General features: G+C 31.0%; 30 protein-coding genes and 1 pseudogene (1 of these 31 running past the window's edge). 18 read left to right on the top strand and 13 right to left on the bottom strand.

Features of this window, described 5'->3' with window-relative positions; genetic code table 4:
• The 9 genes from OF376_RS02045 to OF376_RS02005 form a co-directional block, all read left to right on the top strand.
• Positions 1-120, top strand: the end of a protein-coding gene (locus OF376_RS02045) for a hypothetical protein (protein WP_263821861.1). It extends 1,086 nt beyond the left edge of the window; 120 of the gene's 1,206 nt are visible here — the last part of the coding sequence; the start codon falls outside the window, past its left edge; it ends in the stop codon at positions 118-120.
• A gap of 28 nt (positions 121-148) precedes the next feature.
• Entirely contained in the window at positions 149-547 is a 399-nt protein-coding gene (locus tag OF376_RS02040) for a hypothetical protein (RefSeq protein WP_263821860.1), read from the top strand.
• 18 nt (positions 548-565) lie between these two features.
• Positions 566-1,690, top strand: coding sequence for an ABC transporter permease (locus tag OF376_RS02035; RefSeq protein ID WP_263821859.1), 1,125 nt, complete (start codon positions 566-568; stop codon positions 1,688-1,690).
• A gap of 3 nt (positions 1,691-1,693) precedes the next feature.
• On the top strand, positions 1,694-2,710 hold the full coding sequence (locus OF376_RS02030; protein ID WP_263821858.1) for an ABC transporter permease: 1,017 nt from the start codon (positions 1,694-1,696) through the stop codon (positions 2,708-2,710).
• 451 nt (positions 2,711-3,161) lie between these two features.
• Positions 3,162-4,376, top strand: a complete 1,215-nt coding sequence (locus OF376_RS02025) for an ABC transporter ATP-binding protein (RefSeq protein WP_263821922.1) — start codon at positions 3,162-3,164, stop codon at positions 4,374-4,376.
• On the top strand, positions 4,366-5,685 hold the full coding sequence (locus OF376_RS02020) for an ABC transporter ATP-binding protein (protein WP_263821857.1): 1,320 nt from the start codon (positions 4,366-4,368) through the stop codon (positions 5,683-5,685). The genes OF376_RS02025 and OF376_RS02020 overlap by 11 nt, the downstream gene beginning before the upstream one ends.
• Before the next feature lie 13 nt (positions 5,686-5,698).
• Positions 5,699-13,288, top strand: a complete 7,590-nt coding sequence (locus tag OF376_RS02015; protein WP_263821856.1) for a PDxFFG protein — start codon at positions 5,699-5,701, stop codon at positions 13,286-13,288.
• A gap of 12 nt (positions 13,289-13,300) precedes the next feature.
• Entirely contained in the window at positions 13,301-18,571 is a 5,271-nt protein-coding gene (locus OF376_RS02010; protein ID WP_263821855.1) for an ABC transporter substrate-binding protein, read from the top strand.
• A gap of 2 nt (positions 18,572-18,573) precedes the next feature.
• Positions 18,574-19,047, top strand: coding sequence for a hypothetical protein (locus OF376_RS02005; protein WP_263821854.1), 474 nt, complete (start codon positions 18,574-18,576; stop codon positions 19,045-19,047).
• A 166-nt stretch (positions 19,048-19,213) separates the two neighbouring features.
• Here OF376_RS02005 and OF376_RS02000 read toward each other — a convergent pair whose 3' ends face one another.
• From OF376_RS02000 to OF376_RS01985, 4 genes are all read right to left on the bottom strand, one after another.
• Positions 19,214-20,239 (bottom strand): Vmc-like lipoprotein signal peptide domain-containing protein, encoded by a 1,026-nt coding sequence (locus OF376_RS02000; protein ID WP_263821853.1) that lies wholly within the window; start codon positions 20,237-20,239, stop codon positions 19,214-19,216.
• Positions 20,240-20,596: 357 nt separating this feature from the next.
• Positions 20,597-21,412, bottom strand: coding sequence for a Vmc-like lipoprotein signal peptide domain-containing protein (locus tag OF376_RS01995; protein ID WP_263821852.1), 816 nt, complete (start codon positions 21,410-21,412; stop codon positions 20,597-20,599).
• Between the two features lie 181 nt (positions 21,413-21,593).
• Positions 21,594-21,911 (bottom strand): hypothetical protein, encoded by a 318-nt coding sequence (locus tag OF376_RS01990; protein ID WP_263821851.1) that lies wholly within the window; start codon positions 21,909-21,911, stop codon positions 21,594-21,596.
• A gap of 265 nt (positions 21,912-22,176) precedes the next feature.
• The gene (locus tag OF376_RS01985) at positions 22,177-22,500 is read right to left on the bottom strand and encodes a hypothetical protein (RefSeq protein WP_263821850.1); all 324 of its coding nucleotides are present in this window, start codon (positions 22,498-22,500) and stop codon (positions 22,177-22,179) included.
• A gap of 719 nt (positions 22,501-23,219) precedes the next feature.
• On the opposite strand from OF376_RS01985, the gene OF376_RS01980 reads away from it, so the two are divergent.
• The 3 genes from OF376_RS01980 (at position 23,220) to OF376_RS01970 (ending at position 35,678) form a co-directional block, all read left to right on the top strand.
• A complete protein-coding gene (locus OF376_RS01980; protein ID WP_263821849.1) occupies positions 23,220-28,901 on the top strand; it encodes a PI-PLC domain-containing protein in 5,682 nt (1,893 codons plus the stop codon).
• Between the two features lie 28 nt (positions 28,902-28,929).
• On the top strand, positions 28,930-29,601 hold the full coding sequence (locus OF376_RS01975) for a pseudouridine synthase (protein ID WP_263821848.1): 672 nt from the start codon (positions 28,930-28,932) through the stop codon (positions 29,599-29,601).
• Between the two features lie 170 nt (positions 29,602-29,771).
• Entirely contained in the window at positions 29,772-35,678 is a 5,907-nt protein-coding gene (locus OF376_RS01970; protein WP_263821847.1) for a hypothetical protein, read from the top strand.
• Between the two features lie 540 nt (positions 35,679-36,218).
• On the opposite strand, the gene OF376_RS01965 is transcribed toward OF376_RS01970, so the two are convergent.
• From OF376_RS01965 to OF376_RS01930, 8 genes are all read right to left on the bottom strand, one after another.
• A complete protein-coding gene (locus OF376_RS01965; RefSeq protein ID WP_263821846.1) occupies positions 36,219-37,130 on the bottom strand; it encodes a hypothetical protein in 912 nt (303 codons plus the stop codon).
• Positions 37,131-37,604: 474 nt separating this feature from the next.
• The gene (locus tag OF376_RS01960) at positions 37,605-40,967 is read right to left on the bottom strand and encodes a hypothetical protein (protein ID WP_263821845.1); all 3,363 of its coding nucleotides are present in this window, start codon (positions 40,965-40,967) and stop codon (positions 37,605-37,607) included.
• Positions 40,968-41,267: 300 nt separating this feature from the next.
• Positions 41,268-42,062 carry a hypothetical protein gene (locus tag OF376_RS01955; RefSeq protein WP_263821844.1) on the bottom strand — a complete coding sequence of 265 codons (795 nt, stop codon included), beginning with the start codon at positions 42,060-42,062 and terminating at the stop codon, positions 41,268-41,270.
• Positions 42,062-43,492: an aldehyde dehydrogenase family protein gene (locus tag OF376_RS01950; protein WP_263821843.1), complete on the bottom strand. Its 1,431-nt coding sequence runs from the start codon at positions 43,490-43,492 to the stop codon at positions 42,062-42,064. Before OF376_RS01950 ends, OF376_RS01955 begins: the two co-directional genes overlap by 1 nt.
• Before the next feature lie 18 nt (positions 43,493-43,510).
• On the bottom strand, positions 43,511-44,491 hold the full coding sequence (locus tag OF376_RS01945) for an aspartate--ammonia ligase (RefSeq protein WP_263821842.1): 981 nt from the start codon (positions 44,489-44,491) through the stop codon (positions 43,511-43,513).
• 38 nt (positions 44,492-44,529) lie between these two features.
• Complete coding sequence (pgsA, locus tag OF376_RS01940) at positions 44,530-45,180, bottom strand: CDP-diacylglycerol--glycerol-3-phosphate 3-phosphatidyltransferase (RefSeq protein ID WP_263821841.1); 651 nt, start codon at positions 45,178-45,180, stop codon at positions 44,530-44,532.
• Positions 45,161-46,522, bottom strand: a complete 1,362-nt coding sequence (asnS, locus tag OF376_RS01935) for an asparagine--tRNA ligase (RefSeq protein ID WP_263821840.1) — start codon at positions 46,520-46,522, stop codon at positions 45,161-45,163. The genes pgsA and asnS overlap by 20 nt, the downstream gene beginning before the upstream one ends.
• Positions 46,523-46,604: 82 nt before the next feature.
• Complete coding sequence (locus tag OF376_RS01930) at positions 46,605-47,336, bottom strand: hypothetical protein (protein ID WP_263821839.1); 732 nt, start codon at positions 47,334-47,336, stop codon at positions 46,605-46,607.
• 288 nt (positions 47,337-47,624) lie between these two features.
• Here OF376_RS01930 and def point away from each other — a divergent pair, with 288 nt between their 5' ends.
• Genes def through OF376_RS01905 form a run of 5 tightly spaced genes read left to right on the top strand, consistent with a single transcriptional unit; the run spans position 47,625 to position 55,021 of the window.
• The gene (gene def / locus OF376_RS01925) at positions 47,625-48,227 is read left to right on the top strand and encodes a peptide deformylase (RefSeq protein ID WP_263821838.1); all 603 of its coding nucleotides are present in this window, start codon (positions 47,625-47,627) and stop codon (positions 48,225-48,227) included.
• A 2-nt stretch (positions 48,228-48,229) separates the two neighbouring features.
• A complete protein-coding gene (locus OF376_RS01920; RefSeq protein ID WP_263821837.1) occupies positions 48,230-50,158 on the top strand; it encodes a DNA gyrase/topoisomerase IV subunit B in 1,929 nt (642 codons plus the stop codon).
• Positions 50,159-50,161: 3 nt separating this feature from the next.
• Positions 50,162-52,573, top strand: coding sequence for a DNA topoisomerase IV subunit A (gene parC / locus OF376_RS01915; RefSeq protein ID WP_263821836.1), 2,412 nt, complete (start codon positions 50,162-50,164; stop codon positions 52,571-52,573).
• A 12-nt stretch (positions 52,574-52,585) separates the two neighbouring features.
• Entirely contained in the window at positions 52,586-54,394 is a 1,809-nt protein-coding gene (gene pepF / locus OF376_RS01910) for an oligoendopeptidase F (protein WP_263821835.1), read from the top strand.
• 6 nt (positions 54,395-54,400) lie between these two features.
• A complete protein-coding gene (locus tag OF376_RS01905; protein WP_263821834.1) occupies positions 54,401-55,021 on the top strand; it encodes a ribonuclease HII in 621 nt (206 codons plus the stop codon).
• Between the two features lie 59 nt (positions 55,022-55,080).
• Here OF376_RS01905 and OF376_RS01900 read toward each other — a convergent pair whose 3' ends face one another.
• Positions 55,081-57,159 carry a hypothetical protein gene (locus OF376_RS01900; RefSeq protein WP_263821833.1) on the bottom strand — a complete coding sequence of 693 codons (2,079 nt, stop codon included), beginning with the start codon at positions 57,157-57,159 and terminating at the stop codon, positions 55,081-55,083.
• 193 nt (positions 57,160-57,352) lie between these two features.
• Here OF376_RS01900 and OF376_RS01895 point away from each other — a divergent pair.
• A pseudogene (locus OF376_RS01895) lies at positions 57,353-57,671 on the top strand (hypothetical protein); the annotation flags it as partial.

Genomic DNA, 57,671 nt, shown 5'->3' with positions numbered 1-57,671 from the left:
GATGAACATCATTTAGCGTTAATTAATCCTTTCTTTTATCAGGATGTATCAATGGAATTAGTACAAGGCAACAAGAACTTCCATTGTCACAGCGACGGGTTATGTCATGCCACGACATAATAATACAAGGGGGCGCCCGAAAACGTTTATGAAACCAATTGATTGGATTTTGATGATTAGCTTTTTAGTTTTAATTGCAATTTTTCACGTTGGCTTCTTATATGCTAAAAATCCGTTACTTGTCAGTAAGATATGAATCGTTTTTTTAACATTTGCCATTTTATGTTTTATTGTGATTAGCTTTATTATCTTCAGCGGTTTTTATTTAAATCGTAAATGAGCTAAAGCTTATCGGAAGCAGAACAGCTATGAGATCAACCGATTTGATCAAAAATTAATTGACCGTTTTTATTTTGACGCAGCCTTGGAAATCCGGTCATTGCAGTATGCGTGAATTCGTTTACGTTTACTCTTAGCCGTAATTATTACACCAGCAACCATTTATAGTTTTGTGTGTTTAATTTATTACGCTAACCAAGCTTATTAATATATTTAAGGAGAGATTATGAATCAAACTAGTGAACTGAGCGCTCAGAATAATCAACAAGCGCCAGTAATTAACCAAAAAAGACGTTTAAATTACGCTTTTAGCAACAACTTAGTCTTGTTTTCAGGAATGGGTCGTTCATTGAAAACAGCAGCCAACCGAGACCGTGTAGTCGATCCGCTAATTGATTTCTTTTCATTTGACTCTAAATTTGTTAGTTTCTTATGAAAATTAATTAAATTAGTTGGAGAGTTTTTCTTATTAGCGTGAATCGTGATTACTATTACCTTCTTTTTAATTAACTCAGTACCCGGTGAAAACGGATTAACAATTGGAATTAGTTCAAAAGAAGCTAAATTAGCTATTCTTGCTCAATATGGATTAGACAAACCAATTGGTGTCCGATACGGAAATTATTTAGTTGATATTTTCAGAGGGGAATTTGGTGTATCAACATCTTTACGTCCAACCGTTCCAATTAATAACTTTATTTGAGAACGTTACTTAGTATCATTCTATGTTGGTATTTTCTCTGTGTTATTAACATTAGCTATTGGTATTCCATTAGGAGTATTAGTAGGAAGAAAACCCGGTGGTGTTTTAGATAGTTTATCAACAGTTTTTATTTCGATTGTTTCAGCCGTTCCTTCATTAGTGTTTGGTTTAATCCTTTTATTAATCGGGAAAGAAGTCGGCCTACCATTTATTTTCGAAGAAAAAGACTTCCTAACATATATCTTACCCGGCTTAGCTTTATCATTATCTTCAATTATTGTTTATGTGCAATATATTAAAGTTGAAATGAACCGTGAATTAAACTCAATGCATGCGAAGTTCGCTTATTTAAAAGGTGCAACACGAAACCGTTTTGTATGACGACATGCCTTGAAACCGTCATTATTCCCAATTGCAACATTCTTCCCGTTCGTGATTTTAGGTTCATTCGTAGGGGCGATGTTTATTGAACAAATTTTCCAAATCCCTGGTTCTGGTTCATTGTTCTACCAAGCAATTATTAGTAAAGACTACAACGTAATTCTTTTATTAATTATTATTTATTCAATTACTACAATTATTGGTTATGCAGCACGGGATGCTTTATACCAAATTATCGATCCACGGATCAGAAGAGGTGGCAAATAATCTATGTCTAAATTTTCAAAATTCTTTAAAACTAAAACGCAAGAATTTGTTGACGAATTGAAATCAGATGCGCCGAATAAATTTTTACAACCGTTTGCCCACCAACAATGAAAGATTATTGGTGACATGATTGAATTTAAAGAAAATTCATACATGCATGCCAAACCACGTCCCTTTCGGGAATTTGCAAACCGTTTTGGTCGTTCATTCTCTGGACTAATTGGTTTTTCGATTATTTTAATTTTATTTATTTTAGCGATTGTGATTCCTTTCACAACCAATGATCCCACACAACTATATCCAGAATACCGTTTCAAGGACTATTTTGTACCGATTCGTTCAGCGATAGATAACCAAGAAAGCATTGCGATTTTTGGGACAGATGACATGGGTCGTGATTTATGAGCTATGTTATGATGAGGTTTACGATACTCATTAGGGGTAGCCTTATGTGTTTCGGCTATCGACTTAATTGTTGGGGTAACTTTTGGAATCTTAATGGGTTACTTCAATGTCTTTGATAAAATCATGACATTTATCATCAAGGTGCTAACTAACGTACCAGGAATTATTATTTTAATGATTCTAACCATTATATTAAAACCATCGTTTGGAGTTATTGTTTTTAGTATGTCAATTTCTGGTTGAACAGGGATGGCTAACCAAATGCGATCACAAGTTAAACGAGCGCGTGGTTTCTTATGAGTGTCAGCTTCTAAAACACTAGGAACAAAAGCGTTTAAAATTATTTGGAATTTCGTACCAATCTTAATTCCAATGATTATTACCCAATTAGTTTTCACTATTCCTGGGGCTATTTTATCTGAAGCTAGTTTAGCTTTCATTGGATTAAGTGATCCGAACAACCCAACTTTAGGTAATTTAATTTCGATTGGATCAAACATTATTACACTATATCCTCGATATACTTTAATTCCATCATTCTTACTTGTATGTTTAGTTGCAAGTGTTCAATTAGTAGGAGGAGCGACTCAAGATGCCTTACGAAGACAACGTTAATCAACCAAATAAAAAAACAACCAAAACTAGACAAATTCGTGATTGAATGAAATCACGAATTGTTTACACACCAGTGGTAACAAAAAAACGTGGCCTTTTTGGATGAAAAAGAAAAAATAAAAAAGCGATTGCTAATAAGGTGGTTGCAAAACAACTAACTCAATTGGACAAACAAATTTATGCGGAATCTGCAACACCAATTATTGAAACACCAGTAATTGTTGAACATTTAGTTGAAAATGAAAATCTTAACAAAACAGAACAACTAGTTCAAGTAACCGATTTAATTGAACAAACTAAGCCAACAGAGCCAACACCTGAATTAATTGTTGATGATGCCAATTTATCTGTGCAAGATGTTAATGAGGACTTTGCTTTCTTAGAATCAGAAGAGTTACAAACTAAGCAAGATACAAATGCACGAGCTTTTGAAGAAAACCAACGTCAAGCATTAAAAGATGCACCAACGAAAAAAGTTGGGACGCAAGCGTTCAAAAAAGGTTTATCTAATTCACGAAAAAACTTTGATTTTGCAAGTTTTGAAAAAGATGTGAAATATAAAGAATTCCCAGACGGCACTAAAAAGAAAATTGCAGCTGAAATCGATAATGTTCGTTTAACATTCTCAAACCCTTCACGTCCTGGTGATAAAGCCTTAGTATTAAGAAACACTTCAATTCAGTTTTACGAAGGAGAAGTGCATGCGATTATTGGTGAATCAGGTTCTGGAAAATCAGTTATTACTTCACTATTGTATGGATTAGCGGGAGGTAATGCAAATATTGAAGAAGGTCGTGTGTTACTTTATAACAATGAAGTACAGGACTTTAAATTTGCACAATGAGAACGTTCTCGTTATTTAGGAAAAGTTATTTCAGCTGTTTTTCAAAACCCGATGTCTACATTAAATCCAACTATGAAAATTGGGGCGCAAATTATGGAAGGGATGTTAATTAACGGAATCGTTAAAAATAAACGTCAAGCGAAAGCTAAATCAATTGAGTATTTAAAATTAACAAAGATTAATAACCCTGAAGAAGTAATGGAATTATATCCTCATGAATTATCAGGGGGGATGATTCAACGGGTAGTTATTGCTGCGATTGTTTCTCTACACCCCAAAATTTTAGTGTTAGATGAACCAACAACTGCTTTAGACCCAACAGTTCAAGCCTTAGTATTAGATATTATTCGTGAACTACAAGAAAAGTTCAAAATGTGTGTTATCTTTATTACCCACGACTTAGGGGTAGTAGCTTCAATTGCCAATTATATTTCTATTATGTATGCTGGGCAAATTATTGAAGAAGGAACGCGTGAAGAAATTCTTTGAAATCCACAACACCCATATACTTGAGGTTTAATTGCTTCTATGCCCGATGTTAATAAAGGTGATCGTTTAGCTACGATTAAAGGATCTGTACCTTCGCGTTTAAACGGGATTGTCGGTGATGCGTTTGCTGTACGGAATGACTACGCGTTAGTGCGTGATTTTAGTGTGGAACCAGACATGTATTATGTTTCACCTACACACCGTGCTAAAACGGCTTTATTAGATGAACGTGCACCAGAGTATACACCACCAAAAGTTATTCAAAAGAAATGAAGCGAATTCAAGAAACGGCAAGCAGAAAAAAATAAAGGAGTAAATAGCGATGAAAGATAACAACCAGCAAAAATACTTTTATAACTATCAAAAACGTCCGATTTTAAAACCTAAAGTAACAGTTCGTCCAGTTGCAGAAGGAACAGTGGAACGTTTAGCTGCTTGTCCAGAAAAAAAACGTTTAGTTGAAGTCCGTCATATGGACATTGTTTATGGTTCAGGATTCAAAAAATTCCGTGCTGTTAAAGACATGTCTTTCAATATTTATGAAGGGGAAGTTTTAGGACTAGTTGGTGAATCTGGTTCTGGTAAATCAACCACTGGATCAGCTTTAATTGGTCTTGTAAAATATAATTTTGGCGAAATTAAAATCGCTGATAAAGTCTTACCGAAACAAAAAGAACGCGTGTCAAAACAAATGCGTAATTTTTTGGTAAATAACGTACAAATGATCTTCCAAGATCCCTCTAACTCTTTAAATCCTTATAAAAACATCGAAACTGTTGTCGCAGAAGGTTTAAATAACCTAAAAGATTTAAAACGTGGATTCTTAAATGTTGACTACTTTATTTATCGTACAAACTTTTTAGAGTTTGCTCAAACATTAAATCAAAACAATCCAGTTTTAGATGAAATTAAAGCGATCTTCAAAGAAGATGCATGAGATCAAACTAAAGAAGAAAACCAAAAACTATTGCGAGATTTAATTGCGCAAATCGACCAACAAGCATCATTGCCTGCCAAAATCGATTTAGAACACTTAGACCAAATCTTTGCCGAAATTAATGAAACCAAAGATTTCTCACATAATAAACTAGTTAAACACATTGTTTTAAAATCATTAAAATCTGTAGGTTTAGATGAAACTGTTTTAGGACGATATCCCTTAGAATTCTCAGGGGGTCAACAACAACGGATTGGAATTACACGTGCTATTACGATGCGTCCCCGTTTATTGATCGCTGATGAACCGATTTCAGCTTTAGACGTGTCAATCCAAGCGCAAGTAATTAATATTTTTAAAGACTTAAAAGAAAAATATAACTTAACAATTTTATTTATCGCCCATGACTTACGGATGGTGGAATATATTTCCGACCGTATTGCCGTGATGAATAAAGGGACTTTATTAGAAATTGGTCCAACTAAAGAAATTGTTAACAACTTCTTACACCCATATACTAAATCATTAATGGAAGCTGTACCATCAATTGAATCAGAAAAAAAATCTTTACTAGGATATACATATGATCCATTGGCTCACAATTATACAGCAGAATTACAACCTAAATGAATCCATTTAGGGAATGATCATTGAGTTTTAGGAACTGAAGAAGAAGTTGCTAAATGAAAAAACAAGGAATATTAAAAGGAGGCTAACCATGAAAAAAAATAGAAAAAAACTATCGTTAATTCCTAAATTAGCAATTGCTTTCAGTACAATTGCTGTTTTAGGGGCCTCATGTGTTGGATTCATGAAACTTTATGCAAACAAAAAGGCTTTAGGTCGAGTTGATATTAAAGTTTCTGTTAAACAATCAAAAATTGAGCAACGTCGTGTGCTTGAAGCTATATTATTAGATGAGTTTTCACAACCCATTGCTAAATATGCTTTTAACGCGATTACAAACTCATATGACTTTAATCCGGATGAACAAGATTTTGATCCTGCAAAAAACTGGGTAAAAAAAGGTGATAATACACCTGTCATGTTATTACAAGATGTGGGTAGCTTTAAAGCTGGCCAAGTTATTAAATATGGGGAATTTTTTGATACATTCATTAATACTCATAATTACAACTTGCCACGTTTAGAATTAAAAACAGGACCAATTGAGTTTATTAACGAATATATTCCGGCTTTAAGTCCTGATGAATTTATTGAATATACAAACTGATTCTTACAAAACGTTTCATGAGGACCAGATTTAGTGACTTTAACTAAATTCTCATTAACTCCAGGGGTTGAAACACAAGGGAATGCAATTATTTTAGGTTCACATAGTGGAACGCGTGAAAAAACTCAAATTAAGTTCTCGCCAGATGCTTTCTTTGGTTCAATGCCGATTTATTCAGCTTTATCAGGTCAAGGACAATATAACGATAAATTAACTTACAAATTAAATAGTAAAAATTTAAGTAAAGAAGAATTATCAAAATACTTAAAAAATTTACCATATTTAATTTCTGCTTATAACCAAAAAGACTTCCACGGAGTAGTTAATTACCAAGCTTTAGTTAATGCTAAAGATCTGTATGTCTTTGATGCATCAAGCTATTTAGTTGACCCGTTTAGCAAGGATTTCAATAATAATTCATATACGCAAGTGATTAAAACATCATTTGCTAATTTAGGTATTAGAATTGCAAAAGATAAACTTCCAAAATATGATTTACGAAAAATCATGGCTGATCCTAATGCTTTAAATGCTGTTTTACAAGCATATGCTAACGCATCTAAACAAGCGCCTGATTATACAAAATATAGCTATGATGACGCTCCTTTCTTAAATACACTAGATTTAGCAGAAATCAATAGTTTTTCAGGAAAATTAAATGAGCTGTTAGCGCAATATCAATCACAAAATGAACAAACTACTTTAAGTGCTGAACAAAAAACACAGTTAGAGCAATCAATTACTAATTTACAACACATTATTACTTTAACTAATTTAATTTCTAAAGTCTTTAGTTTTGAACAAAAATTTATTGATAAAAACTTTACTTATCAAGCTAGTATTGATGCAATTCAGGATTTAAAAAACCAGTTTATTGATTTTGATGTGGAACAATTAGATTTAGCTAACGCTGATCTTAGTGCTTTATTAGCTGAACACCCGATTTTCCAACAAAGTTTTGAATTATTCAATGAAGATTCAGAAGGCTTTAAAGACCAATTAATTATTAGTACAAAACACATTGGCAAATATCTAAAAAATGATTTTTCGACTAGTGTACAAGAAAATATTAAAACAGTTTTAAAACAATTCATTGAAGATGAAACAAACCTAAATCCTCCAGTAGATTTGACGGAATTTATTGACCAAATGTTTACGACTTTCTCTTTCAAATCAAAAGATGACTCATGATACACAACTTATCTTGACGATAAACAGGCTGATTTAAGTGCAGTTAGTGAATTAGAAATTGTAAAACACAATTTAAATTTCTTAGCAGAACGTTTCACACAAATTCAAACGCTTGTTACGCAAAACCTAACAGAAAATAACGAAACAACATTATCAGATAAGCTAACAAAAAGATTTGCTGAACTAAAAGAAAAAATGACTAATCTACAAGCTTTTTTAAGTTTCAATTACGTCTTTAGTGCTCACAATCAACAAGAAGCTGTCCAACTAGCTTCTGATTATTTATATGAAATTTTCAATAAATACGGATACAATGTTCTTTTGAACGAAGACAAAAAGGCAACACATAAATTTGTTAATGTTAAAGAAACTGATGTCCACGCTATTACTATTAACAAAATTAGTCAACGTGAAATCAAAAATAAGGAGTCATTAATTGGTGCAGGTTTTGATATTGAATACAACAATAATCAAAAAAACTTCATCCTTTTACCATTTAATATTTACGGTGGTGAAATTGATGATTCAATGGCTATTGCTTCTTCTTCGCGAGATCCATTGTCACGTTCATTCTTATCAACTAGTGATGCCATTTTCTTCAATAGTTTAAATGATGCCATTATTAAAAACTTTGACAAATTCCTAGAACAAAAAGAAATTAATAGTTTTAGAAATTTATATAACTACGATGATTTAATTAAAGATAAAGAAGTCTTCGTTTATGATGATCATAATCATGAAAACCCACGTTTCTATAGTTCATTCAATAATTTATTGTTAAACGAAACAAAAGGTTTTGATGAAAAAAATATTACAAAAGTCCGAATTATATCAGCAGGTTTTGGTGAATCAACAGCTGATGTTGCGAAGGCTGATCGTCTACAAATTAAAACCGAAATTTTAAAATCATATGATGCTAGCGTTGTTTTAGATCCTAGCAAACCAACTGAAGTAACTTATACTTTATTAGCTAAAAGTAAGGACAACCCTAAAGGTCGTTTATATGATGCGAGTTTTGATGATGCCTTTAATACTTTCAAAGTGGCCATTAATTACTTTGATCCATTTACACCACGGGTAATTAAAGAACAAAGTCAATTCATTGACAACGAAATGCAAAAATCATATGAAATTTACATCGATGTGTTTAGTGGTTTAATTGATAAAGTTGTTAATAAACGTCCATACTTAATGAAGAAAATTAATGGTGTACACCAAGAAGTTTATTACGATGAAAATGGTTCAGCACACTATAAAGTAGTGGATGGTGAATACTATGGTTTCTTTGCTACAGACCGGGTACCATACTTGTCAATTGTGGCCGAAACTGACCCATCATTTAAAACTACAGGAATCAATTATTTAAAATATGTGGGGGCTCACGAATATGGTCACCACCAAACTTTACAATACATTAAAGATATTTCAGATACGCGTGATGTCTCAGAAGTAGGGGGAATTACTTCACGGGGTGGATTAAGTTTAGATAGTTTATATAACATTAATGTTTTACAAGACTATTTAGATGCACGAAGTTCAGGAATTGGTGCGCGTCGAATGAAAGTGGATTATACACCAAGCGAAGATGGTGAATTAACAAACTTCTCAATCAACGCTGTCTTAGATAATGATCGTTCGAAATATATTTGAGAAAAACCAGCAGACGTATGGGGAGCTGATGCACCTGATAGAGCTAATAATTTCTTTAAAAATAAACGTCGTCGTTTCTTGCAATCTTATGAACAATTAGATGAAGCAGCGAAATTAAGAGGGGTTAAAATTGCTGACCTTTTCTTATTAAATGCTTTTGACCACCACTCAGGTACATTAAGTCCTTCAATTTCTAATTCTGTTATTACTCCAGCTTTAGCTGCGAAAGATTTATTAGCTGCGCGTTATTTCTTAACTAAAACATTTGCGGTTGATCCTCATCGGGTTACTACACAATACCGTAGTCAACACCCTGACGCTTCTTTAGCTGATGTCCAAATTGCTATTCAAAAAGCTTATGATGTTGCTTTAAATAATCTAAAAAAATACTTAGAACAACGTTATAGTGCTTTAAAAGGCGACCAAACAACGATTCTAAACAATAACCAAAACTTTAACCCAGTTAAAGTGGCTGAAATCTTACTAAAAAAAGTGGAAACTTTTATCGCTGATAAAGCTAATAAAAAACAACCTGACTATGATGCTTTATTAAAAGAAGCCGATGAAGTTTTAATTCAACTAACAAGTTTTGAAATCCCAGCTAAAAAGAATGATTTCTCAAAATATGCCGGTATTTTAAAAGATGGAATGGGTAATGAAATTAAATTCGAAGATAACAAACCAGTTATTTTCGGCTTTAAAGATAAAACTTTAGACGAAAAAGCCATTTGACATAAATCAAATATTATTGTCTATGTGAAAACACGTGATAATAACGATGTTCTAAACTTAACTTCTTTCAGTGATGAAGAAGGCTTTGTTAATGCAACTAAATTCTTAAAAGCTGTAGATCAATTAATTAACCAAATTTATTCATTATTGTTAGTGCCAGGATCAACTGATGCACCACAATATGGTATTAACGGTTGAGAATCTGATGGAAAATCTTATTCTGATGAACCAATTAGTTCATCATGAGCTTTCACGCAGAAAAAAGAATATACAGATGCTTATGAAAAAGACAAAGCTTACAACGTCATCGATTCAATGGTTCAAACTTTTGGACAAGAAGTTGATGTAATTACTGGTCAAAATGTTTTTGATAGTTTAAAACATGTAGTTGATCGTAGTTCGATTCTGCCGACTGCATTAAATGTCATAATCCCTTTAATTCGGGATGTATTACCTAATAAAATTGATAATGCAACTTCACCAGAAGAGAAAAAACATTACCAATACTTATTGTTAGTCACTTCAAACTGATTTAGTCGAATTGTGGATAGCGGCCGAATTGCTTTACCATTTGGTTTACAACCAACAGCACACCCGTTCGCTCGTGGTATGCGTTTCCAACAACAAGATGGTTCATTTAACCAATACTTTGGTCGTGCTTATTCTTATGCGCCAACAGATGGGCCAGCTTCAGCTGTTGTTGCTAAATCAACTATCGCTTTCAGTGATGCTTTCTTATTTGATCAAAAAGCAGCTAAGTTCGAGGATGAACAATTTGTTTACTACCCATTAGGAACAATGGTTAACCCTGATAATAATCTGCCATTATTTTACTTGCAACAAGAAAAAGCTGATATCAAGAAAGCCAAAATTGTGGCGAATATTAATAAAACACGTTATCCATATCTATTTGATTTCCCTGTTCAAGTATTGAATAGTGAAAACCAAAAAGTTAATAAATATACATACGGACAAGCAATTAATAACGGTGTAACTTTTGATTATATTGGATTTAATACACTCGAAGAAGCTGTTGCCTTCTATGGTTTAGACTTTACTAAATACCACTACAACAAAGCAACAAAAGCGCTTGAATTCTCAAGTGCTGATGAATATGCTTACATTGACAATCATTTCTTTGATACAAATGCTTATTATGAAGCTAATAAGAATGACTTGCAATCAGGTGGTATTCGTTCAAAAGCTAGTGTTGTTTCTGAAACTATGGAAAACTTCAAGTTCAAAGTTCGTGACTTCCAATTATTCATTAAATCAAATAACATTCCATTAAAAGACTTAAACAAATACAATTACATTTTCGAAGGTAATGTGGGATTAGATGGGGTTGCTTCTTTTGGTAATCCATATACACCACACAATTTAACAGCACAACCAGCTAGTCAAATTCGAGCTTATGCTTTCCCTAATAAAAATAACGTTTTTGAATTAGATCCGAATGTTGATGGGCAAAGAAAAGTTGACGATATTATTGGCTTAGTTCAAAAATACATGGTTGATACAACGAAGAAGAACGCTGACGAGATTGAAATTAACTATGCTATCTTAGCTGATATTACAATGGGTTATACTTATATTTACCCTGAAGGTACTCGTTCAATTAGTACTTATGCGGACTTATTTGCTTATAACGTAACAAATACACAAACCAACGGAAGTATTGAAAAAATTGATGGAGAATATAAGGCTTTATCATCTGGTTATACCCAAACAAATGCTGAACGTTCATATGACAAATTAGCTGAAGTATTCTCAGATTATACATATAGTTTACCCGAAGTATTAACACGGGATTATGTACAAACAACATTTGTCCCTTCAAGACAAGAATTAGATAATTTACCAAACTTCATTTCTAACTTATCAGAATGAAACTCAGGTTCTGAATATGTCTTCGCAGGAAATAATACTTTATATTGAACAAAAGCTATTAATGATCTAGGAACAAATAGTTGAAGTCAACAAAACGCTGTTTCGGCGAACTTAATGCGTTTAGCGCTTAATTATGAACAAATTAATCAACAATTAAGCATCTTCAATAAATCATTAATCGACGAAGAAACATGAACACGACCATGACTAGACTTTTTAGCTAAAGATTTTAATGATGATGATTTAAAAACACCATTACAATCAACTAACTTACAACTAAAAGGTTTCATTGATTTATTAAAACAACACCCAACAATGATTAACTCACCATTAAGTACTGCTCGTTCTGACTTAGATTTATTAATTAAGGATTATGAAAAAGCGGTGGGTATTGAAAAAGGTTTAGTGCAAACTGCAATCACTAATTATGCTGACCTTCTAGGCTTTATTAAAAACCAATTACCAGGCACACATGTTCAATTTGAAGGTAAAGAACTTTTAATTAAATCAATTGACGAATTAGTTACAGCAGCTAATAATTTAGTAAAACAAGCCAACACATCAATTGAAGATCTTTTATTTATGTTGGATATTTTACAAAAACAATTAAATTCAACATTAATGACTCTGCGTGCTTTAACAGATGATCAAATCAGTGCACTATTAGATCAAGTCGTTGCAAAACAAAAACATCTTGAAGAAGCGTTATCTTTAAATGCAGATACGAAAAAAGAGATTAAAGCTGTCTTAACAGATATGCAAAAACACATTTACTTGTTATTAATTAGTTTTAATGAATTAAAAAACCCGTTAAATGAGTTAATGAAAAAAATCCAAAGCCCTAGTGTAGTTTTAACTGATTATGATAATTATGAAGGTCTACGTCAAGCTGACCCTGATCGATTAAGTTATATTGGGCAAACAAAGATTACAAACAACGGATACTTCAAAGACCGTTGATTACGTAAATCTTTAAATTGAGAATTATATGATGAAAATCGAAATCCAATTATTGACACGCACATTAAGATTAAAGATTTAGATAATCAAACAATTCAAGACCGTCCACGTGCAATGTGAATTTACTCATTAAAATCACAAGGTATCGGGGACCGAACACTTACAGGAATTCACCGTAATGAACAATTAGACTCAACACTCTTCTGAGGATTTGTTCGTAAGGAAGATGCTCCACGAATTAAAAAACTAGCCTTTAAAGCAGTTAATAGTGAAGTGGTGGTGTATATCGATATTTCAATTGATAACACAAACAACTTATTCTATCTAAAACGTCAAGGTGATCCAAGTACAAAACACACATTATTAGATGAAGGTTTTGTTTCATGAACTAGTGATTATGCAATTCTTGCTAACTATACTAATGCGTTAGTTAATATTAATTCAGAAAACGATTTCGAACTATACTTCGTTGACGAAAATAATGAACGTGTTTTAGATAAAGACGGTAAAAACTTATTATCACTAGGTTCACGTAAATACATTGCAGAAAATAATAAAGCATATAATACGGCACCAATTTATGCCTTTAAATCAAAAAATACGAATGATGATATGGTCTTAATTAAGATTCAAAATCAATTCAAATTATAAAAGGAGGAATTTATGAAAATAAAAGCCAGTCGTAAGAAATTATGATTAACAACCGCTGGAGTTTTAAGTGGGTTAGCATTAATCTCAGGGATTGCTGTGAGTTGTAAAAATACTAACCAAAAAACAGCACCCGAATTGCAAAAGAGTGATCGTAAATATGATTTTGGGATTGCGATTCCAGCTATCAACTCTTTTAACTACTTGAAATTTACTAGTTTGCGTTCAATTTCTCCTACTTTAGTTGGTGGTTTCTTTAAACAAGCACCATCAACCAACTCAAAAATCGGGAACCTATTAGGTTTACCGAAATTATATGCTAAACAATTTGATGGAACAATTGATGGTTTAAACTTTGATCAAATTACAACTAGTGATTTAGAAAACACTTTTACAGCTAATAACGTTAGCTCACAATTCTATGATTTATCATCATTCGGAATTGCCCCAGAAGCACTGGCTTCATTTATCTCTGATGACTACCAATCATTTATTACTTTTAATAACAAAAACCAAAAAACGGTTGCTGTTAAATTAGGTTTAAACAACGGAGCATCAAAATGAAGTGATGGAAAAGAATTAACCGCACAAGACTTCATTGATAGTTACCAATATATTATGGATTTAAATACGGGTTCACAATTAAGAACAGCCCTATTAAACATTAATATTAAAGGTTCACAACGAATGAATGACGTGCAAGAAGCTTATATTCGTAAACACGGTGTACCATATAAAAACCCTTTTGGTCGTCCGCCATACATTTTTGATCAAATAACTAAGGAATGAAAAGAAGATCCTAACTTCGTACCATTCCAAAACCAAATGTTTGATGAAAACCATAACCCCTTAGATACTAAGGAAGTTAATGATATTAAAGCGGCTGCTTTAGATATCGGTTTATCAACAGGGCAAATGTTCTGAAATATTACTAACGAAGATTTTAAGAACGCTTTATCATTACCTGAAAACCAATCATTAGACCTAAATAATTTACAATACATTTATGTCAAACCGAACAATGATCAAAACGCCGAACCAGTTAAGTTTAAATTGCAAAAAAACCCTTATTTTGTTCGTCGTCAAATCTTCAATGTTGATGATTTAGATTTTGAAAAAAAGGAAAAAGATTTAACAGTTGATCAAATTAAAGCGCGTCGTTTCAAACAAGTACGTGATTTAGCTAACCAAGATGAACTTTTACGTTATTTTGCTTTACCGCGTTCACGTTTTGAATTATTAATGGAATTTGAAACGTTTGCTCCAAAACCTAATTCAATTAGTGTTGTTAATGATTTAAATGGGAAACAAGAACTATTACCAGCTAATAGAAAATTCATTGAAACCCACGGGGGAATTCACAACTTTGGAACTAATTTAGATAACTTTGTTTACTCTTCTGCTTTTAACATCGATTCAACAATTTTAGGTCCTGAAGGTTTTATTACCTTAAGTAAAAATAAAAACTATTATGGAGCAGATCAAACAATTCCTAATAATATTAAAATTTACTTTAATTCTAAAAACGAAGTTAAATCATTATGATTTGAACAAGGGATTATTTCAGCTACTGATATGCCCACATCATACATGTTGAAATTCTGATCACAAGAACACACACGTAAATTAATGAGTAAGAGTCAAGGGTTTGGGACAGTTGCTATTCAATTTAATTTAAATAAAGACTCACGTTATGATTCTTATGAAGATTATGTAGCGCATAAAGATGACTTCATTCCTTTATTAGATCCGGATTTACGACGAGCAATTTCTTTTGCTACGAACCGTCAAAACATTTTGTTATTAACAGGATGAACATCATCATTCCCAGTATCTAACTGAACTGCTTTCGGGGTGATTAAAAACTCTAAAGGGGACAATTTAGAATTATGATTTGATGATGTTAAGTTCAAATCAGAATTTAAGGATAAAAATGGTCAATTAAAAGAATATTATATGCAAAACGATACGTTTATGACGCACTCGGCAAAAAATTATAAATTCGAAAACATCGACCGTTTAGATAAAGGATTTGATCCAGAAATGGGTCGAAACTATTTAAATCGATTTGTGCAAAACCACCCTGAATATAAAGATAAAGAAATTCACTTAACTTTCTTATATTCAACTGAACCAGCTGAAAATGCCAAAGCAGCTATTGCATTTAAGGACATTGTTGAACGTTCATTATCAAACGCGCAAACAAAAGTGGTGATTGATCTAAAAGCTTTACCACCAAGTACTTATGTGTCATATTTAAACTCAGGAAAATTTGATCTAACTTATAATAACCTAGATAAATTTGGTAAATCAGAGTATTCAATTCCTATGGGTGCCTTCTTTTTAAAAGATGGTGTGAATTGAGAAACACGGAAAACTCAAGGATTTGAATTAAACCCATCAGGGGGCTGAACATTTAAAGATTTCTTTGAAACATACCAAGATGATGCTAGTTTACAAAGTACTTTAGATCGTTTAGGAATTCCACGAGCAGAAGCTGACATCATTCGTGAATTAGCTTATGCAAGCGATTTAAAAACGCAAGACGTTTTCGTTCCACAATGATACATTAATGCCTTTGCACGTTTACAAAGCATTTTCAAAGTATTAACAAAAGCCGCTGATTCATTAACACCAATTCGTTTAACTAAAGAATTAATTGCGACAAAACAAAAAAGTTTAAGTGCTGATCAAAAAACACACGCGCAAATGGCAATTAAACCAACCGCAACCGATTACCAAACATGACATGACTACTTATTTAATCTAGGACGTTATGCTAATAGTTTACAAGCTAGTTTAATTCAAATTAATGCATATCATGAACAAGAAAAAGACTTATTTACTAGTGTCGCTGGTATGTATGATCAACCCAAAGACAAAGCTGATCCAACAACTAGTCTTGTTGAGTTAATTCAACAAACACTAAAAGATTTAGAAGCACAAAATACCGGATTAGAGTTATTTATTCAAAACGACGGTAATACACCAATTGAACAAATGCAAGCTAAAGCTGATGAAATATTAGCATCATGAACTAAAATCTTTGATTTAATTAATGATTTTAATACTAAATTCATTAGTGTTTTAGAACAAAAACTAGTGCATGATAAACAAGTTTTACACGCAGCCGCTTTAGATTTATTAGCAACAACAAAACAAGATTTCACTTATTTAGAAGAAGATTTTGCCTTGAGTAAATTATTAAACACGCAAGCTGAAATCATTAATGCAAACGAGTTTGATTTAAACAAAACAGCTAGTCATTTTGCTCAATTAAAAGCCTTTATTGACAAGATTGAACTATCAACGTTAAAAACTAATGCAGCATTAAAAATGCAAACGTTAAGTTTAATTAATGTCTTTAAACTTTTAAACCACGTAAATGATTTGAACGATTTCTTTGTTAACCAAACAGAACAAGCTGTTAACTTCACTTATGTACATAAGATGATTAATGACTTCTTTGACTTCCGTAAAGACGATTTACACACGAATTTAAAACATTTAGTATATGCCTTTGAAACAGTCTACAACAGTAATCAACAAGATTTAATTAGTTTATTCAAAGAATATGCTACAAACTTACAAGCTTCAGAACATTACGCTACACACAAAGCTTTAATCGACAAATTAGCTACACTATCAACAATTGAATTCACTGATCAAGAAAAAGGGGAGATCGCAAATCTCTTTGGTTTAGAAAACCAAACATTTACTAAATTAGATGAATTAAAAAATGCTTTTAAACAGTTTGTTACTTTGCAAAACAACAAGCAAGTCATCGCAGGCTTTAATGATGCTTTAGCGAACTTATTCCAAGATTTTAGCGCAACAAATTTTGCTGCACTAAAACCAATGCTAGAAGCTTTCTTAACGATTGCGACTGATGCCGAACACGAAATGATTGCCAACGCTTTACACGAATTTGAACTATTAGTTAAAATCAACGACCTTGATAAACAAGTGGTAACAAGTGCAACAAGTCCAGATCAATTCGTTGCTTGAACAACTTTCAACCCAATGGTTAACGAAATTAATTTACTAGTAGAAAACATGGTTAATCAAAAAGACAAAAATCTATATAAATGAGTCATGTTAATTTATAATCGGATTAACAAGATAAAAGAAGCTAGTCTATTTGCTAATAAAGCTAAGGATTTACAAAAAATCCCTCCTTACAACATTCGTGATTACTTATTAGAAAGTGATTTATTTATTCAAAATAATGCTTTCTACCAAACACGATTAAATAATTTAAAAAATAAAATTAACCAATTATTGACATACACCAATGATCAAGAAACCTTCTTTGCTGAATTGTTAGAAGACCAGGTAACTTTATCTAAGGAATTTGATATTTCTTATCGTCGGGGCTTTAATTTAAAGAATGAAGCTTTCCCATTATTTAATTATGTTATTTCGGTGGTTGAACTAAATAATTACTACAAACAATTACGTGATTTAAATGCCATTGATGCAGAAATTAAAAATTTAGAAGACCAATTATTATCTTTAAAAGATAATGATATTGAGGAAAAGAACTCATTGTTAAAGAAATATGAAGAGCTTTTAAAACACAAGCTGCCATTAGTTCGTGAAACAACTGAATTCGCCAACCAAAAGGTTTATTTATCAAAAGTGGTAGCTGATGAAAATGCCCACCGCGATCTTTATGCTGAGATCAAGGACACAATTAGCCAAGAAGTTTATACAGTCGCTTTAAACAAAATCACAAATCTTGATGATGATAATGTTTATAATCAAGCTAATCTAGAAAAATATTTTGGCAAGGAAAATAGTGCATTAATTTGAAATACGAATAAAGAACGTGTACCATATAGTTTCAATATTATCGATGCTAAACTAAAACCATCTTCATATAGTTTAGTTAAAGTTTTCGCCATTGATCCGCGTGATCCAAAAAAACGAGAAATTATGGTTTCATCACCTTATAAATTCAACGCGGATATTGTTGATAATGAAATCTTTACGATTAAAAAAGAGGATGATGGAGCACATAGAGAACGAATTAAAAACTTCTTTAACTCAAACCGTGGTGGTTGAGAATCAGAAGATGATATCTTTAATATCATGCGTGATTTAGAATTAATTATTCGTGACCAAGCCGGAATTTTACCAATCATGGATACTGATACCCAATGATCAATTAAGTCATTAGGGGGCGTGGAACATTTATATACATATTACTTACAATATGCTTATGATTACAAACACCCGCCACGTGCAGGGTTACCAACTTCCCCAGAAGATGAAGGAGTATAGTTATGATAGATAGATTATTAAACCGACGTTTACGTTTTGTGTCCATCATGGACTTATGTCAAAACTTATTTCTGATTCCTTTACTAATTACCATTGGTTTCTGAGTCAGTTATCACAACCATTTAACAAGTAATTTCGACTTAAATTATCAAGATTACTATGATCTTAATACGATGCAAGAAATTCGTTGATACCAACAACAAATAGTTAATTTGATTGTAATGTTCACTATTTTATTAGTTTTATTTATTAGTACGTATATTTTTAATTTAATTGTCATGACAACTTTCTTAAAGAAATACATTAATAAAATCAAAAAAGAATATAACCAAAAAGTGAAGATTTGTTTAATTTTAAGTTATATCCCCATCATTAATCTGTTTGTTTTTCCGTGCTTATTGGTTTATTATACAAACCTAAACGATTGAAACAAAGCTTTAAACATTCAATCACACGAATACATCTCAGCTTATTAAACCAATTCTTACGATTAACAAAAAAGAGGCTTAGGCCTCTTTTTTTATTGTGATACATGTTATTTAAACAAATAAAAAAACAAACCACAATGGTTTGTTTTTCTTAACTACTCTAACTTGAGAAAGAGTAATACTTAGCGAAATAATAAGTATTTAATTTAAATAATTATTTTTGAGCTGCTGTAGAAGCTGGTTCTTCAGGTGAATCTACAGGATCAGTTTCTTCGTTTGATGCAGATTGATCAGTTGGTTGTTTAAACTCTGATTTTAAAATTTCAAATGTAAAGTCTTTTGTATTTGTTGAATCTTTTTTATCAACTAATGTATAAGTTACAGTAATTTTTTCTTGATCTTTAATTGCTGATTTGAAAGTTGTAGTAACTTTATCTAGTGGAGTGATTTGAAAATTAGATTCTTTTAATTTTGTTTCATCAAGATCATTAAAAAATACAGTTTTAGCATTTAAATATGAAACAGTTACTTGTGATTTAACTGAATCTAAATTTAATTTTTCATGTATAACAGGTGTTTCTTTTTTAAACACTGATTTTAAAATTTCGAAAGTAAAATCTTTTTTGTTTGCAGAATCTTTTTTATCAGTTAATGTGTAAGTAACAGTAATTTTAGTGTTTTGTGCATCTTTAACAGCTGATTTGAAAGTTACGTTAACTGTGTCTGGTGCAGTGATTATGAAATTTGCAGCTACTAATTTATCTTCAGTAACACTGTCAAAAGTTACGTCTTTAGCGTCTTTATATTCTACTTTAACTTCTGTCTTAACTGATTCTAAATCTAATTTTTCAGGTATAACAGGTGTTTCTTTTTTAAACACTGATTTTAAAATTTCGAAAGTAAAATCTTTTTTGTTTGCAGAATCTTTTTTATCAGTTAATGTGTAAGTAACAGTAATTTTAGTGTTTTGTGCATCTTTAACAGCTGATTTGAAAGTTAGGTTAACTGTTTCAGGTACAGTAATTGTGAAATTTGCAGCTACTAATTTTTCATCAGTAACACTGTCAAAAGTTAGGTCTTTAGCGTCTTTATATTCTACTTTTACTTTAGAACTAACTTTTGCTAAATCAACTTTTTTATCTTCAGTTTTAGAACATGAAGCAGCAATACTTGCAATTAGAGCTGACGTAGCAACTAATCCTAAGCTTGATAATAATAATTTTTTATTTAATTTTTTCATAATATGTTACTACACTCTTACGAATGTAGCAATCCTCCTTTTTTTATTTTTGATATCAATTAACAAAGATTAATATCAATTCCTTTTGGGGGTGTTTAATATCTAGATATTAAACTCTTTTGCAATTAAATTATAATACATTAAAAATAATAATTTATTAACTAATTTTTAAAAATCCGAAAAATAGACTTTAAAAACGAATTTTTTCGTTTTTAACGATAAATAACTGCTTTTAGAATACAAAATATAATAAAACAAAATAAAAAAACAACGTCATACCGTTGTTTTTAATTCTAGAAAAATCCAATTAAAACGCTGTTTAAAATGTTTAATTTAAACCTGGTTATTGAATATTTTTTATTGCTTATCGTTGTTCTTTTCTTCATCTGGATGAGCATAACTCTCAATAGTTTCTTTAGCTGTTTCACTTAGGTTTGAATTAACTGTATCGATCGTTGTTCCAGTAAAACTATAGCCAGCATAAGTAATTAACTTAGGAGTATTTAAGATCTTTAATTCAGGATTGTATGCTAACCCTTCATATAAAACAGTAGTTAGTGATGGAGCATCGATTTGTGCAAGCTTAGGGTTTGATTTAAGACCGTGTGGTTCAATAGTTACTAACATGGGAGCAACTAGTTTTTTTAAGTTATTTAGATTTTGTAATTGAGCAAAACCAATTGTTTCTAAATTAGTTAATTCCAATTCCACAATTCTTGTATACTGACTTTCAATTTTTAATGGTTGCTTTTCAGTATATACCAGCTTGTTATATTTGTTATCTAAATGTTTTAATATGTAGATACCATCGTATTCGTCCATATCTCCTAACTGTATCATTTCAGCAATCTTTTTTTGATCTAGAGTTAATGTTTCGTACCCTTCTACTTCTGGAGTTTTTGGTTTATTAGTTTTTAGTTCTTGAACCTTAACGCTTAATGCTTCATTTTGTTGTTTAGCTTCCGCTAATTGAACATCAACATCAGCTTTGTCATGCTTTAATTGTTCGATTTCTGCATTTAAATCATTAATTTTTGTTTGTGCCTCTGTTAATTTTTTATTAGATGCTGAATTATCTGTTTCATTACATGATGTTGCTACACTAGCAATGATTGCAGTCGTTCCAATAATACCTAAACTAGATCACAAAATCTTCTTATTTATTTTTCTCATATCGCATTTATCAGGTATAAAAACTGATGATTCCTTCCCTTTTATTTTTGACTAACTGAATTATTTAAATACCAAATTAGAGCTAAATCAATAACAGATTAGTTACATTCTTTAAATAATTAAGTTTTATATTATTATACAGAAAATTGCTAAATAAAAAAGGAATAAGGTGTTACTTTGGTTATTGCTGATTATTTCTTTTGAAGAAAATCATTTGATTACGTTTAATTAATTCAGGATCAGTCGATTTTCTCTCGGGGCTGGTTGTAAAGTTGGCTGCATATTTAATTTCAACTTTGCCAGTTTTTGATTTCTTAACATCTTCATCGCTATCTGGACCATAAGTAAATACAAGTACAATATAATAATCGCTGTGTAAACCTGTGCCTTTATTAATACCATTTACATATAGTTCAAAATGTTTTTCATCAATTTTTTTAATGTATACGTTTCGAACATCTATATCTGTAAATTGATTTCGACCCTCTATTGTATACATACATCGAGTGTGGAATGCTTTATTTAATGGATACATTATATTTTGCACTTTTTAATTGAAAACACCCTTAGTACCTTCATCTAATAAACTATTAATATTGATTGTGCTGCCTTCCTTTGCAACTAATGATAAAATGATGTATTTCCTTTTTTGAGTCACATTTACGATTTCAAAATTTTGTGAAAATTTCTTAAAAGACGTTCCTGGAATTACTTTGTCAAACTCTTGTTTATTATTGGGGTTGTTAACTTCTACTAAAGAATATTTAACTGATATCTGATAATCTGTTTTTGAGTAGAAATCAACGTTGATCAACATTGTCTGTTTTTGTAAAGCTATAGTTTGAACTTTCGCTTTTCTTCGCTGTTTTAAAATCGGTGAATTTCGAATCTAAGAATGAAAAACTAACAGATTCGTTTGTTTTAGCAAAATCAATTGGTTCTTTAAAAGTGTTCTTTAAAACATTGAACGCAAAATCTGTTGTGTTTGTTGTATCTTCCTTATCAACCAATGTATATGCAACAGTAATCTTAGTATTTTGTTCTTGCATAACAGCTGATTTGAATGTTGCGTTAACTGTTTCAAACACAGTGATTGTAAAATTATCATCTACGAATTTATCTGTAGTAACACTTTACAAAGTTACATCTTTAGTACCATTGTATTCTACTTTAACTTGAGAACTGATTTTTAATAAAACAACTTTCTTATCCCTAGTTTGAGAACATGAAGGAATAATATTTTTATTAATTTAATATATTTATTTCGAAATCATTATATACAGAAAACCTTTTAACAAAACAAAAATAAACGTGTTTTTTAGCGATATAACATAAGAAAAAGCTTTTTTATGATTTTTGTGATAAATTTTAGATTTAAGAAGGTGTTAAAATTGCTAAATTATATGTTCAATTATTAACTATATTAAATGCAATATTGAGATAAATTGCCGATTTAATCGTAATTAATTATATTTTCCGCGGATAAAAAAATAATTTAAGATGTCGTTTTGTTTTGATTATTTGCATAATAAATAAAAATTTTTAAAGCTTTGATTTACTGGCTTTACTAATTGCCATCATGGTAATATAATATACACATATAGATTAGAATTTTTTTACATGTTGGAATGTTTTATTAAAAGGTATTTGCAAACTTTTAAAAACTAATTAATATTTATATTTCAAAACCTGTTATTGTGTAAACGCTTTGCCACACTAAATAATTAGATGAACGGGTAAAAAAAAGGAAGTGGCAACACTTCTTTTTGTTTTAATTTTTAATAATTTTAAAAGAAAAGGTGAAAAAATGAAAAAGAAGTTGTGATGATTAATTCCTTTATTATTTATTCCATCAACAGCTATCGCAATGGTTGCTAGTGCTCATGTTGATAAACATGTTCACTTGCAAAATTCACTCGCTGAGATAGATACAGATGGTCAATTAAAAGATACACAAAAATACTATGCACAAGATTGAATGGCCGAGATTCCAGATGATCGCAGCATTTTTTCGTTAAGTATCCCAGGAACACATGATTCAACAATGTACAACGGAACCGGGATTGCATATACTTTCGGTTCGGCATATGCACAAACTCAATATTTTAATTTTGGCAACCAATTAAATATGGGTATTAGAGCTTTTGATTTGCGAATTAATGCTGATGGATGATTAGTGCACGGTATTACATATTCAAAACAAAAATTTGAAGACGCAATGCAAGAATTTGCTAATTTTTTGCAACAACATCCAACAGAATTTGTCATTATTCGTGTTAAGGATGAAAATTTTGATGTAAACAATCATAACACAGCAACAAAAGCGAACCAGAATTATGAAAATGTCTTAAATAAATTCAATCAATACTTATACAATCCTAACGGAAGAAGTTTTAGCGATTTAAAGTACGATAAAGGATTTAATGTTAAAGAATTTAGGGGTAAAATGGTTATCTTGAACCATTGACATCACATGGTTAACACATCTTCTAAGGGTGGTTTTATGTTTCGTTCTGTTGCTTATGGAGCGACAATCCAAGATAAATATGAAGGATTAAACTCTGTTGATGAAAAAGTTTCTTTAATCACTAACATGATGCAACAAACTAGTGATCAAAATCGTGATGACGAAGCTTTTTATGTTAACTTTACATCAATCGCCAATAGTTGACGTCCTTTCGCGAGTGCACGGAATATTAATCCCAAGGTTAATGCTTTTTTAAACAAAGAAGACACATTGCATAGCTTAGGATTAGTGTATATGGATTTTCCAGGCCCTTCATTAATTCAAGCAATTTACAAAACAAACTTTTATTATTCAGATCAAGATTTAGCTGCTGGTATTTTGGGATTCAATATCAATCGATTAACAATTAATGATATCTATGATACAGATGACAAAATTACTTTGAAAACAATAGATAATCCTAAAGCATATCAAAACCTGTTTTTAGAATTATACTGTGATGATGTTTTGGTTCAAACAATACAAATCGCCGCTAATTTTCACGACATTGAGTACAATCTGCAACTTCCGACTAACCAGCAATTTGACACTACTCACCATTGATCACTAAAAGCTTACAAAAAAACACCAGACAACGGATGATATCCTGCACGTGTCTACAATCAATATACTCTAGAAAACATTAATGTCCAAAAACACCCTTATTTAGTTGAACAACAAGAACTAATTAAGGCTATTCAAGACACCCAACGTTTCTATAATGATAAATATCCGATGGTGTCGAAAGCTCTACAAACGCAGTTTATCGAGTACATTAACAACTTGAATCCTCATTTACCAGAAAGTTTCTTGCAATTTACAAAGCTCAAAAAACATTGAAATATCATAGCTAATGATTTAGATAACTTAATTGAGTTACTCGAATTATTTGATGATCGTTATGCTAATTTAAACAGCCTAGAACTTTCTAAGGTTTTCAATTCTCAAAATGTTGAACTAATTCGCTCCTTAAAAACACGAGTGCTGAACCAAATTTCGAATGTTATGACAGCTGATAATAATCATTTAATTGATCCTGAGCAGCTGAATAATTTAGTGCGAGAGGTCAAAAAGAATAATTCAGTGATCGGGCGTTTATCCTTAATGGTTAATGATATCCAAAGTTTAGAACTCCAAAAACAATTTGATAATTTTCTACATATTTATCCAAAACTAGACTTCGCTAAAACTAATTTAATCCAAGAATTAAAAGCTCAAATGAACGAGCCTAATATTATCTTAGAACAATTGTTTAACATCCCAAATGATCAAGATGTTTCACAGCAAGCACGCTTAATGATTGATAATTTTAGCGATCAGTTAGGTGGTATGAAAATTAAAATAGCAATGACAACAAATTTCCTAGCCCAATGCAATCGTTTTTTTGAACAAATAGATTATGAATATTTATTGCCCTTTTACAAACAAGAATTAATAAATGCTCTTAACCAATCAAATCTTAAAGCGGAGTTAATTATCCAAAAAGCTAAAGTTTTTGACATGGGGTATAAACAATTAAAAACTTTAGTTGAGAATGCTCCGCTTTTCTCAGATGCTTATAAAGATAAATTGTATCAAACAACCTATTTGCAACAATATGTAACCTTGATTAACCAAACGCAAGCAATACTTGATCAAAAGGATCCACAAATACTAACATCTGACTTTCTGACAGAAAGAAATACAGAAATTTTAAAAACCCAGAATATTCTACAAGCGAACGCTGATCATTTTATGCGAATACAACAACTGATAAATACTGATAGCGTTATTTCTGATCAACAAAAAACCTTTTTAAATAATCACTTAAATCAATTAGCTAATTTACAAGAAGATAACCTTGCGCCATTAATAACTGAATTTCATGCTTTTCAAGATTGATACAAGCAAATTGCAGAGCTGATTTATCTCAATGATTCGCAAAAACATTTCTGCTTGCAAATACTTCAAAACACAACAGATTTCCAAAGTCTGCAAAACTATTGGACAATGTCAAAGATGTTAAATGAAAAGATGCAAGAAACAGCGCTTTTATTACAAAAATTCAATAATTATCAAGCAACGCGTGGTTTTTTAATTTTAGGCCCCGAAAAACAACAAGCCTGTGCTCATTTTATTAACAAATTTTTATCTGACTATCAAACAAGTAATTGAGATGCTAAAACTGTAGATGCGAAAAAAGATGAATTAAATGGTTATTGGGATTTAATTGATAGTCTAGCAAGTATTCAAATAGCAAAAACAGCTGTTGATAACGCCGACGACTTATATTTATTTGAACGTACTGATTTATTAGCTGATCTTGATTTAGTAGCAGATTTTAATGATCTAAATATCTGGTATGAAAAACTTAAAAACATGCAACAAAAAGCGCAAAAAAAGCAAGATGCTATGATCTTTAAACACTTATCATCTGTTCAATTAGAACATGTTCAAACCAGTTTAGCTGCCTGTCCATCCGTTCAAGAATACGAACAAACACGTCAAGAATTTATTGAATTAGACGAAATGAAGGCACGAGGCGATGCTGCTGTTGAGCGTCTGGTTGATATAAAAAACCTACCTAGTTATGTAAATAATTATCCCGAGAATAGACAGCAGGTTTTAGATGAATTAGCTGCATTAGAAGATTTGTTAACACAAAGCATGAATGCTGAACTAATACACCAACAAATTGATCGAGTGCAAAAAGCATACGAAAATCTAGAAAGAACATCAGCTTTATATAACCATGATCAAGCAATTAAAAAGGCGATGGATAACTATAATAATATTTATAAAAATATTCAAAACCTACGTAATCAATTAAAATCAGCCTTCCAGCTTTATTCTGAATTAGATCATGTAATTGCAGATTTTTTACAACAAAACGCTTTAGATGAAAATAGTAACGATTTATCTTTAATTCAAGAAAAAAGCCATGATTTAATGCAAAAATTCATCGAATGAAAACAAACACAAATTAAATTGCAAACTGAATATGAAACACAACAAAAAGCTCAAGAAGAGGCAAATGTTTTTAATACATATGGACAAAATTTTGCGTTTGCGTTAAGAGCTGACGCCTACAATTTTTTACCTAGTTACATACATGTTAATGATTTACAACCTAACCAACATGATGAGACGTATCAAATTACTAACATTACCTTTTCGCCAAATGATCAAACCGGTGTTCTAGATTTATCATATGAAATTATAAAAAACAATTTAGTTTATATAAAACAACAAAGTTTTGCTAATTTGCTTTCGCAAGAACAAATCCAAGCACAACAATTACAACGACAAATACGTGAAAAATTCAAGGCAACTCTGCAGGAAACAAACACATACATAGAAGCATTATCAAACCTAAATGCACAAACAAAAAATGATATCAATGTCCAAGATGCGTTAACAAACCTAACTAATACTTATCAGAAATCACTTAAATACACGAACGACGATTATGCGGCAAATGAAGTGTTAAATGAACAAACTAGTCAGTTAATAACAGGGGTGCAACAAGTACAGATTGCAGTTAAGAATAGCGAATTAAAACAAAACAAAGCTTCATTGAAAAAAGAGAGCGACCGAGCTCTGAAAAATCTAAATAATTTGCATGATTTTAAAGATGAAAATCTTGATTTCCAAGATTTACAAACAGTACAAAATGCCTTAATTGCTAAACAAATGGAAAGTGAAAACTATTTGAATGATACACATGTAGACAGCCCAACCATTACGCTCCAAATCGATCAATTAAAAGCATTAAATACCCAATATGAAAGCCTTTTAAAAAATCAACTGCGTAACCATTTAAAAAAATTAATAGATCAAGTGGATAATGATATTGCCAAATGAAAACATTCAGATGGATTAATGTATAATGATCCATATATTCATTCATCTTTAGATTATTTAGTGGCAATACACAAACAAGCCCAAGTGTTCCTTGGTGCATTTGATAATTCAATTGATGAAATAATTAAAGAAAAAACAATGTTATTAAAGGCTTGAAAAAACACAGATGAAGCAGTGACTACATATATTAATGAACAGTTTAAAACGGCGTTAATTAAAGAAACTGAAACGTTAATCAAAGAAGTGCAAACTTGAGTTACGCCTGAGTGGCAAGGGCCTATTGAAACCTTTATAAAACGAACACAAGCATATATTGATGACATAGAAACTAAAAAAGTTTATACAAAGCCTGAGTTATTAAATATACAAACTAAAATACGACAAGACTATTTCTTACTGCAAAGTGCAACTCAAAAGTTCTATGAAAGTTATTTAAAAACTAATAGTGAAAAAATAACTTTTGAAATTATTGACAAACAAAACCACAAAAACATTGACCAATTTGAAGTCAATGATTTCAAAATTATGAATGATTCTAGTGTTAATGTACAAATTAAAACGATAACACCAAACACACAAAACAACAGTCTTATCATCACTTTTGATACAACATATCAAGGTCATCAAATACATAATAGTTATGAAGTTCAAGACATTCCATTATTAATTATTGAACCCATTAAAGATGAACAGGAAACCAAACCGATTTCACCAGATGTAATCACTCCTGAAAACCCAAACACTACAATTGATCAACACCCTGATGAAAAACCTAATGTACGCCCAATTACTCCAGAAGAATCCACACCCATTAATCAAGAAAAACCACAAGAAAAACTTGAAGTCACTCAACCACATGAAACACAAGAAAATAATCAAAATGTTGACGGTCAAAAACAACCAGATGAATCAACAGCTAGTCAAGAGTTTTTAAGACAAATAGGCGAACACAAAGACGCAATGGATGAAGAGGCTATGCACGCTGTGCAAAAAACATTAGCATCAACGAATGAAGATTCTAATGTTGCGCCAAAATTTGCGAGCAAGTATTTATGACTTCTGCTATTACCGGTTTTTGGAATCATCATTTTAGGTGTTATTTTATGATTGAAAAAAAGTGGTAAATTAAAACGCAAATAGATTATTTCCACGAAAGGATAGAGAGATAATGCGTATAGATAAATTAGTTGCCAATGCATTAAATTGTTCACGTAAAGATGCTCATTTGTTCATACGACAAAAACGCATCTTAGTAAACCAGCAACCCGTTAAAATTAGCCAATTAATTAAATTAACTGAGGATGTTGTTACGTTCGACCAAGAAATTATTAACTATAAGGAATTTTATTACTATATGTTTAATAAACCATATGGTTATTTAACAGCTAACTATGATAAAAACTCTCCAGTAATTTTTGATTTAATAACGGAATTAGATCGCAATAAATACTTTGCCGTGGGTCGCTTAGATAAAGATACAGAGGGTTTATTAATTATTACTAACGACGGTGAGTTTGCCCACAAAATGTCCCATCCTCGCCAACATATTCCCAAAAAATATTACCTTGAAGTTGATAATGATTTTAATGCAGCAATTATTCAACACAAAGGTCCTATTCCGATTGAAAATTATATTGTACAAGACTATTCTTTCAATTTTTTAACACCCAGAAGTGCGGAACTAACAATTTACGAAGGGAAATTCCACCAAGTAAAACAAATGCTAACATTTTTTGGTTATAAAGTAGTTTTTTTAAAACGGATTTCCTTTGGAAAAATCAATTTACCAGACGACTTATTAAAAGGACAAATTAGAGAATTTGATCCGCAAAAAATTTAATTAGAATCAATAAACAAACTGAAAAAATAAATATGACTGAAATAATGCCAAATGTTTTAGAAATATCTATTTTTTTCCACTAAAAAATCGTTTAAGTGGTTCTTTTTTTTTTTTTTTTTTTGATAGAATATGAATCATTGATTATTAAAATTAAATGGAGGTTTTGATAAATGAACAATCAAAATTCTAAGAAAAAGAAAAGAAGAATAGCCGCTGCGATTTCTGTGGTAAGTTCTTTATTTATGGCTGGTGTAGTAATTACTGCAACGCAATTAAGATGAAAGGATCAACCAGACTACGTTTTAGATGAAAAACGGATTGAATACCGTCAACTTTTAGATGCAGCACGTAAGCTACTAAAATCATTAAAAGATAGTAACAATCTCAACTATAGTAATTTAATTGATGATTTACAAAAAAATATTGAATTAAATGAGAAAATCAACTTAAAAAACGATGATCAAGTCAATGCAGCTATCACATCGATCAAAAACAAAATTAATGAAATTAATACGAAGCGAGATGAGATTGATTTTCGTTATAAAAAGATTTCATACGAATCAAAAGAACTGATTGATGAAGCCAAAAAACTTTTAGAGCAAAGTAAAGTTTTGGTTTTAAATGAAAAAGGGATGAATCTTTTAACACAATTAAAGGATTCTAGTATTTCTTTAGAAGAAATGCTGAAAGTTAAACCCACTGTTTTGGTTAATGATTTAATTAAAGTAAATGATTTATTAAAAGATTTAATTGCTAATTATAAAGCAGCAATTTCAGAGGCTAATGATGAAACCCAAACAAAACAACGTTTAGTACAAGAGATTCAAGAGTTATTAAAACAGGCAGATAATAAAAACAGCACAATCGCAGACACCTATGCACCTGTTAAAAATGAAATTAGTGCCTTACGACCAGCATTTAATGCCTTAGTACCTAATCCAAATGAACTAACAAATGTGACAGTAGCACAACTTGAAACATTTAAGAAGAATCTTGAAGATAATTTAAATAACATTGATGCTAAGATCCTTCAAATCTCTAAGGATAATTTAAACGATGCTGTCAATGCTGTGACAAGTTTTATCGATGAATTACAAGCTGATTCTAATTCTAAAAATTACACAGACATTATTGATCAATTAAATACAACTTTAACAAACAATCGTACACCAAGTGAAAATGTTACTACTAATGAAACTCAAACGCAAGCATTAAAAAATGCTTTAGACCAAGCTAAAACAAATAAAGCAACACAAGATAACGAATTAAAAGCAGTTAAAGATGATTTAACAAGTCTAATCAATCAAGCTAATACATTAAAAGATCAGCTGACTGATCCGGCTTTAAGCGCAGAAAAAACAGCATTAGAAGATGCATTAAATATTGCTAATAAGAAAAATGGATTGGATGCTAATCAAAAAACAGCATTAATTGCTGAGATAAAACAAGCCAAAGATAACTTATCAAAAGCAATTGCAAAAGCTGAAGCTAAACAAAAGGAAATTAATAATCAAAAAACAGCTTTAAAAAAAGAAATTGCTGCGTCAAAAGAAGCGATTAACAACTTCTTAAGCACACTTACACCACCAGAAAAATATGTAGATTTAACAACCGAAATTAATCAATTATTAACTGCACTAAATAACGAAAATGCTAATTTGGACGATAAAACATTAGATGCATTAACAAAAACTAATCAAGATTATAAAGATTTATTAACAACTGCTCAACAACAAAAAGACAAAATAGATGGCAACGAAAAAGCGACTAAACTTGCAGCATTAAAGGCTTTAAAAGAACAACTACAAGCCAAAGCTACAGAAATTAAAAATATCAGAGGTGATAATAAAGAACATATCACCGCTTTAAATACGCAAGCTATTGACCAATTCTTAGGCAAAGAAAACCCAAGTACGATTGACGAAATCAATGCAGCCATTATTGAAGGACAAGAAATCTTAGACCAAGCTGATAAAAACATCTATGCTGATAAATTAAATACTATTAAAAACGACTTAAATGATTTATCTAATACGGAAGATTTAGAACACAAATACCCTGATATTCATAAAGAATTAACCGATTTCATTACAGCTATTGATGTATCTGTTGAACCAGATACTGTAGATAACTGAAAACAACGTTATACCGAACATAAAGATGATGTTTCAAAAATTAAAGAAGCTATTAAACGTAAACAAGAAAACGAAATCCAAACAAAACAACGTTTAGTACAAGAGATTCAAGAGTTATTAAAACAGGCAGATAATAAAAACAGCACAATCGCAGACACCTATGCACCTGTTAAAAATGAAATTAGTGCCTTACGTCCAGCATTTAATGACTTAGTACCTAATCCAAATGAACTAACAAATGTGACAGTAGCACAACTTGAAACATTTAAGAAGAATCTTGAAGATAATTTAAATAACATTGATGCTAAGATCCTTCAAATCTCTAAGGATAATTTAAACGATGCTGTCAATGCTGTGACAAGTTTTATCGATGAATTACAAGCTGATTCTAATTCTAAAAATTACACAGACATTATTGATCAATTAAATACAACTTTAACAAACAATCGTACACCAAGTGAAAATGTTACTACTAATGAAACTCAAACGCAAGCATTAAAAAATGCTTTAGACCAAGCTAAAACAAATAAAGCAACACAAGATAACGAATTAAAAGCAGTTAAAGATGATTTAACAAGTCTAATCAATCAAGCTAATACATTAAAAGATCAGCTGACTGATCCGGCTTTAAGCACAGAAAAAACAGCATTAGAAGATGCATTAAATAATGCTAATAAGAAAAATGGATTGGATGCTAATCAAAAAACAGCATTAATTGCTGAGATAAAACAAGCCAAAGATAACTTATCAAAAGCAATTGCAAAAGTTGAAGCTAAACAAAAGGAAATTAATAATCAAAAAACAGCCATTGATGAACAAATTGCGCAATTGCGTCAAGAATTAGCTACAAGTTTATCTCGTGCTGAAGCAATTAATACAAGTATTCAAAATAGCATTGTAAATCCGTCTTCTGATTTTAGAACTAAACATGCGGCTTTAAATAATGCAATACATACTGCTCAACAATTAAAAACAAATGAAAATGCGAGTGTTAGTGAATTAGAAAATATCATCACAACTTTAAATGCAACGCAAAAGATAGCACACGATGCAGCCCTAGAACATTTACGAAGCCAATTTGATGCTATTAAAAAACAATTTATTGAATTAGGCAAACATACACAACTGGCCCAAGATCAACAAAACACATACAATAAGTCTATTAATGCGATTAATAATCTAGTGAAACAAAAAGCTCAATTGAACTTTAATGATCAAGAAACGTTTGAACAATTGTTTAGCCAAATTAATACTTTGAAATCTGAATATGATACGGCTTTAAATCAATTTAAAGAAAACCAAAATAATACTTTAGATGAAATTATTTCTAAGAACACTACTGCTTTAAGTTCTCTTAGTGATCTTAAAAAAGAATTTAATCAATTTACTGCGATTACTGAATTAGAAAATAATTTGCATACTACACAAAGCGAAACTCAAACATTAAAAACGCAAATAGCCAATGCACAATTTGATCCGGTGATGGTTAATACTTTATATCAACAACAAGCTCAACAAGCACAACAAGTTAATGATTTAAAAACTAAAGTAGAAGGCATGAATAATAAATTAAAATATATTGTCGATTCATCAAATGCTTTTAATAGTCATATTAATCAACTAGCCAACTCTAATCTGTTATCAAAAATCGATATCAATACATTAAATTCATTGAAAAATAGTAAAGTTAATGTTAAAAATGAAGACGAATTTAATCAATTAATCCAACAAATGATTCATCAATACACAACATCTGTGGATGCTACGGCGAATAAAATTAACGAGCAATATGATCAGATTACAAGCGAAACTGCTACATACAATCAAACATGAGCTGATAAGTTACAAATCCCAACATACATTAATAATCAGGCAAATGCTTTAAATGACTTTGTAAAACAAGCCAAAACTATTTCTCAAAATAATCAAGCTGTTTTAGATTTAGAAAATGCACTTCAACAATTTGTTAAGGTTAACAACGAAGCATTCAAAGCATCAATTCATGCTAATATCACTAAAGCTGATTTAAACCAATATTTAGGTCATGATGTGATTACGAATATCACAAATAAACAACACGATATGGATCAAATTGTTTTAAAAGCTAAAATTGCTTTCGATAGCATTAAAAAAGAAGCCGAACAACTGGTTACACCAGCTGCGAGTGCGATTACCGCCTTTATGAGTGAGTACAATGTTAACAGTTTTTTAGCTGATAATAAAGGGTATGCATCAACTAATGATGCTTTAGTACCATATAAGAATCTCTTTGATTCTTCATCGAACACCGATCCAATCACTCAAATTAAGAAATATAAATCTTTAACTAGTGATTTAGGGGCAGATGTCGTTAGCAAAGAGAAACTACACGAAGTGGCTGCTAAGAAGGGTCGTTATTACAATAATATAGAAAAGTTTAAATTAGCCCAACGATTCTGAAATTTTGCCTATAATGCAGCAAAACACCAAATTGATCAAAAACGTAACTGATTAGATGAATACATGGCGAGATTCTTTGGTGATTCATCACAAAAGGTTTTAGATACAACGATGCCTTCTAATGAGAATTTAATCTTTACTCAATGAAACGAAAATAATAAAGCCACAGGTTTAAGAGCTGAAAATAGACAATTAGTTGTCGACGCCTATACAAACATTCTGAATAATCACCCTGTTGACGACGAATTTTTATCTACTTTCAACTTGCAAACAATCGATGCGAAAATTAATAAATTAAAAAACTTTTCATTTAAGCTATATGACAAGAGCGAAGATTTCAACGGTATGGTTAAACTCAACCATATTGCTGAAAAAACTATGGAATTTATTGCTGATACAATTTGAGATCCCATTCAAAAAGCTTTAATTGATTACTCTGCTATCAATCCTTTCGCAGCTATGATTAGTACTAATACAACCAAAGATTTCACAAATCGCAACCACTCTTACTCTAAAAATAATCAAAAAATTGATGATTTTGGGTTTGATGAACATATTAGAATTCACAAAGCTAACACTAACATTTTATTAACCATTAATCATGAGTTAAGTGGAATCATTGAACCATTAAAAAACAATCAAAACTACCAACAAGTGTTTGACCTAGCGATTCAAACACAATTTGATAATTTAACGACCATTGATCAAAGTTTTAATGCACAGAAGTTTAGTTCAGCTACAGTTCTTATGACTAATTTAGAAAAATTAGCAAACGCTTTCACTACTTTCGAAAACCATGCAGAGAGCTTTATTAAACTTATCAAAGACAAAATAACAATTAATGGTGATTTAAAAAATAATCAAAGAAATAACCCGGTTTTCTATCCTACAAGCAATCTAATTATTACGATTAATAAAGAAAACAAACCGTGAAATCATCGTTTTTCTGCCTTAGGATATGTAGCTCGAACTCTTTATCGTACGAAAGAATATGCACATATTAAAAGTGAACAAAACTCTAATTTTGGTAAATTCTGAGAAACTTCAAAAAATTTAGTAAATCTAGAAAAGGAAATGAAAGCAGCATGAAACTCTTTAGGTATTAATTACGATGCTAATGAAGAGTCTGCCGGTGTACTATACTATGAATTTTGAGATACGGTTAAAGGTTCTGATTATTCTAAGCAAGAATATTATGATCAATCTTATCCTATAAAACGAACATATCAAGACATTTGAGCAACCCAAGCAAATAGTTTCGGTTATGAAGTAATTAACCGTGAGCGTCATAAGGTTTCTGAAGAAGTTTGATATAATTGTAATTGAGATACACTATCAGCTACAATTACTGATGGTTATAAACTATGATACGAATATATTAATAAGGTCATTGAACAGGACACAAATTTAAAACAAACAAATAATGTTTTTGGTGGAAATCACTTAATTGTTTATAATTTCACAATTGACAGTTTAGATGAATACGAACCTAAAGACCTATAGATTGATATAAAAAACAACACTTTTGTGTTGTTTTTTAATTTTCTATGTGCTTTCTAATGTCTAGCTAGACTTAAATTATAAATATATTATCATAGCATTAGAAGTAAACAAAAAACACCACTATAAAAGTGGTGTTTTTCATTACTCTATTATAAACATATGTTCGCCATCCGCTGTGATTTTCGAAATGGTCACTTTTGCCCACCGTTCGATACATTGACCCATATCGGTTAGGTCCATTAAGGAATACAATTGATTCACAAAATGAAAATTGACGACTTCGACGAGTGTTGATTCACTCGTGTAGTACTTACACGCTGTTTAAAAATTGCTATCTTGCTTTGTACAGGCGCTCATAAATAGGCTTCCTAAAAGGAAGCAATTATTTGATAGCACTTTTATTATGATAAAACACATTTTTTGTAATAATATGATATTTTATACTAATATTAGGCAATCATAGTTTTTTTGTAAATATAAGAACTAAAAATTAAAAAGTAAATCAGGTATTAAGGTTTGTGTGATTTTGTTTAGAGAATTTTAATTATACCCAATCACTTTAAGATTAACTTCATCAATGACGTTTTTATCAATAGTTGATACATCAATGATTTTGCATAGATTCATTCTCGGATTATATAAGGCTAAATATTTAATCTTTTCAAACACTGCTTTTTTACTACTTTTTAAACCCATTAAATAATATATTAATAATTGCAATGTATATTTAGAAGTGAAGGAATATTTGGAAACCTTGATATCGCAAAGATAGTTACCAATGATTAAATCACCGTCTCCAGTTGTGATTTTGCTTGTATATGCATCAGGCATCGTAAAACCAATTTCCACGTACTGATTATCAGAGTTATCCTTTAGATACTCACACAAGGTTTCAACATTTTTTGCCATGGCTTTAATAATTGATTTCTGGCTCGGTGTTAGATTATCCTTAATTAACTGTATATATTCTTGCTTGGCACATTTATCAATTTGAGTAAATCTTTCTGAGATGTTTAAATCGTAAAGTGATGGATTAATTTTCGACAATTGGTTCGATCTATACAAAGAGTCATATTGAGAAAGAAAGTAAATTAAACCAATATTGTTATCTATATCTTCTATATCTCATAACTCGTCAATAACATAATCATATAATTCTCTATAATCAAGTGCTTTTGCATATGGTGATCACGAACCTAGATATGATATTCTTAGCGGATTTTCTTGCGAATTTGATAATAACAATTCTTTAGTTATCTCAGTATCTTTTTCTAAAAAGAAACGCGATAAATAATCGACAGTCATTCCGATTAGTGGTGCGTATAAATTATCTAAATCAGTATTATCAATTGCTTGTGTATTTGGGATTTTGATTTCTTTTCATAGTTTAGGTGGCAGATAACCACCATAAGGTTGCTTGGTATGGGCAACAACATAAGTAACCGATGACATTATAAAATTACTCCTTTATAGTTATTGGTATTATTATAACTTTAAAATATAATGCTAAAAAATAAATGTGTTTTGATTTCTTTTTTTGGTAACAAAAAACACCACTAAGAAAGTGGTGTTTTTAATTACTCTTTACAAAAATATTGCCTCCGCTGTGATTTTCTTCTGGCATCTTTACCTAACCCCGTGTGTACAAAGACCCGGTCCGGAATTAAGTGCTGTTCCGATGTGTTAACATCCGACTGGTGTGGGTTCACCGCGCAGCGTATCGACACACAGCTTCAATTGCTACCTCACTGTGCCGGAAACGTAAAGAGACTTCCTAAAGAGGAAGCAATTACATCATATTATTTTTTTGATAAGAAAACACATTTTTAGCACCAATAAATTTTTTTTGGTTATTTAGTTATAGTTTAGGATTTTTAACATAAAAAAACACCAAACTAATGTTTGATGTTTAATAAATTGATGCAACTATTTTTTTGGATTAATAAATTCTTCGTCCAAGAATTTCATCATGTTATTAATTGCGATTAGAGTAGCATAGTCATTGACTAAATCATAAGCTGTATAACCCTTCATATTTTCAGATGGTTCAGGACGTTCGTATACATCGGCACTAAAACGAGCATAATGGTTTGCTAGATAAACTTTTTTATTATCCTGTAAATCATTCAAGAAGTTATAGTAAGCTTCACGTTTTTTCTTGAAATTATCTAAATCAGCAGGTTTTGTCTCTTCTGTTGACTTTAATAATTGTAAAATACTTGCAGCATATTCATCTTCTAAAAGACGTAATTCTTTATATAAATCTGCTTCAGTCTTATTGTCCACTAAATCAGGATCAGAAATATCAATGTTTTTATCATCACCTTTAAGGCTTCAAACACCACTAACTACTTTTGATTTTTTTAAATTAACAAAAGGATTTCGCATACTTGTTAATAAAGCTTTATCTTGGTATTTTTCAGGAATCATAATTTGATCTAAATGAGCCAATTCTTGACTTTGGAATGAACGTAGTAGAACAAATAACTCTTGCCCTGGGATTAAAACAGCCAGTTTAGCATTTTTTCGTTTGCTTCTAATGAAACCTTCTAGATTAAGTTTTTCATTTTCAATTAATTCTAAATGTTCTTTAAATAATGGTTCAGTTTGTCCATCTGATTCATTACCGAAATGTGCAAGACTTTCTTGTGCCACGTTGATTATTGATTGTAGCGAAGTTTTTAATGATTCTAATTCTGTTTGTTCAACAGTTGGTAACAAGGCATCAATTTTCGCAATCAGATTTTCTATAGTTTCTAAGAACATAGTTTTTAACGTGAAATTTTCAGCATAAGTACAGATTTTGAATGGTTTCTTGTATTCTGTTGATTGTTCTAGTTCAGTTTTTAAAGCTTGTAAACTCGTCTTTCATTCATTTAAAGTAGATGATATATTTTCTTTAGTTGTTATTTCTGAAGATAATTTAACATTTGTTAATGTTGTTTGAACTTTAGCTAATAACTCTTTAGCTGCAGCACTTTCCTCATCACTAGCCATAGCTTGTTTAAGTGCTTTGTTTAAAGCACCGTAATATGATGGATTATCGTCTCCGTTTAAAGCTACAATGATGTTGTGATGTTCATCTTTAATTTTGGCAAACTCAGCTTTTAATGTAGCTAAATCTTTTGATTCTTTAGATGAATTTAAAGCCACTATTTTTTCGTTTAATGATTTTAGTAAATTAGTTAATGTGTCCGGAGAATCAAAAACAAATTCTCAAATACCGTCAGTAGCAAAATTAGTAGCAAAAGTTTCTAAAACTTGCTTCATGTTATCTGCAACTTTTTCAATAAACAGACGATATTTTATTTCATCGGCTAAATCTGCATCGGTTGGGACTAATAGAATACCATTTACTAAAGTGTCAATACCTTCTTTTTCACCTTCTCATTCAGCGATAATCTGTTCGCTAGCTTTAATCCTTTTGTCAAATTTAGCACTTAAATCATACTTAGTTAAATTTTTAAAGGCTTCATCGTTTAAATCATCGCCTGTTATGCTATATAATTGAACGATTTGTAAAATCATTTCTACACGTGATTTAATTAATAAGAAAGCAATCAGACGATCGTAGGCTTCCATGAAGGTTTTTGGCTGTTTGTCACGCAAGGTCTTTAATTCAGCATCGATATTTGTAGCAAATTGTTGATAAATATAAATACGTTGATTATTATCTTCTTGATCTAATGAGTTTCGTTTATCAATTACATTTTTCTTGAAGAATCCATAGAAGTTATCAGGATTATTTAATGCAAGTTGGAAATCAACAAAGTTTTCATATTCTTGTTTTTCTTTCGATGTATCAATATGTGTTACTTCGTAATAAATATCTTTCATCTTACGCAAGAATTTGTCTAAATCTTGTTTATAAACCAATTCATTAAAGTATTTAAGTGAAGGCTTATCGTTTAATGTACGAATAATGTAGTTGACATTATTTTTATAATTTTCATATAGTTTGTGGAATTTAACTGAACGGATATATTCGTTCCCGTGTTGACGTAAGTGGTTTGATAATTTGATGGCAATTTCTTTGAATTCATCATACACTTGTTCTAGGAATTTTTGATCAGTAATTTCTTGTAGAATAGGGAATTCACTTAATTGAACATCACCAGCGTTGTATTTAGGAGAGAAATAATGTTTATCTTGTGATAGCGCCGCTTCAAAGTGGTCTTCGTCTTCTAGAATTGAGAAATAAGTAACTTGTTTTTGTAATGAATCAGCTTGGCCTTTAGCTGTTTTATATGAATCACGTAAAGCTGTTAATTGTTTAATAATTTCTTGTTTTTTAGCAGTTTGTTCTGTTTCATTGGCCCCTTTAAATGTTGAAGGTGCTTTGTTTGTTATACTTGTTATGGCACGGTCAAGGTCATTGATTCTTCAATCAAATAATGTGTCAAAATATTCGCTCTTAGGATTATCTAATGTAATTGAACCATCTTCAGGTTTAACATATTGACAGATTAAAGCTACCCGTTTAATAGTGAACAGGGTTAATTTTTCAAATTCTGGTAAATTCTTTTTGTTTTCTGTTAATTTAGCGATATCCTTGTTAGTAATATCAAAACTTTGGACAATTTGCGCAATTAATGATTCATCATTTTTATATGTTTCAGGATAATCTTTTTTTAACTTAACAAAGAAATCGTTTAGTAAAAAGTCGCTTAATAATTTTAAGAAAGCTTTGGCAGAAGTTTTAGTTTTTTCAATTGGTATTAAATCAGGGTCAACAGCATTTTCCACTGCTTCTTTTAATTGTTGTTTCATATCTTCAATTTCTTGAGTATGTTTTTCAATTAACGCTTTATTAGCAGCAGCTAAGGTATCATTTTGAGTTTGCATTGCTTCATTTGCAGTTTTTAAGTTAGCAATTTCTGTTCGCAAACTATATAATGTTTCTTCTAATTCTTTAGTATATTTTTGATTGCTACTTTGATGAATAACTTTTGAAGCTTTTGTATCGATATCTTTTTTTAGATTGTCAACGTCTTGCTGATCAAATTTGCCGTTATTCATATCGTTTAACACACTTAAATAACGTTGATTTAATGCTTCAACTTCTTCTTGGTATGCTATTTTTTCTTCGGGTGTTAAACCTTCTAATGAACGTTCGTCCATTAACTGACTTAAAAGTGCATCAATTTTATAAACAGCTGCAGTCTTTTTATTAAAACTTAGTTTATCTTGTTCTTTGTTGTTTCCGTTGTGGCAACTAGCTGCAACGATTGGTATCAATAATAATGGAGCTAAGCCAAATCAGAGAGCTTTGAGATTTTTCTTTTTCATATTTCCTCTTTTCTTTTAAAAGATATAAAAAAACATTTAGTTGGTGAAATTGGATATTCAACTAAATGTTTTGTTTTTATAAGTTAGGTATTAAAATTACTTAAATAATATGGTTTTCAACATATTATTTGAAAACAAAACATTTACTAAAATGATAGTAAATTGCACGTGCCATGCGACAAATCATTCAGCGTTGCGTGTTTTGTTGAACTAACATAATTCCTTTAAAATTCTCTTTTCTATAATAATGTTAGTATATCACAATAATTAGGAATTGTGAAACTTTTTTAAAAAAGTCAATTAATTATTAGATTTTAATCAGTATTCAAGATAACTTTTTTCTAGAGTTTGTAAACGATGTTTATATGTATTAGCGATTTTCATAAAATGTTTTTTAACGTTATTAATCGTCAGATTTTCCACATCTTTATTTTGGGCGATTTGGTTTTGAATAAACAAGGCTCGATCATTTGGGTCACGGATATATTGACTTTGTTGATCTAAATCATGATTTTTTTGAATTGTTTGTGTTTGAATCTCTTGAATGGATTGAGCTAATTCGTCATCTAAATTACTAATTAATAAACTTGTATAACTTTTGTATAATTCTAAAAAACTTTTTAGTGTAGTTGTATTAACTACTGGTTTATGATCTAAATTCAAACCTATATAAATGATTAGTTCTTTATTCAGTTTGAGTTTTTCTAAAAGTAATAAATCACTTCCTGTGTATTGGTTTTGTTGGCGTTTTGCTTCTAGAATATCAATTTGTTTACTTAACTCTTGTAGATCATTTTTTTGTTGGATAACTTTTTGTAAATGATAACCGTGTGCGACGATAAACTGGTTAATCATATTTTCGTATGCAATTACATCCTTAGTTGAAATGTGCTTAGCTCATGCTTCATCAAAGGGCGTGGGGAAGGTTGTATCGGGTGCTAATCAAGCGTGCGAATATGGATATTTTTTCAAAAAAGCCTGTGCATCTTGGTTAGCTTGGCAACTAGCTGCAAGATAACTAATGGCTGATATGCCCACTAAGCTAGCAGTACTGATTGCTAATATTCGTCAAATTTTAAGAGAACGTTGAGCCATTATTTATTAAAAACGATGCCTTTTAAATTAGTCATTGAGGTTAAAGCGTCTTTTACACCCTGCACGCCAAACCCAGAATTTTTAACACCTAAAAATGGCAAGATATCAGGGCCACGTGATGAAGCTTTATTAATATTAATAGTTCCTGCTTCAATGCGCATCGCTAGAGTTTGGGCTAAGACTTCATCCTGAGTGAAAATACTTGCTTGTAAACCAAATTCTGATGCATTAATCATTTCAATGGCATCATCATAATCCTTATATACAAGAATTGGCAGAATTGGTCCGAAGGGTTCTTCGTGTGCTACTCGCATCATTGCGTTGACGTGATCAATTAAAACGGGGTGTAAAAGATTGTTAGCTATTTCATATTTAACAGGAGTTAGGATAGTTGCTTGATGTTCGATGGCATCATCAATTAAATCTAAATTATATTGTAGTGAACCAGCACTGATTAATGGTCCGACAACAGGGTTTTCATGAGGCAAGCCGACAGTGATTTGCTTTAGTTGTTCTAACATTTTAATTACTAATTGATCGTGGTTTTTTTGAGAAACCAAGACACGCTTAATAGCTGTACATCTTTGCCCTGAATAAGAGAAAGCGCCTTTAATAATTTCTCGACTAGCTAAATCAAGATCAGCATCATCTAAAACAAAGGCAGGGTCTTTACCACCTAATTCTAAAATTAAATGAACATTTTGTGTGTGCTTAGCTAATAAATGACCAACTTTAGCGGAACCAGTAAAATTCATCACACGAACATATGGGTTAGAAGCTAATAAAATACCATTCTGACGAGCATTGGTCATTAGTGAGTTAATAACCCCTTTTGGATAATTAACTTTATGAGCTAATTCAGCAATTTTTAAACCGATTAATGATCCTTGGGTCGCTGGTTTAAAAACAACAGTATTACCTGTGATCAAAGCCGGTGCTAATTTAGTCATTAGTAAATTTAAAGGGTAATTAAATGGAGAGATAGCTAAGACAACACCATATGGTACACGGTGAAATACAGCATTTTTATTTGGAGTTTTTAAGTCCTTGGGACTAAAAGTTAAAGGGTTATTGACCATTTCTTGATAAACAGCAATGGTTTCATGCATGTATTCAACGGTTCGTAATACTTCTTGTAAGCTATCTTTTGGTGATTTGGCAATTTCAAGCACTAATAAATCAGCTAATTCAGTTTGGTGCTTGCTAATTTCATCAGCAAAAGCTTGTAGTAAATCAATTCGGTATTGCAGCGATGTTTTACTATAAGTTAAAAAAGCTTGATGTGCTTGATAAAAAACTTCATTGATCGCATCTGGTTCATTAATTTGGGGCACTTGGGCAATGATGGCGTTTGTTGTGGGATTAATAACAGGTACAAAATCGTTGGTAGTGATTAATTGACCATTAATTAAAAGTTTTGGTTGCAGCATAATTTCTCCTTTGCGTGATTATAAAATATGCACGCCTTTTTTCTTTCATAATTCTATATATTCATCAGTTCAAGCAGAAACCTGAACTTCGCCAATGTGGCGTTTTTGCAAAATAAACATGCATAAACGTGATTGACCAATACCACCACCAATACAATATGGTAGTTCGTTAGTTAACAATAAACGCTCATATTCATTTGCAAAGGTTGTTAAATCTTGTTTGTTGGTTTGTAAACAATAGGTTTGAGCATCGACACGAATACCCATTGATGATAACTCTAACGCCTCATCATTAATCGCATGATAAACAACTAAATCACCATTTAATGTTCAATCATCATATGAAGGACTGCGCATTGAATGAATTTGCTGTGATTTTAAAGGGTAACCAATTTGGGTAATAAAAACAGCTTTGTGTTCTTTAACAATCAAATACTCACGTTCTTGTGGGGTTTTTGTGGGGTATAAATCTTCTAAAGCTTGGGCGCTAATAAAAAATAGTTTGGGTGGTAATTGTGGTGGCAATTGATAAGTAGTACACACATCATGTTCGATTTGGCGCAACATATCATAAAGTCGATTAACAATTGTATATAAAAAATCTAAATGACGATCAGTTGGTTTTATTCGCATTTCTCAATCCCATTGATCAACATAAATACTGTGCAAATGATCAACATCATCGTGCGCTCTGATGGCGTTCATATCAGTGTATAAACCCTCATAAATATCAAATTCATAAGCTTTGAGAGCATAACGCTTTCATTTAGCTAATGAATGAACAATTTGTAAATCTAAATCAATATTTTTAGCTTTAAAACTAATCGGTTTTTGCACACCATCTAACTCATCATTAAACCCTGAAGATGTTTTCACAAATAAAGGGGCCGTAACCCGTAACATCTTTCAATCCTCTTGAAAGTATTTTTGGAAACGGTTTTTTAAGAACATAATTTGTTCTTGAACTAACTTAATAGCTTTTCTTGTTTGACTACTCATAAACACCTCTCATAAAAAAAGATAAATTAGCCTTGCAGCTAATTTATACGTGAACGTTTATTGGCTTTTTTAAAATTGATTAGATAAACAATCGCGCTATAAACGCTAAAGAAAACAGCAATGAAGTTTAACAGATTCATTACGTAAACAAATCAGTGTTGACTATTTGATATGTGACCTAAAGTAAAGAACACAAGAGTAAAACCAGCAATTAATAAAAACGTTTTTATTTTGCCAAAAATGCTGGCATGAATAATAAAGTTTTTTGATGCAGCGTAAATCCTTACAGCATCTAATAAGATATCACGTAATAGGTTAATAACTAATAAGTAAACTAAAAGACTATGATTAATAGCTAAGAGGACCCCAACACCATTAATAAGAATTTTATCAGCGATAGGATCAATAATTTTACCTAAATTAGTGACAGTATGGAATTTACGTGCTAAATAACCATCTAATCAATCGGTACTAGAAGCGAAAACAAAAATAATGGCTGCAGCGATTTGGTATCCACTAACATAACTCATAAATTCGTTTTTAATGTTAATAACATAACCTGCTTCATCAGGTTTATAGATGTTGATTAAAAGTAAAATAATAGCTATTAAAGCTAAAAAGATACGAGTGAAAGTGATGGCGTTTGGTAAGTGACGGTGTACTCGTGATTTAAAAGTTGATTTGTCCATGGCTACGTGGGAAAGGAATTGTATCTTTAATGTTATCAACCCCAGTTACATACATTACTAAACGTTCAAACCCGATTCCAAAGCCTGAAGACATATAATAACCATATCGACGTAAATCTAAATATCATTGTAAGTTGGGTACATCTAATTTTAATTCATGACAACGTTGTAATAATTTATCATAGTCTGCTTCCCGTTGAGATCCACCGACTAATTCTCCAATGGCTGGAATTAGTAAATCAGTCGCAGCTACTGTTTTTTCATCATCATTTAACTTCATATAGAAAGCTTTGATTTCTTTAGGGTAATTTTGTAAGAAAACAGGACCATAAACATATTTTTCACATAAGTAACGTTCGTGTTCACTATTTAAATCCATCCCAAAGAAGATGTCTTTATTTTCAAAAACATATCCATCATTTTGTGCTTTTTGTAAAATGTCAATGGCTGTTTTATAGTCCAGACGAATAAAATCACTTTGCACAACATTCCGTAGACGTTTGATTAAATCCGGATCGTTTTTGTCTGCTAAGAAACTTAGCTCTTTATGATTACGTTCAAGTACTTGTTGAATACAGTATTTAACTAATTGTTCAATTAAGACTTGCATTTGACTTAAATCAGCAAAAGCCATTTCTGGTTCGACCATTCAGAACTCTGCTAAATGACGATTAGTATGTGATTTTTCAGCTCTGAATGTTGGACCAAAAGTATATACATTGGTTAAAGCTTGAGCATAAGCTTCAGCTTGCAATTGACCAGTAACTGTTAAAAAAGTGGGTTTACCAAAGAATTCTTCATTATCATTTGTTTTTAGTACAAATGTTTCTCCAGCACCCTCAGCATCATTGCCCGTAAATAATGGTGCAGCAACTCAGTTAAAATCGTTTTGGTTCATGAATTGGTGGATACTAAAAGCTAATGTTGAACGAATTTTCATAATGGCATGAAAAGTATTAGTACGAATCCGTAAATGGGCATTTGTTCGTAATGTTTCTAAACTTAAATCATTATTATTCATTAAGAAATCTTCATCACTTTGTTTTAGTAAAATAATTTCCTGAGCATCTAATTCAAAGCTTTGTTGTTTCGAAGGTGTTAATTTTAATTCTCCAACAACTTGGACTGCAGCTCACATACGAGCATCTTTAATTTCGTCAAAATTAGCTAAGTTGTTAGCTTTATAAACAACTTGGATATTTGAAAAATCAGAACCGTCATTAATGACTAAGAAACCTAGTTTTTTAGAAACACGGTTTGAACGCACTCAACCGGTTACAGTGATTTTTTGATCAGCAAAAACCGACGGATTTTCATGAATAGATTTAATTTTTGTTATCATAATTTCTTCCTCATCTTTCTATAAAAGTAAAAGCAAAAGAACCCTTTTGCTTTACTTAAGTTAATTGCTTTGAATCTGTTTACTAAGCAGCTGTTTTACTTTCTGCTGCCTTTTTTTCTTGGGCTTTTTGTAAACGGGCTAAACGACGTTCTTCACGACGTTTTTCTTTTCGACGTAGTTCTTCTTCGTATTTTTCATTAGCTTCAACTTCGTCTTTTCTTGTTTCTCTTAATAATTCAAGCATTCGTAATCCAGCTTCTGACATACCATTATTTTTCAACTTACGGTATTTAACAGTTTTTTGACTAGGACCTTTTGCTTTCGTTTTGGGAGTTGTTGGTTCAACAGGGGTTGTTTCTTTGTTTTCTGTTTTAGAAGTAATTGTTTCTTTAGGAACTTCGACCACTTTTTCCACAATTTTTTCAACTTCTTTAATAACAATTTTTTCAACTTCTACCGGACGGTCAACATAAACAATTTTTTCAACTTCTTTAATGATCGGTTCGGCTTGTTGAATAACTACTTGTTTACTATCATTTGTACATGTTTGAATATCTAAATCGATATTTAGAGTTTGGTGTTCTGCTGTAATAATGTTTGTTTCACAATTTTCAAAACGACCATCATGATTAGCAAGCGCATCATTTGCTTTTGCTTCTTGCAATAAATGTTCTTGGTGTTCAAGAATACTTAAATCTTTTTCACAACCACAATATTCAACTTTTAATAAACGATTACGAATGGAATTAGTTTCGTTATACAAATTTCGTAAATCGCTGGGACTTTTTATTTTAGATTCATTTTTAGTATTCATTAGTATCAACCTTTTTTGCGATATTTTATAATAGTTTAATTATATATGAAAGTAAGTAAAAATATGGTTTTTTAGTAAAATAATTAAATCTAAAAAAATTATGATTTACTTAAATGTTAATAATTTTCGTCAAAATTAGTAACGAGATAAAAAAATTCATTCAAAGAAGAAATAAAAACACTTAAGATATCTAATAGATTTCAAAATATATAGTTAAGGGTTTCTGTTTTTGCCTCCCTTAATATATAATTAAATTATTTACATCATTACAATTACAGAAAGGCTTATATGTATAACATTAAATTTCAAGATTTAGTAAAGAAAAAAGTAGCTCCAACCCAAGGATGATTATTTTCTGATCAACACCCTATTATTCGTACCGTTCTTGATCCCATGAAAGGTTATGAATTTAATAAGGAAGATATTTATAAACTTAAACAAATGGTTCATTATATTGACCAATGTTATTTAAATAAAGCTAAAAAATATAACATTCGAGCAGGGATTGCTATTGCTGCTAACCAAGTTGGATGAAATAAACGTGTAGTTTATATTCATTTTGATGATGACATTCAAGAAAATCACTATTTACTGATTAATCCGGAAATTATTAGTGTTTCAGAAAACAAAGCCTTTTTAAGTGCTGGTGAAGGCTGTTTATCAGTTCACAAAGACCGGGAAGGATTTGTGATTCGCCATGAATGAATCGAAGTCAAAGCTTATGATTTAATTCGTGAAGAAATGATTCACGAAAAATTTAGTGGCTTTCTGGGGATTTGCATGCAACATGAACTAGACCACATTAATGCTGGACTATACTATGATCGAATTAATAGTTCAAATAAATTTTATAAGGAACCCCAATGAGTACAAATTGGGCGAAGTAAATAATTATGTCTAATAAACCGATTTACGATGACCAAAGTGTTCAAGTATTAGAAGGACTCGAAGGTGTACGTATGCGTCCTGGTATGTATATCGGGGACACAAACATTAATGGTTTGCATCATTTAGCATGAGAAATTATTGATAATGGGATTGATGAAATTAGTAATGGTTTTGGAAAAAACCTATTAGTAACATTACACCATGATTTTTCTTTAAGTGTTTTTGATGATGGGCGTGGAATTCCTACTGGTATTAACCAGAAGACTCGACGTTCAACTATTGAAACAATTTTTACTTATTTACATGCAGGTGCTAAATTCGACGAAGACACTTATAAAAACGCTGGTGGTTTACACGGGGTAGGAGCTGCTGTAGTCAATGCTCTTTCATCTTTTTTAATATGTCAAGTACATAAAGATAACCAAATTTATGAGGCACAATTTGTCGATGGTGGAAAAACTAAACAATCATTAAAAGTTGTCGGTGAAACGAATCAAAAAGGGACGAATATTCACTTCATGCCCGACAAAAAGATTTTTAAAAACCTGAATTTTAATCCTCAAACAATTAAAAATCGTTTGCAACAAAAGGCTTATTTAATTAAAGGTTTAAAGATTACTTTTATCAATGAAATTAATAAGGAAAAAATCCATTTTTATTACCCTAATAATGTTATTGATTATGTTAATGATCTAAGTGCTAAAACTAAAAACTTAGGTGAAACAATTTATTTTAACCACGAAAAAAACAATATTATTGTCGACTTAGGTTTTAGTTTTAACCAATCTTCGCAATATATTTTAAACTCGTTTGCAAACGCGATTAATACAGTGGATGGCGGGGTGCATGCGACTAGTTTTAAAAATACCTTAGTCAACATTTTAAACGAATATGCAAAAAATAAAAAAATTCTAAAAGCTGCAGATAAAGGTTTTAGTGAAGATGAACTTTTAGAGGGGTTAATTGCTGTTATTAGTGTCTGAGTTCCTGAATCATTAATCGCTTTTGAAGGACAAACAAAAAATAAACTATCGACACCTGAAGTTATTAGTGTTGTGCAAGAAGTTTTAATGAATAATTTTGTTTTTTGGTTAAATTCGCACGCTGATTATGCACTGCAAATTTTACAAAACGCGCAAAATATTAAAGAGGCAAAATTAGCGGCCAAAAAAGCTCGTGATATTAAGAAAACACAAAAAAGTATTAGTAAAGAAATTGGCATGGGGGGTAAATTAACACCAGCTCAATCCAAGAACCCTGAATTAAACGAACTTTTTATTGTCGAAGGGGATTCAGCTGGTGGTTCAGCTAAATTAGGACGTAATAAAAAACATCAAGCTATTTTACCTTTACGTGGAAAAGTCATTAACGTTTTAAAATCAAATATTACAAATGTTATTAAAAACGAGGAAATCGCTTCTATTTTTAGAGCTTTAGGGACGGGGATTGATAAGGATTTTGATATTAAAAAACTGAAATATCATAAAGTTATTATTATGACCGATGCCGATGTGGATGGTTCGCATATTCAAGTCTTGCTTTTAACGCTGTTTTATAAATATTTAAAACCTTTAATTGAAAAAGGACATATTTATATTGCTCAACCGCCACTGTATAAATTTGTTAATAAAAACAATAAAGAAGTTCATTATGCTTATGATGATAAAGATTTAAAAGCATTAAAACAAACATGTAAAAACTATGAGATTCAACGTTATAAAGGGCTTGGGGAAATGAATGCTGACCAGTTATATAACACGACAATGAATCCGAATAACCGGGTGATGTGACAAGTCGGTATTGAAGATTATTTAGCTGTGCACCAACAAATAAATATTTTAATGGGTGAAGACACCGAAATTAGAAAACAATGAATTGATGAAAATATTGATTTTAGTAACGATGAAGACATCATTACAGCAGAGGAGAATTAGGGTATGGCTAATAACATTATTGCGCAAAACCTTTCTTTAGTCGTATCAGAAAGTTATAAAAAATACGCCAAGTACATTATTCAAGATCGAGCTTTACCTGATTTACGTGATGGTTTAAAACCAGTGCAACGACGAATTTTGTATGCCATGTATGATTTAAATATTACATCAACTCAGGCCTATAAAAAATCAGCGCGGACTGTGGGGGAAGTAATTGGTAAATACCACCCTCATGGTGACTCTTCGATTTATGAAGCAATGGTCCGCATGAGTCAAGATTGAAAAAATAACCTTTGCTTATTAGATATGCACGGGAATAAAGGGTCAATCGATGGAGATAATGCAGCTGCTATGCGGTATACTGAAACTCGGTTAGCCAAAGTAGCTGATTTAATGCTTGAACACCTTGACAAAAAAACAGTTAATTTTGCTTATAACTTCGATGATTCAGAACAAGAACCAGTTATTTTACCAACATTGTTCCCTAACTTATTAATCAATGGTGCAACCGGGATTGCGAGTGGTTATACAACAAATATTCCACCTCACAACCCAAATGAAGTGTTTGATTGTTTGATTTACAAAATCAAACATCCACAAGCCTCTGAAACTCAATTGTTAAAAATTCTCCCAGCACCCGATTTCCCAACTGGTGGTTTAATTTATCAACTAGATGAATGTAAAAAAGCGTTAAGTACTGGTATCGGTAAATTTATTGTACGTGCTCGGATTGAACAAAAAACCGATTTAAATAAAATTAATCAATTGATTATTACACAAATTCCTTATGAAACAAATAAGGCTGAAATTATTAAAAGTATTGACCAAATGATTTATGATCAACAAGTTTATGGTATCTTAGAAATTCGCGATGAATCTGATGCACATGGAATTTGCATCGTTATTGATGTTAAAAAAGATGTTGATTTAAATAACTTGATCTCATATTTATTTAAAAAAACAAATTTACAAATTACCTACCACACGAAAATGGTGGCGATTTATAATAGAGCACCGATTGTCTTTAATCTGGATTTATATTGTCAAGCATTTATCGAACACTCTTTAGAAATCTTGACTAAGGTCGACCAGTTTAATTTAAATAAAATTAATAAACGTATGGAAATCGTTTTAGGTCTCATTAAAGCTTTAGATGTAATTGATGAAATCATTAAAATTATTCGAGCATCAAAAAATAAAACTGACGCGGCTATTAATTTAATTAAACGTTTTGCTTTTAGTGAAAACCAAGCAGAAGCCATTGTGATGATGCGTTTATACCGTTTAACACAAACAGATTTATTATCATTGCAAGAAGAATATAATAACTTATTAGCTCAACAAACGCTATTAATGAATCGTTTAGAAAATCCACAGATTATGAACGATTATCTTGTCAGCTTATATCAAGAATACAAAAAAACCTTTGGCTATAAACGCAAATCAAGTTTGATGGTCGAAGACTGCAACATTAAGATTGATGAAATGCAAATGCTTGAAGAAACTGATTTACATGTGACAATCTCCGCTAATGGGTATATTAAAGCTATTAGTTCAAAATCATTTCAAACGAATAATTATGTCGATGTAGGATTAAAAGAAAATGATAATTTAATTGCTCATTTATATTTATCAAACTACGCTCATTTAGTCTTCATTACTTCGGCGGGTCGTTTAATCTATTTACCTGTTAATAAGATTAATAATTTTAAATGAAAAGATGTTGGGATGCATTTAAATGATTTTTGTACCTGAAATTTACACGAGAAGATTATCGCTGTTTTTGTGTATGAACAAATGATTTTTACTGACCAATGACTATTAATTACGAAAAATAATAAAGGTAAACTTTTAAGTCTCGAAGAATTTAATAACTTCGAAAAAAATAAAATTAAAGACACTAAAGTTATTAAATTACAAGATGATGATGAATTAATCGCAGCCCAAATCGTGCATGATGAAGCATCACAAGTACTTTGCTTATCAAGTCAAGCCAAGGCCTTAGTTTTTGATGTTAAGGAAATTAACCAAGCAAATAAAAACGCTATCGGTATGAAAGTAATGGGTTTAAGTGATGATGATTATTTAATTGCTGCGCATTTAATTACGTCCCAAACACCATATTTATGAATGTTTAATGATGAATGAAATAAAATGATTAAAGTGAAGGATTTAAGCCCTTCAAAACGTGGTTTAAAAGGTCTTAATTTAAATCCTACAAAAAAACAAATTGTTTTAACTAACGCCGTTTTATTTAATGAGTCAATGATCTTTAATTTAAAGATGAACAACGAAGAATTAGTATGTACAAAATTACAATATGTACATAAAGAAATCGATAATCGTTTTGTAAAAAACGATTATGGAATTAAGAGTATTTACACTAATACTTATATCAACCAAGAAGAAAAATAAAAGGAGCCAATTATGAATAAAAACCAATTATATGAATGAAATCTAGAAGATTTATTACAAAACCATACTTTAGAAGAGGTTTATGAGCAAGTCATTGATTTAAAAAACCAAATGCTAAATCATTATCCTAATTTTTTAAAATCAAAAGAGGATTTTAAAAAATGAATTAACTTAGAGGATGAACAAGAAAAACAAACTAACCGATTATACAATTATGTACACAATCATTTAAATACAAATGTGGCTGATGCTTATTTTAACGAATGAAACCAAAAAGTCAGCAATCTTTTATTTGACTGACATAACGCTCTAGCTGATTTTAATGAAATTGTGCTAGATAACGAACAATTAATTCGTTCATACTTGCAAGGTGAATTAAGCGCTTATACACCTCGTTACGAACAAATTTGACGTTATAAAAACCACACATTAGATAAAAAAAGTACCCAACTTTTTAATTTAATGGATCGAATGACAACAGGGTTTGATGATATTTATAGTACTTTTACAAATAACGATATGGTTTTCGAACCGATTTTTGATAAAAACAACCAAAAATACGAAATTAATAGTGAAGCTGACTGCTTTAAATATTTAAAATCAGAAGACGAATGTTTACGTAAACAAGCGTATTTCAGCTTGCATAATGCTTATGTTAAAAATAAAGCTAGCTTGACAAAAATGCTGTATTTCAATTACTTAGCATACAATCAACGAGCGAAAGCTAAAAATTATAAGGACTATATTCACCAAGCTACTTTCGAAGATGAAGTTGATCCACAATTGATTACTTTCATTTATAATCAAGTTAAGACCTATAAACCAAGTATTGTCGCTTATGAACAAGCCCGTGACACATACTTACAACACTTATTAAAAAAACTACAAGTAGATGTCTGAGATAAACGAATGACACTTTATGACAAACGGGTAGAGTATTCAGTAGAAGATGCGAAAAAAATGACTCTAGAATCTTTACAAGTTTTAGGTGATGATTATATTCAAGCTGTTCAAAGAGCTTTTGATGAACAATGAGTTTCTTGATTACCGAATAAAGGAAAACGTTCAGGTGCTTATTCAATCGGTGGCATTAGAGGTGTTGATAAATACTACATCCTAATGAACTTTGATTATTCTATCGAAAGTGTGCAAACCATTGTGCACGAATTAGGACACTCAATGCACTCTATGTACGCTAATTTAAACCAACCAATTTTTAGCGAATACAAGATTTTTTATGCGGAAATCGCTTCAGTAATTAACGAAGTGTTATTAAACTACTACTTATTACAAAAATACAAAGATGATAAGAAGATGCGTTTATTGATTTTAGATGAAATGATTTCTGGTTTCATTGGGACGACAACTCGGCAAATTGTTTTCTCTAATTTCGAATGAATTGCAAACGAAAAAATTAATAACAATGAAGCCTTTACTGAAGACATGATCTTAAAAACATACGCCCAATTAAATCATGAGTATGCTGGTAAAGAAATGTATGATGAAAAAGATGTGCTTTATAATCTAGTTAACGTGACTCCTTTACGGATCCCACACTTCTATGCTGGTAATTTCTATGTTTATAAATATGCTATTGGTCAAATTTGCGCCTTATTAGCAGGAGATCGAATTTATAAAGATCATAAAAACGTTGACTACTTATTCGCCTTCTTGAAGAGCGGTGGTTCAAAATCACCTTTAGAAACTATCAAATTATTAAATGTTGATCTATTAGATTCAAAAACATGATCAGAAGGAATTAGCATTGTTAACGAATGAATTGATGAATACCAAACATTAATTAAAGAGTTAACTAAATAGTTATAGATGCTTGATTTTGAAAAACAATATTGAACTGATCATCCCATTATTTTAGGTGTGGACGAAGTTGGTCGTGGATGTTGTGCTGGACCATTAGTTGTTTGCGCGGTTATTTTGCCACAAAATTATACGCATCCACAAATTGTTGATTCAAAACGTCTCACCCCCAAGCAACGTGCTGAACTATTTACAATTATTCAACGTGATGCCCTTTTTTATCATTATGAATTCATCAGCGCTCAAGAAGTCGATGCTCTAAATCCGAAAAAAGCTAGTCAAATAGGGATGCAACGTTGTGTCATCGCTCTTGCGCAAAAAATCAAAATTGATTTAGTCTTAACCGACTTCGAACCGATTCAAACAAATATCCCCCAGATTAATTTGATTCATGGTGATAATCTAAGTATTTCAATTGCAGCTGCATCTATTATGGCCAAAGTAATTCGTGATAATTACATGATTGATCTACATACCACATATCCTGCTTATGGTTTCGACCAACACAAAGGCTATGTGACCCAAAAACACATTCAAGCCATAAAAGAGCACGGTGTTATCTCTGATGTACACCGGATGTCATATAAAAATGTGCAAGCCTGTTTAGTCAAACAACCTATGAGCAAATAAAAAAAGATGACGATGCGTCATCTTTTTGTTTGTCTTAAAATAGTTATTTATTTGTTAAATTATGCCCGCGTTGATTGTAATTGCGCTTCAATGTCTTCAAGTGATTGTTTGATTACTCTTAAATTAGCGTTTTCATCTGCTATTAATTGTTCAATGTAATTTAATTTGACTAATAGCTCAGCACCTTGTTGTGTTGTAGGATCATAATATAATCCAAAGACCAAGAAAGCTAATTTTAAGCGTTTATTTAAATTGTAGACATCATCGTTGAATTGGTAGTCATTGGGTTTGTTAATCTTGATGGTTTGTGCATTATTTATATGTAAAATAATTTCATCATTAGTAAATGAGTAAGTTAAATCTTCTGCTTCATTGCTTATTAATGTGTTTAATACATTAACACTATAATCATCTAAATTAATATCATAAATTTGGGTTTGTTGATTTTTAGTTCCAATAACATAAAGGTGGTTTTTATAACCAGCCATAAGATTAGCAAATTTAACATCAGCTATTGTTTTTGTAAATTGATCATTGAATGTTTGGTTAACTAAAGCATTCAGTGTTTCGTTTTTATTTGCAGCTTTAAAACTAGCTAAAATGTGATCTTTTATTAAATAAAATTTATGATTGTAGTAATGGTAGTTGGATTCTGTTTGCGGATCAATTTGTTTGACAAATGAGTGGGCACTAGTTTGCTCATCTATCATATTGGATTGATTAATGTCTGATAAATATTTCTGAGAATCTAAACCATTAATCAATGGATCTCATGTAATATGTCTTTGGTTTTTGAACATCTCGCTCATTTGCGCGATTAATTGAGCATTACCTTGGTATACAATTGGATAATCAACATCAATTGGACGTTGGTCTAAATGGGTTGGATCAGTTATAAATCATTGATTATCTTGGTTTTTAAAGGCAAAGAAAGTATGTTGCTCGCCTGTAATGATGCGAAAGTCTAGATTGGCCATAGAATATAAAAGAGCGGCTTGTTCAACATATTCTTTACAAACACCAGCATGACGAAGATAAGCGTCGTTTAAACCATTGGAATTGTTCATGTAATTTAACTGGTCGGTTACGTATCGTGTTAAGACAAATACTTTTTCATAAACACTCATGTGTTCTTCAAGTAAATCTAAAGCATTTTTTACATATGTTATCATAGCTTGTTTAGCTTGATCATTTAATTGATTATTAGTAGCTGAAAAACTCATTAAATTATCATTGACATCTTTAAACATCACAGTGGCTGTTGAACCGATTGATAAGTAAGGGTATTTATAATACTGGTGTGCAATTAAATTTGTATAATCATCATAAAAGGCTTGTATATTAATTGCTTTTTCATTTGTGTCATACTTTTCTGTAAAGAAATGTTGTTTTTTAAGTGAAGTGATGGCTCTTAATAATTCCGTGTGTGCTTCTTGGGGTGTTGGTTTAGTTTCAAATGTTATTGTGGGAGCACTTTCACGTGCCTCTTGTTCATCAAATTGTTTTTCGATACGGTCGAAAATACTAACTAATTGGTGAAAACTATCTGACTGATAATTTTCTTTAGTTATAACCTTTAAATCATCAATCAATGCTTGCATATCATCTAATCAACTACCTTGATTTTGATTTTCTCCATCCATCATATTATTTTTGCTAAAAAAGACAAAATATGGCATTTGTAATTTCTTCGCATTAAATTGGCGCATTTTGTTTTTAATTTCCAGGAATTTATTTTGAGTACTTTTTAAGACTTGATCTTCATTACTGGTTAAATCCTCATTGTGGGGCGTTTCGGTTTGATCGTTTGTATGGGTATTCGTATCATTGTTTTTAGGATTAGTGTTGTCTGTTGAATCTACATGCTCTTCTTGCTTTGCAGACGAATTAGAGTCGGTTTGATGATCATCTATAGGCTTTGTTTGATCAGTTGATGGTGAATCGTGTTGTGTATCATCTGTCTGTGTTGAATCAATTTCATTTGGTTGAGGGTTTGTATTAGACTGATCAATTGGCGATTCTTTTGGTTGTTCAGTTGGTTTTTCATTAGTCGTATTAGTTGCTTTGCAAGCAGCTACTAACACTGTTGCACCAATTAAAATGGGGGCTAATCAAAATTTAATTAATCGTTTTTTCATCTTTATTCTCCTAGATATAAAATTTACACTTGATATATTTTAATAAAAAAACGAAAAAATGCAACTATATTAACCACTTTGTCGTTATTAAAACTCATAAATCGAACGAAAAGACACTAAAAAGTCACAAATAATTCTTTAGTAAATTTAATATATTAAAATATTATTTAGAGTATAAATATAGGGAGTAGATATGTTAAAAGAGTTGAAACAACAATACATTGAAAAAATCAATAGTATTTTAGATACGGTTTTTAACCGTGAACAGAAAAAATTAGCGATTAAGATTATTAATCAAATAGAGAATGAAAGTGAACTATTAGACGTTTTTAAATTTGTAACCCAACGTGTTAATGTCGGTTTTGTTTTTGATGTAGCACCAAGCATTGATTCGCAAGCTGTGAGTGTTCTAGAATATGATGCTAAAAGATCATTTACTAACACAATAGACAATGAGAATACCTTAATCATTGGTGAGAACTATGATGCTTTAAAGAACTTAGTTCTCATAG

The organism is Ureaplasma miroungigenitalium (assembly GCF_025780085.1).
GTDB classification, from domain to species: domain Bacteria; phylum Bacillota_I; class Bacilli_A; order Mycoplasmatales; family Mycoplasmoidaceae; genus Ureaplasma; species Ureaplasma miroungigenitalium.
Note: the sequence above shows the minus strand (reverse complement) of the source record. Positions and strands in the feature narration are given on the sequence as shown.